General features: G+C 57.7%; 39 protein-coding genes, 1 other RNA gene and 1 pseudogene (1 of these 41 only partly in view). 31 read left to right on the top strand and 10 right to left on the bottom strand.

Annotated features, from left to right (window positions below; all coding sequences use genetic code 11):
- Both sppA and C2E25_RS05855 read left to right on the top strand, forming a co-directional pair.
- Positions 1-339, top strand: the 3' end of a protein-coding gene (gene sppA / locus C2E25_RS05860; protein ID WP_103114842.1) for a signal peptide peptidase SppA. Its footprint begins 552 nt before the window's first position; 339 of the gene's 891 nt are visible here — the last part of the coding sequence; the start codon falls outside the window, past its left edge; it ends in the stop codon at positions 337-339.
- A gap of 9 nt (positions 340-348) precedes the next feature.
- Positions 349-636, top strand: coding sequence for an integration host factor subunit beta (locus C2E25_RS05855; protein ID WP_103114841.1), 288 nt, complete (start codon positions 349-351; stop codon positions 634-636).
- A gap of 65 nt (positions 637-701) precedes the next feature.
- Here the strand turns inward: C2E25_RS05855 and ssrS are convergent.
- Positions 702-880, bottom strand: a non-coding RNA gene (gene ssrS / locus C2E25_RS05850) — 6S RNA.
- 117 nt (positions 881-997) lie between these two features.
- Between ssrS and C2E25_RS05845 the strand changes: the two genes are divergently transcribed.
- The 3 genes from C2E25_RS05845 (at position 998) to C2E25_RS05835 (ending at position 3,508) form a co-directional block, all read left to right on the top strand.
- Positions 998-1,993, top strand: a complete 996-nt coding sequence (locus C2E25_RS05845) for an RluA family pseudouridine synthase (RefSeq protein WP_233189352.1) — start codon at positions 998-1,000, stop codon at positions 1,991-1,993.
- A gap of 73 nt (positions 1,994-2,066) precedes the next feature.
- Positions 2,067-2,846, top strand: coding sequence for a prolipoprotein diacylglyceryl transferase (gene lgt, locus C2E25_RS05840; RefSeq protein WP_199177370.1), 780 nt, complete (start codon positions 2,067-2,069; stop codon positions 2,844-2,846).
- Positions 2,843-3,508 (top strand): HAD family hydrolase, encoded by a 666-nt coding sequence (locus C2E25_RS05835; RefSeq protein WP_103114839.1) that lies wholly within the window; start codon positions 2,843-2,845, stop codon positions 3,506-3,508. The genes lgt and C2E25_RS05835 overlap by 4 nt, the downstream gene beginning before the upstream one ends.
- Here the strand turns inward: C2E25_RS05835 and C2E25_RS05830 are convergent.
- From C2E25_RS05830 to C2E25_RS05815, 5 genes are all read right to left on the bottom strand, one after another.
- Complete coding sequence (locus C2E25_RS05830) at positions 3,492-3,914, bottom strand: ATP-binding protein (protein ID WP_085009805.1); 423 nt, start codon at positions 3,912-3,914, stop codon at positions 3,492-3,494. The genes C2E25_RS05835 and C2E25_RS05830 overlap by 17 nt on opposite strands.
- A gap of 54 nt (positions 3,915-3,968) precedes the next feature.
- Positions 3,969-4,307, bottom strand: a complete 339-nt coding sequence (locus C2E25_RS05825) for an STAS domain-containing protein (RefSeq protein WP_085009806.1) — start codon at positions 4,305-4,307, stop codon at positions 3,969-3,971.
- A 60-nt stretch (positions 4,308-4,367) separates the two neighbouring features.
- A complete protein-coding gene (locus C2E25_RS17470; RefSeq protein WP_158247153.1) occupies positions 4,368-4,520 on the bottom strand; it encodes a hypothetical protein in 153 nt (50 codons plus the stop codon).
- Between the two features lie 80 nt (positions 4,521-4,600).
- The gene (locus tag C2E25_RS05820; RefSeq protein WP_103114837.1) at positions 4,601-7,831 is read right to left on the bottom strand and encodes a SpoIIE family protein phosphatase; all 3,231 of its coding nucleotides are present in this window, start codon (positions 7,829-7,831) and stop codon (positions 4,601-4,603) included.
- Positions 7,828-8,070, bottom strand: a complete 243-nt coding sequence (locus C2E25_RS05815) for a hypothetical protein (RefSeq protein ID WP_103114836.1) — start codon at positions 8,068-8,070, stop codon at positions 7,828-7,830. Before C2E25_RS05815 ends, C2E25_RS05820 begins: the two co-directional genes overlap by 4 nt.
- A gap of 358 nt (positions 8,071-8,428) precedes the next feature.
- Between C2E25_RS05815 and C2E25_RS05810 the strand changes: the two genes are divergently transcribed.
- The 10 genes from C2E25_RS05810 (at position 8,429) to C2E25_RS05765 (ending at position 17,754) form a co-directional block, all read left to right on the top strand.
- A complete protein-coding gene (locus C2E25_RS05810) occupies positions 8,429-10,141 on the top strand; it encodes a tetratricopeptide repeat protein (protein ID WP_103114835.1) in 1,713 nt (570 codons plus the stop codon).
- Positions 10,138-10,917 carry a LolA family protein gene (locus tag C2E25_RS05805; protein ID WP_103114834.1) on the top strand — a complete coding sequence of 260 codons (780 nt, stop codon included), beginning with the start codon at positions 10,138-10,140 and terminating at the stop codon, positions 10,915-10,917. Before C2E25_RS05810 ends, C2E25_RS05805 begins: the two co-directional genes overlap by 4 nt.
- A 4-nt stretch (positions 10,918-10,921) precedes the next feature.
- Complete coding sequence (locus C2E25_RS05800; RefSeq protein WP_103114833.1) at positions 10,922-12,553, top strand: peptide-binding protein; 1,632 nt, start codon at positions 10,922-10,924, stop codon at positions 12,551-12,553.
- 27 nt (positions 12,554-12,580) lie between these two features.
- On the top strand, positions 12,581-13,555 hold the full coding sequence (locus C2E25_RS05795; RefSeq protein ID WP_103114832.1) for an ABC transporter permease: 975 nt from the start codon (positions 12,581-12,583) through the stop codon (positions 13,553-13,555).
- 21 nt (positions 13,556-13,576) lie between these two features.
- A complete protein-coding gene (locus C2E25_RS05790) occupies positions 13,577-14,320 on the top strand; it encodes an OmpA family protein (RefSeq protein ID WP_158247152.1) in 744 nt (247 codons plus the stop codon).
- A gap of 32 nt (positions 14,321-14,352) precedes the next feature.
- Entirely contained in the window at positions 14,353-14,988 is a 636-nt protein-coding gene (locus C2E25_RS05785; protein WP_103114830.1) for a hypothetical protein, read from the top strand.
- Between the two features lie 106 nt (positions 14,989-15,094).
- Complete coding sequence (opp4C, locus tag C2E25_RS05780; RefSeq protein WP_103114829.1) at positions 15,095-15,940, top strand: oligopeptide ABC transporter permease; 846 nt, start codon at positions 15,095-15,097, stop codon at positions 15,938-15,940.
- Between the two features lie 103 nt (positions 15,941-16,043).
- Positions 16,044-16,472: a YchJ family metal-binding protein gene (locus C2E25_RS05775; RefSeq protein WP_146032908.1), complete on the top strand. Its 429-nt coding sequence runs from the start codon at positions 16,044-16,046 to the stop codon at positions 16,470-16,472.
- Between the two features lie 32 nt (positions 16,473-16,504).
- Positions 16,505-17,320: a bifunctional DNA-formamidopyrimidine glycosylase/DNA-(apurinic or apyrimidinic site) lyase gene (gene mutM, locus C2E25_RS05770; RefSeq protein ID WP_103114827.1), complete on the top strand. Its 816-nt coding sequence runs from the start codon at positions 16,505-16,507 to the stop codon at positions 17,318-17,320.
- Between the two features lie 14 nt (positions 17,321-17,334).
- Entirely contained in the window at positions 17,335-17,754 is a 420-nt protein-coding gene (locus C2E25_RS05765; RefSeq protein ID WP_158247151.1) for an acyl-CoA thioesterase, read from the top strand.
- A gap of 65 nt (positions 17,755-17,819) precedes the next feature.
- On the opposite strand, the gene C2E25_RS05760 is transcribed toward C2E25_RS05765, so the two are convergent.
- A complete protein-coding gene (locus tag C2E25_RS05760; RefSeq protein WP_158247150.1) occupies positions 17,820-18,284 on the bottom strand; it encodes an FKBP-type peptidyl-prolyl cis-trans isomerase in 465 nt (154 codons plus the stop codon).
- Positions 18,285-18,605: 321 nt separating this feature from the next.
- Entirely contained in the window at positions 18,606-20,228 is a 1,623-nt protein-coding gene (locus C2E25_RS05755) for a fumarate hydratase (protein WP_103114824.1), read from the bottom strand.
- A gap of 251 nt (positions 20,229-20,479) precedes the next feature.
- On the opposite strand from C2E25_RS05755, the gene ilvA reads away from it, so the two are divergent.
- From ilvA to C2E25_RS05700, 10 genes are all read left to right on the top strand, one after another.
- The gene (gene ilvA, locus C2E25_RS05750; RefSeq protein WP_103114823.1) at positions 20,480-21,988 is read left to right on the top strand and encodes a threonine ammonia-lyase, biosynthetic; all 1,509 of its coding nucleotides are present in this window, start codon (positions 20,480-20,482) and stop codon (positions 21,986-21,988) included.
- A 556-nt stretch (positions 21,989-22,544) separates the two neighbouring features.
- Positions 22,545-24,602, top strand: coding sequence for an ATP-binding protein (locus tag C2E25_RS05745; RefSeq protein WP_158247149.1), 2,058 nt, complete (start codon positions 22,545-22,547; stop codon positions 24,600-24,602).
- Positions 24,603-24,896: 294 nt separating this feature from the next.
- Positions 24,897-25,592, top strand: a complete 696-nt coding sequence (gene cysE, locus C2E25_RS05740; protein ID WP_085009823.1) for a serine O-acetyltransferase — start codon at positions 24,897-24,899, stop codon at positions 25,590-25,592.
- Positions 25,593-25,607: 15 nt separating this feature from the next.
- Positions 25,608-26,030: an Rrf2 family transcriptional regulator gene (locus tag C2E25_RS05735; RefSeq protein ID WP_085009824.1), complete on the top strand. Its 423-nt coding sequence runs from the start codon at positions 25,608-25,610 to the stop codon at positions 26,028-26,030.
- Between the two features lie 46 nt (positions 26,031-26,076).
- Positions 26,077-27,243 carry a cysteine desulfurase NifS gene (nifS, locus tag C2E25_RS05730; protein ID WP_103114821.1) on the top strand — a complete coding sequence of 389 codons (1,167 nt, stop codon included), beginning with the start codon at positions 26,077-26,079 and terminating at the stop codon, positions 27,241-27,243.
- Between the two features lie 132 nt (positions 27,244-27,375).
- Positions 27,376-28,461, top strand: coding sequence for a tRNA 2-thiouridine(34) synthase MnmA (mnmA, locus tag C2E25_RS05725; RefSeq protein WP_233189351.1), 1,086 nt, complete (start codon positions 27,376-27,378; stop codon positions 28,459-28,461).
- Positions 28,449-29,753, top strand: a complete 1,305-nt coding sequence (gene mtaB / locus C2E25_RS05720; protein ID WP_103114820.1) for a tRNA (N(6)-L-threonylcarbamoyladenosine(37)-C(2))-methylthiotransferase MtaB — start codon at positions 28,449-28,451, stop codon at positions 29,751-29,753. The genes mnmA and mtaB overlap by 13 nt, the downstream gene beginning before the upstream one ends.
- A gap of 347 nt (positions 29,754-30,100) precedes the next feature.
- Complete coding sequence (locus C2E25_RS17465; protein ID WP_103114818.1) at positions 30,101-31,444, top strand: hypothetical protein; 1,344 nt, start codon at positions 30,101-30,103, stop codon at positions 31,442-31,444.
- Positions 31,445-31,557: 113 nt separating this feature from the next.
- Positions 31,558-40,791, top strand: a complete 9,234-nt coding sequence (locus tag C2E25_RS05705) for a LamG-like jellyroll fold domain-containing protein (RefSeq protein WP_158247148.1) — start codon at positions 31,558-31,560, stop codon at positions 40,789-40,791.
- 999 nt (positions 40,792-41,790) lie between these two features.
- Positions 41,791-45,435 (top strand): RHS repeat-associated core domain-containing protein, encoded by a 3,645-nt coding sequence (locus tag C2E25_RS05700; RefSeq protein WP_158247147.1) that lies wholly within the window; start codon positions 41,791-41,793, stop codon positions 45,433-45,435.
- A 419-nt stretch (positions 45,436-45,854) separates the two neighbouring features.
- Here the strand turns inward: C2E25_RS05700 and C2E25_RS17785 are convergent, their stop codons facing one another.
- Both C2E25_RS17785 and C2E25_RS05685 read right to left on the bottom strand, forming a co-directional pair.
- On the bottom strand, positions 45,855-46,094 hold the full coding sequence (locus tag C2E25_RS17785) for a hypothetical protein (protein WP_103114814.1): 240 nt from the start codon (positions 46,092-46,094) through the stop codon (positions 45,855-45,857).
- Between the two features lie 22 nt (positions 46,095-46,116).
- Positions 46,117-46,998 (bottom strand): annotated as a pseudogene (locus tag C2E25_RS05685) (IS4 family transposase); the annotation flags it as partial.
- Between the two features lie 176 nt (positions 46,999-47,174).
- Here C2E25_RS05685 and C2E25_RS17275 point away from each other — a divergent pair.
- The 6 genes from C2E25_RS17275 to C2E25_RS05660 all read left to right on the top strand — a co-directional run.
- The gene (locus C2E25_RS17275; protein ID WP_146032906.1) at positions 47,175-47,504 is read left to right on the top strand and encodes a DUF6861 domain-containing protein; all 330 of its coding nucleotides are present in this window, start codon (positions 47,175-47,177) and stop codon (positions 47,502-47,504) included.
- A 516-nt stretch (positions 47,505-48,020) separates the two neighbouring features.
- A complete protein-coding gene (locus C2E25_RS05680; RefSeq protein ID WP_199177369.1) occupies positions 48,021-48,503 on the top strand; it encodes a hypothetical protein in 483 nt (160 codons plus the stop codon).
- 111 nt (positions 48,504-48,614) lie between these two features.
- Complete coding sequence (locus C2E25_RS05675; protein ID WP_146032905.1) at positions 48,615-52,088, top strand: FlgD immunoglobulin-like domain containing protein; 3,474 nt, start codon at positions 48,615-48,617, stop codon at positions 52,086-52,088.
- Positions 52,088-52,900 carry a rhodanese-like domain-containing protein gene (locus C2E25_RS05670; protein ID WP_103114812.1) on the top strand — a complete coding sequence of 271 codons (813 nt, stop codon included), beginning with the start codon at positions 52,088-52,090 and terminating at the stop codon, positions 52,898-52,900. Before C2E25_RS05675 ends, C2E25_RS05670 begins: the two co-directional genes overlap by 1 nt.
- A 2-nt stretch (positions 52,901-52,902) precedes the next feature.
- On the top strand, positions 52,903-53,874 hold the full coding sequence (locus tag C2E25_RS05665; RefSeq protein WP_103114811.1) for a fibronectin type III domain-containing protein: 972 nt from the start codon (positions 52,903-52,905) through the stop codon (positions 53,872-53,874).
- A 69-nt stretch (positions 53,875-53,943) separates the two neighbouring features.
- The coding region (locus C2E25_RS05660) for a carboxypeptidase regulatory-like domain-containing protein (RefSeq protein ID WP_158247145.1) at positions 53,944-57,671 on the top strand (3,728 nt) is incomplete at its 3' end.

The raw sequence follows: 57,671 nt of genomic DNA, 5'->3' as shown, positions 1-57,671 counted from the left end.
ACACTTATCGACGATGTTCACCAGCAGTTTATGACGGCTGTTGCCGAAGGTCGGAAAATGGACCTGAAGAAGGTCAAGGCTCTTGCCGACGGGCGGATTTTCACCGGCCGCCAGGCTCTTCAGGCCGGCCTGGTTGATGAACTCGGCAATCTTCAGGATGCCATTGCCATTGCCGGTAAGCTCGGCGGTATTGAAGGTAAGCCGCAAGTTATCTATCCCCCCCGGGTCCAACCAGGGGTTCTGAATTATCTTTTTGAAGAAGGTACGTCCCAGGTGCGGCGGGTCTTGTCGCGTTCCAGCCTGTCCGGCCTGCAGTTTCTTTGGACTGGAATTGAATAGGAGGTTTTCATGACCAAGAGTGAATTGATTGAAAGGTTGTCTTATAATGCCGGGGAGCTGAACAAGAAGGAAGCCGAAGTGGTCGTCAATACAATTTTCGACAGCATCGGCAATGCCCTGGTGAACGGAGATCGGGTGGAGATTCGCGGCTTCGGGTCATTTACCGTGCGCGAGCGTGAAGCCCGCGAAGCACGCAATCCGAAAAGTGGCGAGGTGGTTTCAATTCCCGCCAAGAAGACGCCGTTTTTCAAAACAGGCAAGGAACTTCGCGCCCGGGTTAATAACGGCACGGTCTGATATAGCGGATGCCGTTTCGCCGTCAAACATAGCAGAGGCTCCGTGGTCAGACCACGGGGCCTCTGTTGTTTTCCGGGATGCCGATCGCGCCCAGGCTATGAGCCTGTACTGACTGGCCGGGCTCGCGATTCGCTTCAGGCTGCCCATCGTTGTCATGGGTTTGCTCACCACGAATCGACGAAGCGATTGCCGAACTGTTCGTTGGTCATGGCCTCAGACAGCGTGTCGTACACCCCAGAATATGCTGGTCATGTGTACCTAATCTATCACAGGGTTGATTGTTGTCAAAGCCTGTTGGCGAAAAACCTGATTCAGGAAAAAGAATGTCGGCATCCAGAAACGATGATCATCTGGAGTTTTCGTGGCCATAAATTTTTCAGAGAGTGATGTCCCGGGCGAGCGGCAACGGCAGCATTTCAAGCGTTTTGTTGCCGTTGCGGAAGATAGCCTGCGGATAGACCAGTACCTGTCGGCGGTCTTTCCGCAATTCAGTCGCGGCTTCTGGAAAAAGGCGCTGTCCACCGGTTCCATCCATGTCGATGGTCGCAGGATCAGCCAGTGTTCAAGATCTGTCCGGACCGGGCAGCGGGTTGAGGTTTTCCTTGACGGTCTGCCGCTTGAAAAGCACCTGATTGACGCGCAACAGGTTCTGTTCGAAGATGAAAACCTCCTGGTTCTCAACAAACCGGCAGGTCTTGATACCCAACCGACTCCGTCCCGGTTTCAGGGAACTCTCTACCAGGGCATTCTTGATTATCTCGGTCGCGGCAAGGGGGCCGGACGCCGACCCGAGATCGGCATGGTACAGCGTCTTGACCGTGATACTTCCGGAGTCATCGCTTTTTCGATTCATCCCCGGGCTCACCGCTCCCTCAGCGAGCAGTTTCGGCAGCACGAAATCCGCAAAACCTACCTCGCCCTGGTTTGCGGGATGCTTGAAAATGAACAGGGTGAATTCAAATCCAACCTCGCTAAAATCAGAGCCATCAACAGGGTGCGATCGGTTGCGCGCGGCGGCAAGCCGGCCCTGACCCGCTATCGCCTGGTCCGGGCTGCCGATGGGGTTTCCCTGGTGGAGGTGGAACTGGTTACCGGTCGCATGCATCAGATCCGGGCCCATTTTTCCGAAGCGGGCCATCCTCTGTGCGGAGACATCCGCTATGACGGTGTTGGTCGTCTCCATGGTCTCGACATCCCCGGGCAGTTGCTGCACTCCTGGAAGCTGAGTCTGGCGCACCCCGTGACGGGGCAGGCTATCGACCTGAAGGCGTCTCTTCCTCGCGACTGGTTGCCCCTGCTTGAAGCCTGTGGTTTTCCAGCCGCGATGCTGCGCAATATTGTACCTGAATCCGATTGAGTCGTTGCGCGCGGCTTCGTGAATCGCTAGTATAGCTTTCACCTTTTCTCCCACCTTTTTCGGAGTCGACATGCTGCGTTATCCTGAAATCGATCCCGTTCTGGTTCACATCGGCCCGCTGGCGGTGCGTTGGTACGGATTGATGTACCTGCTTGGTTTTCTGGCATCCTACGTCCTGATTCGCACCCTGGCACGGCGTCGCCACCTCGACCTGGATGCCGATGCCGTTTCGGACCTGCTCTTTTATGCTGTGATCGGAGTGATTTTGGGCGGTCGTTTCGGCTATGTGCTTTTCTACAACGCCCCCTATTTCCTGCACCACCCTTTGCAGGTCTTTGCTGTCTGGCAGGGGGGGATGAGTTTTCACGGTGGGCTGCTGGGCGTGATCTGCGCCTCGGTGCTGTTCTGTCGTCGACGCAAGTTGCCGATATTGCTGACCGGTGATGTCCTGGCCACCAGCGCCACCGTCGGGCTCGGCTTGGGACGTCTCGGCAATTTTATCAACGGTGAACTCTGGGGACGGGTGACCGATGTTCCCTGGGGCATGGTGTTCCCCCAGGCCGGTCCGATACCTCGTCATCCGAGTCAGCTTTATGAATTTCTGCTTGAAGGGGTGCTGCTTTTCTGCCTGCTGTGGTGGCTGCACCGGAGACATGCCCCTGCCGGGGTTCCCTTCTTTACGTTTTTTCTCGGCTATGGCTGTTTCCGTTTTCTGGTGGAGTTTTTTCGGCAACCGGATGAACAGCTCGGGTTTCTCTGGGGAGGCGCCACCATGGGCCAGCTGTTGTCGTTGCCGATGATTGTCTTCGGGCTGGTCGGACTGGTCATGGTGCTGCGAAGGAACAATGCATGAGTGCGGTTGACGGGGTCATCTTCGATTGTGACGGGGTGCTTTTTTCCAGTCATGACGCCAACCTGGCCTATTACAATCTCGTATTGCGGCAGCTGGGCGCGGCCCCGGTGCTGCCTGACCAGGAAGAGCGTGCCCGTCTTTGTCATACAGCCGCGAGTCCCGAAGTTTTCCGGCAGTTGCTGGGGGAGGACCGGGTGGAAGAGGCCCTTTCCCTGGCTTCACGGGTTGATTATCGGCAGTTCCTGCATTTGATGCATCCGGAACCGGACATGGTCGAAACAGTGCGCCTGCTGGCGGCAAGGCTGCCGCTGGCCATTGCGACCAACCGGGGGAACAGCATGCCCGAAATCCTGCGCCATTTCGGTCTGGAGGAATATTTTCAGGTGGTTGTGACCAGTCGGGATGTCGCTCGGCCCAAGCCGGCTCCGGACATGCTGCATCTGGCCGCCGACCGGCTCGCGACACCGCCACGACGGCTGTTGTTTGTCGGGGATTCGGCGCTTGATCAGCAGGCGGCTGTCGACGCCGGAGTTCGTTTCGTCGCTTACCGCAATCCGGCCGAAGGGGACTGGAACATCGACCGTCTCAGCCGATTGATTGAGATCGTCTCCGGGCCGGGAGTGGCATGTCGTTCTTTGTCGGGGGTCAGTGCAGGGATTTGATCATTTCCAGTACGTGACCGTCCTTCAATCGTTTGTAGGTGACTTCGTCCATCAGTGAGCGGATGATATAGACCCCTCGTCCGTGCTCGTCCAGGTATTTAAGCTCCGGGCTCGGCAGTCTGGTGATGTCGAACCCTTCTCCCTGATCGTAGACTCTGATGTGCAGTTTCTGATCTTTGATGTAGATGGAGATGTGGATTTCCTTGTCGGGATCATCGTCGTTGGCATGACGGATGGCATTGCTGATCGCCTCGGTCAGAACCAGGTTGATATGATAGGCAAGCTCCTCCCGGTCCCCCTTGAAGCGTTTCAGGGTACGGGCGATATCCTCGCCGATCTTGCCGATCAGCCCCAGGTAGCGGGTCTGGTTGGGAACCTTGATGTCGACTTCGAGCTTGTCAGTCATGATTGCCTGGAAAAGGGCGGAGCGGTTTTTGCGGTCGATCCGCCCGTCAATGGTCTATTCAAAACTGGCCAGTGCTTCTTCACTGTCAGGGAAAATTTCGAACACCCGGTGAAGCCGGGTCAGCTCGAACATCGACTTGACCTGGGGTTGCAGTCCGCAGAGTTTGAGGCTGCCGTTGCGGGCGCTGGCGTTCTTGAAGCCGGAAACCAGCGATCCAAGCCCTGAGGAATCAACAAAACGGACGTCGACCAGGTTGACCACCAGGTTGTTTTTGCCTTCCTCGAAGAGGTTGAGCATCTGGTTCTTCAACTCACCGCTGTTGTGGGCATCGAGGCGTTCTTCCTTGACCTGGATCAGCACAACATTGTCTTTTTCTTCAATCTGAACGATCATTGCATCTCTCCTTGCTTGGTATCCGAATTCTGTGCGTCCCTTGTCGGCGGAGAGTACAAGTCATTGATCTGTCTGAGCTTCCCCAAAATCACCAGCGAACCTCTGGGTGTGCTTCAGATTTTTGGAAATCTCATTCAGGCCGGGCACTTGTACTCTCCATCCAACAGGAACCCACTGATTCAGGTAGTATTGTTCAATGGTTATCTCACGCATTTCACACTCCACCTAGCATACCACAAAGCTTTCATTTATGCTTTGCTTCAGCGGGCAAGGGCTGTTTCAGCTGTATGTCGTCAGTCGGTACCCGTGTCTTCTTCGACCTTCATCACCACCAGGGAAATATCGTCGCGGAAATTATGCACCCCGGTGAAGAGCCTGACCTGTTCCAGGAGCTGATCGATGATCTGCTGCGGTTCCAGGTCTACAAGTTCGGGAATGATGGCGCAGAGGCGTTCGTCACCGAAAAAATCCCCATGGCTGTTTTCTGCCTCGGTAATCCCGTCGGTGTACAGCAGCAGCAGGTCGCCCGGCTGAAGTTCCAGGCGTTTGCGTTCAAAACGAACTTCATGGATCACGCCGAGGATCAGTCCTTCGGCGTCAAGCCGTTCGATCTCGCCGCTGGCGGCCCGGTAGACGATCGGTGGGTTGTGGCCGGCGCTGGAATATTCGAGCAGGCGGGTTCGCGGCTGGTACTTGAGGAACACCATGGTGATAAAGAGTTCCGCCTGCCCCAGGTCCTCGTAGAAAAATTCGTTCAACGCTTCCAGAACCAGGTCGGTGCTTGCCAGGCTGACGGATTGAGCCCGTATGAAAGTCCGGGTTTCGGCCATCAACAGGGCTGAGCCGATATTGTGCCCGGAAACATCGGCAATCACCAGGTCAAGGGACCCATCGTCGCGCACCAGGTAATCGTAATAATCGCCACCAACTTCCTTGGCCGGAACGCAGATGCCGGCCAGGACAATTCCCGGCAGCTGCGGGACGGTGGAGGGCAGCAGGCCGAGCTGAATGGTTTTGGCAATTTCCATCTCTTTCTGTTGTTCATGGGCTTCGATCAGGCGCTCGGTCTGCTGGTTGTTGCGCCAGGCAACACCGACCTGGCCGGCAAGGCTGGTGAAAAGCTCGACGAATTCATCGGTGAAAATGCCTTTGACCTGTTTGCTGAAGGCCGACAGTACTCCGATCGGTTCTCCTTCGATGGTGATCGGCGCGTGGGCGAAGGCCTTGATCCCCTCCCGGTGGATGATCTCTGCCGTTGCCTGTTTATCCATGAAGTCACTGTCGTTGACCACCACCGGGGAATTGGTCAGGAAAGTCTGGCCGATGCAGGTCTCCATGGTCAGTTCCCGTTCTGACTGGCCGAGGTGTTCCGAACTCATTCCCCTTTGACTGCGCACCGTCAGGGTCATGCTCTCATGGTCAATGATCCGGATGACGCAGAGGTCGAATTTGAACTGGTCGCCGAGCAGGTCGAGGATTTCATCGAGGATTTTCTTCAGTGGCGCGCCGCTGGCGACCACCCGGGCCGATTCATAGAGGATGGATAACTGTTCGCGACTGGCCGTTCGGCTGATGGTCACCGAGCCGAAGATGTCAAAAACATCTTCCATCTCGCTGCCGCGGGTTGCCAGGTAGTTTTCAACGATGATGCGCGCCGGGGCGGCTCCGACGGAACCGGCCAGGGTGCGCTCGGTGAAATGTTTCAACCCCGGCAGCTCAAATTCCGAAAGGCTGCCTCGCAGATCGATTTCACGATTGCCGAGATATTCTGAAATGGCCGTATGCGCCTGTTTCTCACCGATGAACTTGGTCATCAGGTCAATGAATTCGACTACGGTCGGTGCCTTGCTGATCCGTTGCCGTTCCTGGGGTTCCAGGCGTTTGTCGAAGACATCAACGAATTTGCCGATCTGTTCTTCCTCGCTTTCAGTCGGTTGCGAAAAGAGTGAGAGGGTCAGGAAAGCGCCGACATTGAAGAACATGGTCCAGAAGAGGGAATGGGACCAGATATCGAACCCGGACAGGCCGAACAGTTCCAGGGGGCGAAGAAATTTCAGTCCAAGCAGCCCGTTCTCGAGAATGTCGCTGTGCAGCCAGCCGGACCGGACGAAGGAAGGGATCAGCAGGGTGTAGAACCAGACCAGGAAGCCGAGGATCAGTCCGAGAGCGGCGCCGCGTCGTGTTGCCCGTTTCCAGTAAAGACCGCCGATCAGGGCCGGGGCGAACTGGGTGGAGGCGATAAAGGAAATCAGACCGATGTTCACCAGCGCGTAGGACTCGCCGATGATCCGGTAGTAGAGATAGCCGAGAAAGATCACCGCGAGGATGGCGAAACGCTTGATGTTGATCAGCATCACCGAGAAATCACGGGTTTCGATCTGGAATTTCAGGATCAGCGGCATGATCAGGTGATTGAGGATCATGGTCGCTAATGCCACCGAGGAGACCATGACCATTCCGGCCGCCGCTGAAAAGCCGCCAAGGTAGGCGAGCATGCCGAGCCAGTGGTGACCGGTCTGCAGCGGCAGGTTGATGACGAAGTAGTCGGCATTGGTCACGTCCCCGTTATTGAGCAGCAGGCCGCCGAGGGCGATGGGAATAACGAACAGGTTGATAGCGAAAATATAGGCCGGGAAACGCCACATGGCCTTCTTGATGTGTTCTTCATCCGAGTTTTCGATCACCATGATGTGAAATTGGCGCGGCAGGAACATGAAGGCCATCATTGAAATGAAGGTCAGGCTGAACCATTTGACGTAGGGGATCTGTTCGGTGTCGATCAGCAGCAGTTGGTGGCGATCAGGAAACTTTTCGGCGAAACGGGTGAAGATATCGGTAAAACCATCAAAAGCGCCATAGGTGATGAAAATTCCCACAGCCAGAAAGGCGACAATCTTGATCAATGATTCGAGCGCGATAGCCGCCACCAGGCCCTCATGACGTTCCGAGGCGTCGAGGTGACGGGCGCCGAACAGGACGCCGAACAGGCCGAGAAAGAGAGCCACGACAAAGGCGGTATCGATGTAGGAAGGCAGGCGCGGGAGGAAATGATTGAATCCGTGACTGAGCTGGGAGGCTGGAATGGTCAGGATATCGAAGGTTTGTGAAACCGCTTTGAGCTGCAGGGCGATATAGGGCATGATGCCGACCACGGCGAAAATGGTGACGATGGCGCCCATGAACGCCGATTTCCCATAACGGCAGGAGATGAAGTCGGCAATACTGACGATATTCTGTTCTTTGCTGATGCGCACCATGCGGCGCAACAGGAACCACCAGGAAAAAGCGATCAGGGTCGGGCCGAGATAGATGGTCAGGAAGTCGAGTCCGCTGGTAGCGGCGCGGCCGACGCTGCCGTAGAAGGTCCAGGAGGTACAGTAGACCGCCAGGGAGAGGGAATAGATGTTGGCGTTGGAGATGATGCTCTGTCCCTGCTCCCGCTTGCGGTCGGCATAGTAGGCAACCATGAAGAGCAGGGCCAGGTAAAGAAGTGATACCAGGGCCACCAGTTCGAAAGAGTTCATGGTTGGTCCCTGTTGTCCGGTTGGCTGCTGTTGCGGTCGAGCAACCGGGTGAAGAGAAAGATCACCATGATCGACAGCGGCCAGCCGACCATCAGGTAGAGAATCAGGATGGGGATACCGAACAGGGTGGCGTCTTTATTGAAGATATGGATAAACGGGTAGTTGAGCATGACCACGCCGAGCAGGAAACAGAGCACCCAGGCTTCTTTCAGTTGTGACGGTTGCCGCATTTTCTTCATGGCCGGTCTCTTGATCGTTGGAAATTGTTGAACAATTTAGAAATTATAGCCGATTCTTCCCGGCCGTCGCGAAAAAGTTCGAGGTGACAGCCGGTGAAGTCAACGGGGCCGGTTCTGTTTTGCTGTCCGGTTCATCGGCATGATCTGCTGATATCGGCTGGACAATCGGCAGACATGACATAAACTCTTGATATTGTTCAAACGTTAACATAGTTCCTGTCCCTGTAAAGGGGATTTTCCGGGACCCTGATAAATTGACCGAAAGCGATCTGTCGTGCTAGATTCAGGCGTGTTCCGGAGTGACTGTAGTTGGCCACCCGAATCTTGTCATCCCCCACTTTCCGGACCCCTTGCTGTTATGCTCAGACAACTTCTGCTCCTCGGCCTGTTCACCTCTCTCTGCCTGCTGGCCGGATGCACCCCCGGAATCGACAGTCAAAGTCCTGAAGACCCGGCGCCGGTCCCCTTTGCAGCCCGCCTGCACCATCCCGAAGCCTGGTCCTATTATTACTTTGCCCAGAGTCGCCTGCTCGGCGATGAGGGCGCCCTGGAACAGGCCGAAGCCTCTCTGGACAAGGCGATGGAATTTGATCCCGATGATGCTTATCTGTCGGTTTCCCTGGCGCGCTTGCGCCTGGAACAGAGGAATGTCAAGGGAGCGATTCAGGCGCTTGAGAGTGCTCTTGTCAAGGATGCTTCCCTGGTTGATGCCTATCTGCTGCTCGGCGGCATCTATTATTCCCAACGGCAGTTTGAACAGGCCATCAAGCCGCTTTCTGAAGCGGTTCGTCTCGCCCCCGAGCGGGAACCGTCCTATCTCCATCTAGGGCTTGCCTATATCGGCAACGGTGAACTGCAGCGGGCTATTGATACCTTCGAGCAGATGCTCAAGGTCGCGCCCGATTCCATTCCGGCGCGTCTCAATCTGGCTCGCGCCTATCGGCAGTTGGAACTCGGCAGTCGTGCCGGTGATTATTACCGGGATATCCTGCGTATCGCCCCACACCTGTTGGTTGTTTATCTCGAATATGGTGATTTGCTGGAGAAGCAACGGGATGACGGACGGGCCGAAGATCTCTACCGGACAGGTCTGGGACAGGTCAACCGCAAGGGGCCGCTTTATCACCGGCTGGCCCGGCTCCTGGTTAAACAGCAACGCTTCAACGAAGCTCTTGAATTTCTCCGCCGGCAACAGGTCGCCCAGCCGGATGATCTCGAAGCCTGGAGAAAGGCCGGACTGATCTATCTTGAACAGAAGAACTGGGATCTGGCGGCGAAAAGCTTCCGTTATATTCTCAACCGTCGCTCCGATCTGCCGCAGATTCATTACTATCTCGGCACCGCGCTTGAGCAGCAGGAAGAATGGCCCGATGCTCTTGAGGCTTTCAACTCGGTGCCCGATGATTCGAACCTTTTCGGAGATGCTCTGTATCACCGCAGTTACCTGAATCATCAGCTGGGTCATAATGAACAGGCTATCAAGCTGCTCAGGGAACTGATCGACCGCGGTGGCGCGCGGGCTGAATTCTACGATTATCTCGCCTCCCTCCAGAATGATGCCGGAGACAGGGACGCTGCGCTCAGGGTTGTCAACGAGGGGCTGAAAAAATTTCCGGATGACGTTGATCTGCTCTATCATCGTGGTGTACTCGAAGAACAAAGCGGAGACCGCGCTGCGGCGATGCTGACCATGCAGCAGCTTATCACCGTCGACCCTGATCATGTCGAGGCGATGAATTTCGTTGCTTACGGTTTCGCTGAAGAAAATCGCAACCTGCCGCAGGCTCTCCGCCTGGTGCAGAAGGCGTTGCAACTCAAGCGGGCACCTCATATCCTGGATACCCTGGGCTGGATCTATTACCGTCTCGGACGATTGCAGGAGGCCCGGCAGAGTCTTGAGGAGGCGGTGCAGGGACTTGCCGCAGATCCGGTTGTTCTTGAGCATCTGGGGGACGTGTACCGCGCTCTCGGGTTGAAAGGAAAAGCTGCCGATATTTATTCCCGCGCGCTCAAGGCAGCGCCGGAAACGCCGGGTCTGAGAGAGAAATTGCAGCAGGTGAGGCCGCAATGAGTTCGGCCGGCAGAGTGCGCCTGGTCCTGATCTGTCTTGTTCCGATTTTGTTGCAGGCCTGTGCGGTTCCCCGACCGACGGCTCCGCCTGTTGTTGATGTCGGCGCCCGGGAATTGCTGCAACACCTCGAAAGCAGTGCCCGCAGGCTGCAGAGCCTGCGGGGGCTGGCCAGGGTGCGGGTTGAAAGTCCGCAGCGAAATTTCGGAGCAACCCAGGTTCTGCTGGTCAGCAAGCCGAACCGGATGCGGGCTGAAACCCTGAGTCTTTTCGGCACGCCGATGCTGCTGTTGAGCAGTGACGGACGCCAGTTGCAGGTGCTGGTGCCGGGGCAGAACCGTTTTTACCAGGGTGTGGCCAGCGGTCGCAACCTGCAGCGTTTCACCCATCTGCCGTTACGCCTGGAAGACCTGGTGCATCTGCTTCTTTATCAGGTTCCTCTGTTGGTGAATGTTGAACGGTTGCAGGCTGATGCCGCGGGACCGCTCCTGTTTCTGTCAGGGGACGGAGACCGCCGGCAGGAGCTGCAATTCGACAATCAACTGCGGCTGGTTCGTTGCCGCCTGTCGCGCGGCGGTGCTGTCTGGCTCGATATAGGCTATGGAGATTTTTCATCCGAGCAGAATTTCCCGCGTCGCATCTCCCTGCGTTTGCCGCAGCGTGATATTCTGCTGGAGGTCCAGTTCCGGCAGCTTGAAATCAACCCGCAGCTTGATCCGCGGCGTTTCGTCCTTGTCCGCCCGGCCGGAGCGAAGCTGATCGCGTTGCCTGGAGACTGATTTTATGATCCGTAAATCAGTATCTGTATTGCTGGTGTTGCTGATGATGGTGTTATTGCTTTCCGGCTGTCAGCCTGACGAAGGTTTTGTTCCCGAGTCGGACGCGGATGCCAAGCCGGCCTATGGCGACACCTTCATCGAGGCGTCGATCGGCGAGCCCAGCAACCTGTTGCCGATTCTGGCGACCGACAGTGCCTCATCGGAAATCAACGGCCTGGTTTACAACGGCCTGGTGCGCTACGACAAGAATCTGAAGCTCGAAGGCGAACTGGCTGAATCCTGGGATATCTCGCCCGACAACCTGACCATCACGTTTCATTTGCGCAAGGGGGTGAAGTGGCACGACGGGGCCCCGTTCACCTCTGCCGACGTGATGTTCACCTACCGGCTTTACATTGATCCCGACACGCCGACCGCTTACGCGGAATCCTACAAACAGGTCAAACATGCCGAGGCTCCCGACGATTACACGTTCCGGGTCACCTACGACAAGCCTTATGCTCCGGCGCTCGGCAGCTGGGCAATGAGGATTCTGCCGAAGCATCTGCTTGATGGGGTGCCGATCACCAAGAGTCCCCTTTCGCGGCATCCGATTGGAACCGGCCCCTTTGTTTTCACCGAGTGGCAATCGGGGGAGAAGGTCGTGGTGGAGGCCAATCCCGATTATTTCGAAGGTCGTCCCTTCCTGAAGCGCGTTGTCTATCGGGTCATCCCGGATCAGACCACCCAGTTTCTGCTGCTGCGCAACGGGGACCTCGATTACATGGATCTGTCTCCCATCCAGTACCAGACCCAGACAGACACTCTCGCCTTCGAGCGTCGTTTCAACAAATATCGCTATCTCGCTTTCAGCTATACCTATCTTGGCTATAATCTTGAAAGACCGCTGTTCAAGGATCGCCGGGTGCGCCAGGCGCTTTCTTACGCCATCAATAAACAGGAAATTATCGAAGGGGTCCTGCTGGGACTTGGTCAGGCCGCGACCGGCCCCTATAAACCGGATACCTGGGTCTACAATCCCAATGTAAAACGCTACCCCTATGATCCTGATAAAGCGCGGGCGTTGCTGGCCGAGGCGGGATGGCATGACAGTGACGGTGACGGCATTCTCGACAAGGACGGCCGGCCGCTGCAGTTTACCATTATCACCAATCAGGGTAACGATCTGCGCATCAAGACGGGTGAGATCATGCAGCAGCGTTTCCGGGAGGTCGGTGTCTCGGTCAAGCTGCGGGTGATCGAATGGGCTGCCTTTCTGAAGGATTTCATCCATGCCGGCAATTTCGACGCCTGTATCCTCGGCTGGGCCGGAGGTCCGGAACCCGACCAGTACAATATCTGGCATTCCAGCAAGACCGGCACCCGGGAGTTGAACTTCATTCACTTCAGGAACGCCGAAGTGGATCGGTTGCTGGAGGAGGGGAGACGCACCTTTGACCAGGAAAAACGGAAAAAGATCTACGACCGCTTCCAGGAAATCCTTGCCGAAGAGCAGCCCTACACTTTTCTTTACGTGGCCGAGTCGTTGCCGGTGGTGGCGCGCCGACTGCACGGAATCGAGCCCGCGCCGGCCGGTATCACCCACAATTTCATTCGTTGGTATGTTCCTGAAGAGGAGCAGAAATATGCCCGCTGACAGCCGCCGCCTTCAAGGGAGCTGCCGATGCTGAGATTTCTTGCCAAGCGCCTGCTGATGATGATCCCGCTGCTGATCGGCATTACCCTGATCTCCTTTGTCGTCATCCACCTGGCTCCAGGTGAGCCGACCGATATGCAGACCGATCTCAACCCCGACGCCAGTGTCGAGCTGCAGGAGAGGCTGCGGGCCCAGTACGGTCTCGACCAGCCGCTCTATGTTCAGTACGGTCAATGGCTCGGGCGCTTGTCGCGCCTCGATTTCGGTGAATCCTTTTCACTCGATCACCGACCGGTGATGGAGAAGATCAGGGAACGTCTGCCGATCACCATCATCATCAACCTGCTGTCGATCATCCTGATCCTGGCCGTTGCCATCCCCATCGGCATCCTGTCGGCGACCAGGCGAAATTCACTGTTTGATCGGGCGACAACGGTCTTTGTCTTCATCGGTTTCGCCATGCCGTCTTTCTGGCTGGCCCTGCTGCTGATGGATTACGGCGGTGTCCGCCTCGGCCTCTTTCCGATTGCCGGTATCCGTTCCCTCGGCCATGAATATCTCAGTTTCTCCGCCCGTATCTGGGACCTGGTTCATCATCTGATTCTGCCGGTTTTTGTTTCAGCGTTCGGCGGCCTGGCGGGATTTTCACGCTACATGCGATCCAACATGCTCGAAGTGGTCCGGCAGGACTATATCCTCACCGCCCGGGCCAAGGGTCTTTCCGAACGGGTGGTGATTTACCGTCATGCCCTGCGCAACGCCCTGTTGCCGGTGATCACTCTCCTCGGGTTGTCCGTCCCCGGGCTGATCGGCGGCAGTGTCATTTTTGAAACGATCTTTGCCATCCCGGGGATGGGAAAGCTCTTTTATGACGGGGTGATGATGCGCGATTACCCGTTGATTATGGGTGTTCTGGTTATTGGCGCGATTTTGACCCTGGTCGGCAACCTGCTGGCCGATATCAGTTATGCCATGGCGGATCCACGCATCCGCCGTTCATGAATGGTTGAGGAGGACTCTGTTTTGTCGCGTTTGCTTCTCTCGCTGTTGCTGGTGTTGCTGGTCAGCGGATGCGCCGCTCCGGTGACATCACCAGCAGTTCCTGTCGCCGACCGTGACGGGGACGGGGTTCCCGACAGTGCGGATCGTTGCCCCGATTCCTCCGCCACCGTCAGGGTCGGGGCTGACGGCTGTCCCCTGGATGCCGACCGTGACGGCGTTTTTGATCACCTCGACCGCTGTCCCGATACCCTGCCGGGGTTGCCGGTCGGTCTCGACGGTTGTCCGCCTGATGGTGATGGCGACGGGGTTCCTGACGGCACGGACAGATGCCCGGGGACCGTCGTTGACAGCAATGTCGATGACCGTGGATGCCCGCCGGCATCGGAAACGGCCGTTTCTGCCCGCAAGGAGTTGCCGCAACTCGAGTTGCAGGTACTTTTTCGCACCGGTGAAAGTGTTCTGCAGGAGGGGAGCGAACGAGAATTTGAGCGTGGTGTAGCATTTATCCGCCACCATCCGCATAGAAGAGTGATTATCGAAGGGCACACCGACAGCGTCGGCCCGGCCGCCTATAACAGGCGTCTGTCACAACGACGTGCCGAGGTTGTTCGACAGGCACTTGTGGACCGGCTTGGTGCCTCCGCTCCGCCGATGGAGGTGGTCGGAGTCGGAGAAGATCACCCCCCGGCCGCGAATTCAACCCAGCAGGGCCGGGCCCGTAACCGTCGCGTCGTCATTCGTATCGCGGAATATCTGAATCCGTAACGGGTCTGTTGCCCATCGCAGGAGTCGTCCGCATGCCGAAAAAGAATCTCAAACTTGGAGAAATGCTGATTCGCGCGGGAATTATCGATGAATTCCAGCTCAATTCAGCCCTTTCTCATCAACGCAATCTCGGTGGAAGGCTTGGCAACTCACTGGTCAAGCTCGGTTATATCAGCGAAAATCGCCTGCTTTCCTTTCTGGCCGATCAACTCAACTGTCCCCGCATCGATTTGGCGAAGGAGCAGATCCCGCCTGAACTGGTGGCTATGCTGCCCGAGGAGAAGGCGCGTCAGTTCAATGTGCTGCCGGTTCGTCGTGGTGAGATGTCCGGGACCGTTTACCTGCTGGTGGCCATGAGCGACCCGACCAACCTGATGGTCATAGATTCACTGCAGTTCATGACCGGTTGCAGAATTCGACCGGCGATTGCGTCCGAAGAAGCGATCCGTGACGCACTCAACCGATTTTATGGCGCAGTCGACGGCAACGGGGACGAAGAGTTGGCCGAGGCCGAGGTGCTGGTCGAATCCACGGAGACTCTGCATAAGTTTTCTCCGGTTTCGCCGCCGGTCAGGCAGCGGACAACCGAAGAAAAATTACAGGCGTTGCTGGAGAAGCTGAAGGCGCTGGGGATTTTGACCCCCAGGGAATATGAGGAATTGAAGTAGTCCGCCCGTCGGTACTGCTTTAACTGAATCCTGAATCAGTGAGCACCTTGTCGGCGGACAGTCCATCCAACAGGAAATCACTGATTCACGTGAACGGATACAAACCATGGCTCATGGATTTTTTCAGGATATCATGTGGCGCCGACTGGGGCGCAATCGGATGGCGATGCTGGGGGCCGCGATTGTCCTGGCGATGTTCGTCATGGCCGCTGTCGCGCCGCTGACCGGTTATGAGCCGGGCGCCATCCAGATCTCCGAACGTCTGCAGGGACCGAGTCTGCATCACTGGTTCGGGACCGATGACCTGGGGCGTGATGTGCTTGCCCGTATCTTCTATGGTGCCCGTATTTCCCTGCTGGTCGGTTTTGTGGCGGTCGGGATCGCGTCGCTGATCGGCACCGCTCTCGGAGCTCTGGCGGGGTATTACGGCGGCTGGTGGGATGCGGTGATCATGCGTTTTGTCGACATCATGCTCTGTTTCCCATCCTTTTTTCTGATTCTGGCGGTGATCGCCTTCCTGGAACCTTCGATCTGGAACATCATGATCATCATCGGCCTGACCGGCTGGATGGGAGTGGCGCGACTGGTGCGGGCTGAATTCCTCTCGCTGCGGGAACGTGAATTTGTTCAGGCCGCCCGGGCTCTTGGAGCCTCTGATTTCCGCGTCATTTTCCGCCATGTCATGCCCAACGCACTGTCTCCGGTGCTGGTTTCGGCCACCCTCGGAGTGGCCGGCGCTATTCTCACTGAAAGCGCTCTTTCTTTTCTCGGTATCGGAGTTCAGCCGCCGACACCCTCCTGGGGCAATATGCTGATTGCCGGCAAACAGACCCTGGGAACCGCCTGGTGGCTGTCCGTTTTTCCGGGGCTGGCGATTCTGATCACGGTTCTCGGTTACAATCTGCTTGGCGAGGGGATCCGCGACGCGCTTGATCCCCGCATCCGGGAATAGACAGCAGGCTGAGCCAAAACGCCCATCTGCGGCGTTGTCCTTCCCCCGCGTGGGTATGGACGCCTTATTTTTGCTCAGCCTGGGGGAACGTGACGAGAAAGGGATGAATATGAGGGGCTGCCACAGCCTGCCGCGCAGGCTGGTTGAAGATCGTGTCGAGGCCTTCCGGGAGGGCAACTTCGGATTTATCTATGACAGTTACCATCCGGACGCGCCTTTCCTGGAACAGTTCCCCGACCGGGAAGAGTATCTGTCCTATGCCGCTGCGGAAATCGCAGGCAGCTGCACCATCGAGCGGATGACCGTTCTTCATGAGCGGCAGCAGGATGCCGGGGCCGAGGTCGTGATTCAACAGCTGTTGAAAACCGCCGCGGGGTTCCAGGAATCCTTTGAACTGGTGCGGCTTGAGATGGTTGCCGGAGACTGGAAGTATCTTGGCAGTGAACGCATCGAACGAAAAGATTTTCAGGGCCGTCCCGAAGATTTGCGGCCGAAGGATTTTGAACGTGTCCCGAACCGGTTTTTCTTCTGACCTCCCTTGTTTTCAGTGGCGACGAAACGGTCATGCCTGAGCTGCCGGAAGTCGAAACCACCAGGCGCGGCATCGCTCCATTGCTGTGCGGCAAAACAGTCTGCGATGTCATCTTGCGAACCGCCCGGCTCCGTTGGCCGATCGACCCGGAATTGTCCGAACGTCTTGCTGGACAGACCCTGGAGGCGGTAACGCGTCGCGCCAAGTACCTGATCTTTTCCTTTTCCTCCGGCACGTTGCTGCTTCATCTCGGCATGTCCGGTTCACTGCGGGTTATTCCCGCCGGGCTGGCGGCGGGCAGGCATGACCATGTCGATATCCTCTTTTCTGACGGCAACTGCCTGCGTCTGACCGACCCGCGAAAATTCGGGGCTGTTCTCTGGAGTGACGGTCCGGTTGCGGATCATCCGCTGCTGGCCCGACTCGGTCCCGAACCCTTTGCTGCCGACTTCAACGGCCGCTATCTTCACCAGCGGTCACGTCGCCGCCAGATTGCCGTCAAGTCTTTGATCATGGATCAGAAGGTGGTGGTCGGTGTCGGAAATATCTATGCCAGCGAGGCCCTGTTCCGGGCCGGAATTCGACCCGACCGCACCGCCGGCAGCATCGCTGCGGCCCGCTATGACCGGCTGGCGGAAGCTGTCAGGGATGTTTTAGCCGAGGCGATCGCCGCCGGAGGCACCACCCTGCAGGATTTTCAGCAGGTCGACGGTCGTCCCGGATATTTCAGACAGAATCTCATGGTTTACGGGCGGGCCGGGGAAAAGTGCCGTGAATGCGGCGGGGACGTCCAGTCCTGCAGGATTGGACAGCGTTCGACTTTTTTCTGCCGTCATTGCCAGCGTTGAAGCGGGAGGTTGCCATGCGCGATTTTCATTTCACCATGCCCTACAAGGTCCGGGTCGCCGACATCAATTACGGTGGCCATGTTTCCAATGCCGTGGTCCTGAATTATTTTCAGGATGGCCGCATCGCTTACCTCGACCGCCTCGGCGGATTCGGCGAAATGGATATCGGCGGCTGCGGCATCATTCTGCCGGAGGCCCATGTGCTGTACCGGGCGGAAATGTTTCTCGGTGACGAGCTGATCATCGGAGTGCGGATCTCCAAACTGGGCAGATCCTCAATGGTTATGGCCTGCCGGATCGAACGGGACGGCGAGGTGACCGCCGAAGGGACGACCAACCTTGTTGCCTTTGATTATGTTCGGAGAAAACCGGTTCGGCTGCCGGATAAATTCGTTGCCGCGGTGCGGCAGATGGAAGGTTTGCCTCAGGAATGACAAAGGACGGATTCCTAAATGGAATCCGTCCTTTGTCGATTCAATCCAGGCGGTTGGCCTGTCAGTCAGTGGGCCTGGCTGATTTCCACCAGGGTCAGTTCGTAGGTCAGTTCTTCTCCCGCCAGAGGGTGATTGGTGTCGAGAGAAATGGTCGACTCGCCGATTTCCGCCACCCAGGCCGGGTAGGCTTCATCGTCCTCACCGAGCAGTTCGAGCATCATCGACTCCTCAATCTCGAAATCATCCGGGAATTCACTTCGTGGCACGGCGATGACGCCGCGTTCATCACGTTCACCGTAGGCATCCGAGGGGCTCAGGGTCACGGTTTTCTGTTCGCCGACCTGCATGCCGAGAATCGCTTTTTCCAGGGCCGGAAAAACTTCATCATCGCCGACGGTAAATTCCAGCGGACCACCGCCGCAGTCGCAGTCGTCATCGTGGCATTCATCCGAAGAATCGAAGATGGTGCCGTCCCTGAGTTTGGCGACGAACTGAAATTTGACCCGATCGCCGGTTTTGACCTGGCTCATACTTAATTGTCCTTTCTTGAACCTTTTGACCATTCTGTTTGATGCTTTCGCAAAAAAGCATCAGGAGTGTTGGCTAAGCAAAAAGCGCCGGTAGCAAGACGAGATTGTCTAGCAATGATGCGTACTTACGTACGTTGAAGCAGCGAGATAACCGCAGCAACGCAGCTGCTGGTGAGTTTTTGCGACGCCATCCTGTTTGACCGAACCCTAAACCAGAAGAGGGGGCAGGGCAAGAAAAAATCCGGCGGAATGGCGGGAAAGAAAAGAGGGGGACAGCGAATGCTGTCCCCCTCTGCTTCAGCTTTGGATGCTGCCGGTCGGTTACAGGCCGAGTTGTTTGAAAAAATCATTTCCCTTGTCATCGACCAGGACGAAGGCGGGGAAGTTCTCCACCTCGATTTTCCAGACCGCCTCCATGCCGAGCTCCGGGAAGTCGAGGCATTCAACTTTCTTGATGTTCTGATCGGCCAGCAGGGCGGCCGGACCACCGATGGAGCCGAGATAGAAGCCGCCGTGTTTTTTGCAGGCATCGGTGACCTGCTGGCTGCGGTTGCCCTTGGCGATCATCACCAGCGAGCCGCCGTTTTCCTGCAGCAGACCGACGTAGGAGTCCATGCGGCCGGCGGTGGTCGGTCCGAAGGAACCGGAGGGACGACCCTCGGGGGTCTTGGCCGGGCCGGCGTAGTAGATCGGGTGTTTTTTCAGGTAGTCGGGCAGCGGCTTCCCGGCATCGAGAATCTCCTTGAACTTGGCGTGGGCGATGTCGCGGCCGACCACGATGGTACCGTTGAGCAGCAGGGCGTCGCCCACTTTGAGTTTGGTCAGTTGGGCGAGGATTTCGGTCATCGGCTGGTTGAGGTCGATTTTGGTGCCGTGTTCGTGTTTGGCAAGCCGCATTTCTTCGGGAAGCAGCCGACCCGGATCGCGGTCAAGCTGCTCGACGAACAGACCCTCACGGGTGATCTTGGCCTTGATGTTGCGATCGGCCGAGCAGGAGACCGCCATGCCGACCGGGCAGGAAGCGCCGTGGCGCGGCAGACGGATGACACGAACGTCGTGGGCGAAGTACTTGCCGCCGAACTGGGCGCCGATACCGAGGTCATAGGCGGCCTGCAGCAGTTTCGCTTCCAGGGCGGTGTCACGGAAGGCCTGACCGTGCTCATTGCCCTCGGTCGGAAGTCCGTCGAGGTACTTGGCGGTTGCCAGTTTGACGGTTTTCATGCAGGCATCGGCCGAGGTCCCGCCGATGACGAAGGCGATATGGTAGGGCGGGCAGGCCGCGGTGCCGAGGGTTTTCATCTTCTCGACCAGGAACTTTTCCAGCTTTTCCGGGTTGAGCAGGGCCTTGGTTTCCTGGTAAAGCATGGTCTTGTTGGCGCTGCCGCCGCCCTTGGCGATGAAAAGAAACTTGTAGGCATCTCCCTCGGTAGCGTAGAGGTCGATCTGTGCCGGCAGGTTGGTGCCGGTGTTTTTCTCGCTGTACATGTCGAGGGCGACGGTCTGGCTGTAGCGCAGGTTGTTTTCAGTATAGGTCTTGAAAACGCCCCGGGATATCATCTCCTCGTCATTGGCCCCGGTCCAGACCTGCTGGCCCTTCTTGGCAACAACGGTGGCCGTGCCGGTGTCCTGGCAGGTCGGCAGCTCGAACCGGGCGGCCACCATGGCATTGCGCAGGAAGGCCATCGCCACTCCCTTGTCGTTCCGGGAGGCTTCCGGGTCCCGGAGGATCTTCGCCACGCTTTCATTGTGTTCGGGGCGCAGCAGGTGGGCGACATCGCGCATGGCGGTATTGGCCAGAACGGTCAGGGCCTCGGGGTCGACCTTGAGCACCTCTTTCCCGGCGAATTTTTCAACCGAAACATACTTCTCTGAATCGGGGATCTTGTAGTAGCTGGTCTCATCTTTGGCAATAGGGAAGGGGTCCTGATAGAAGAAATCCGGCATGGCTGCTCTCCTTTGCGAGGTGACTCCTCAAAACCGTGAATAGTCCCCGGAGTCAAAGTCATTGAGAGACGGCAGCGGATGAAAAACCGCTGCCGACGTTAAGCGGCGCTAGTATAAAAGAATTGTATACACATTGCAAAGCGCAAAAAATATCCGGAGCGCTTTCCGCAGGCGGTCCATCGGGGTGGAAACTTTGCATTCCGCGGTGTTTTCAGATAGTTTGTAGACTCCTGATTCCCGACGGTGATGTGATGCAGAAAATTCTCAAACAGATTCTTACTTCGCGTGTTTACGAGGCGGCCATCGAGACTCCTCTTGATGAGGCTCCCGAACTGTCGCGGCGGCTCGGCAACACGGTGCTGCTCAAGCGGGAAGACCTGCAGCCGGTTTTCTCCTTTAAATTGCGGGGGGCCTACAACCGCATGGCGCACCTTGACGAACATCAGCGTGAGCGGGGAGTGATTGCCGCTTCGGCCGGGAATCATGCCCAGGGGGTTGCCTATTCGGCGAGAAAACTGGGCGTTTCCGCCCTGATCGTGATGCCGGCCACGACCCCGCAGATCAAGATCGACGCGGTTGAACGCCTTGGTGGTAAGGTCGTGCTGCACGGCAACAATTATTCCGAAGCAGCCGATTACTGCCGACAGCTTATTTCTGAAACCGGCCGGATTTATATCCATCCCTTTGACGATGAACTGGTCATAGCCGGCCAGGGAACCGTGGCCGATGAACTGCTGCGGCAGAATCCGGGGCGTCTTGATGCGGTCTTTGTGCCGGTCGGTGGTGGCGGCCTGATTGCCGGGATGGCTGCGTATATCAAGGCGTTGCGACCGGAAATCCGGGTTATCGGCGTCGAGCCGGTGGACAGTGCCGCCATGGCCCGCTCCCTTGAGGCCGGTCGCAAGGTATCTCTTGATTCGGTTGGGATCTTTGCTGACGGGGTCGCGGTACGCGAAGTCGGTGACCTGACCTTTGACTGCTGCCGCAGGTATGTCGATGAAATCATCGAAGTCGATACCGACGAATTGTGCAGCGGCATCAAGGCGGTCTACCAGGCAACCCGTTCCATCGTCGAGCCGGCCGGTGGGCTGGCCCTGACCGGATTGATGAAATATGTGCGTGAACGGAAGTTGCGGGGAGCCACCCTGGTGGCTGTCAACTCCGGCGCCAACATGAATTTTGAACGTCTGCGGTATGTCGCCGAGAGAACCCTGATCGGGGAGAACCAGGAGGCGATTTTTGCCGTCTCGATTCCGGAACAACCGGGAGCGTTGAAGCGTTTCTGCAGCGAAGTCCTCGGGGAACGCAATATCACCGAATTCAATTACCGTCTTGCCGGAAGGGATGCGGCGCAGATTTTCGTCGGCCTTTCAATGCGGGATCTTGCAGAGCGGGATTCCTTCGCCCGGGACCTGGCCGGGGCCGGTTTTTCAGGTCTGGATCTGACTGACAACGAACTTGCCAAGACCCACGTCCGTTACATGGTCGGCGGCCGTTCCGACCAGGTTCGGGATGAAGTCCTCTATCGCTTCTGGTTTCCCGAGGTTCCCGGGGCCCTCAGTCGCTTTCTGGCGGCGATGGGAGCCGACTGGAACATCTCCCTGTTTCACTATCGGACCCAGGGGGGGGACTACGGCCGGGTGTTGATCGGCCTGGAAATCCCTGCCGGTGAGCAGGACGCCTTCCATTCTTTTCTTGACAATCTCGGTTATCATTACATTGACGAAAGCAACAATCCTGCTTACCGTCTTTTCCTGTAGGTTGTTCTATTCTCTGACCACCATTTAACCGTGTTGCCGTCTTTTCACTTTTCTCCGTCCGGGGATTCGGCGGCCATTCAGAAGTGAATGGTAGCGGCACATTCTTTACGGGCGGAGAAAAATCTCTCTTTGCTGTTCTTCGAGGCGGAGCGTGGTCGAGCAAAATCATTCCATGTTCTGAATTTTTCCTTAAATACCAACCGGTAATATGCCTGAATCAGAGAACTTCTTGTCGGCGGACAGCGCAAGCCATTGATCTGTCAGAATTTTCCAATAATCACCAGCGAACCTATGGGTGCGTTTCAGGTTTTTGGAAACCTCATCCAGGCCAGGTTCCTGCGCTCTCCATTCAACCGGAGCTCACTGATTCAGGATGCTTAAGCAAAAAAATGCATTATCATTTGTCGCAGATTGTCACTGTTATTTTTGACAGGTTGAAGAAGGGAGGCTAACTGTTGATGAATTAAGGCATTCTTCATGGTTGGCACTGGTATGAAGAATGCATAATCAATGATCGTTGTTGACGTGTTTATTGTTAATGAACGGAGTGGGGGGTATGGCAATGTTGACGAAGGTGCTCGTGGTCGATGACGACCGCTTCATGCGCCGTGTGTTGACGGATCTGCTTGAAGAGAGCGGATTTGTCACGGTTGAGGCCGAGAACGGCATTCAGGCCTGTGATGTTGCGCTGGCCGAGATGCCGGACGCTGTCATCATGGATCTGGTGATGCCGGTTCTCGATGGAGCCGAGGCCTGTCGCCGGTTGCGTGCGCTGCCGCAATTCCGGACGACGCCGATACTGATGCTGACCTCGCGGACCGATCGGCAAGGAGCCGTCAATCCTTTTCAGGTCGGCGCCGATGATTATCTCTCCAAGCCCTTTGACACCGGCGACCTGCTGGCCCGCCTGCAGGGGAACCTGGTCAAGAAGCGCACCCTTGACGCCCTCGAAGAGCAGGCTCGTGACTACCAGGCCCTGCTCGATATATCCGAATCGATCACCTCCAGCCTTGAAACCGCGCAGATTCTGCAGCGGATCGTCACCAAGATTGCCAGGCATATCGCCAACGTGGTGCGCTGTTCCATTGCCGTGATCCAGGAAGATGGCAGTGCCGGTTTTATTCTCGCCTCCAGTGACGATGACAGCCTTGGTGAATTGCGTATCGATCTATCCAGGTATCCCGAAATCGGACAGGTGATGCAGAGCGGTCAGACGTTGCTGATCAGGGATGTCGACCACGATCCGTTGCTTGAAAAGGTTCGTCCCCTGCTCAAGGGACGCGGTTTCAACGCCATCCTGGTATTGCCCATTCACAGCCGCAACCGGGTGATCGGGGTGATGATCCTGCGGGTTGACCGCAAAGGTGGAGAACTCAGTGCCAAGGAAGTCGAGTTCTGTCAACTGATTGCCGATGTCGCATCGGGCCCTCTGCGTAACGCCCGGTTTTTCAGGCAGCTGCGCAGTGAATCGGAACTGCTGCGCACCGCCAAACGGGGGCTCGAAGACGAATTGCGGCTCAAGGCGGTCTATGAACAGCTGTTCGAAAATGCCTCCGAAGGTCTGGTTGCCGTCAATACCGGTGGCGACGTGGTTTTCGCCAATCGTTGCGCCCTTGAAATCGTTGGTTATTCGCGGGACGAACTGCAGGGCGCCCGCCTGGAGAGCCTGCTTGACAGAAGGACTCTTCTGCTTGCCCTGGGGGCCTGGAAAAATGGCAGGGTCAAGGATGGGCGGGTCCGGATGGATGTCTCCATTCGGCGGCGTGACGGGGATGTGCGCCTGTTGTCTGTCAGCGCCCGGCAGCAGTTGGTGCTGGATGACCTGGTCATTGTCGCCTTTCGGGACGTCACTGAAAAACGCAAGGTTGAGAAAGAACTGCAGGAAACCAAAACGATTCTTGAAAAAGCCAACAACAGGCTGCAGCAGATGGATCAGGTAAGAGCCGAGTTTTTAAATACCGCGACCCATGAATTGCGTATCCCGGTGACCATTGTACACGGCTACTGTTCATTGCTGATGGAGATGGGAAGCGCCAACCTGACTGAGCAGCAGCGGGAATTTCTGGCGGCCGCCTATGAGAGCAGCGAGCGGTTGGTCGATCTGATCAACAATATGCTTGATTTGTCCCGTTTTCAGGCGGGAAAGATGGCCCTTGATCTGAGCAGCGGCGACTTGCGTGAAACCGTTGTTCAGGTCTGCAGTGACCTGGCATCGATTGCCGACCGGGAAGGGTTGACACTTCACTTCAACAATCTGCCATCCTGTCGGGCCCGCTATGATGAACATAATATTCAACGGGTGCTGACCAATCTGCTCGGCAATGCCATCAAATTCACGCCCGACGGCGGCGAGGTGCGCGTCAGTTTTGGTGAGGCACCGGATGGGATTCGGGTCTCTGTCGAAGATACCGGCAAAGGTATTCCGCGCCAGGTGCTGCCGCGGTTGTTCGAAGAATTCACCCAGGTCGGCAAGGATGATGCCCGGCGTGGCACCGGTCTCGGCCTGGCGATCTGCAAAAAAATTATCGAGTCGCATGGCGGCCGTATCTGGGCGGAGAGCAGGCCCGGGGCCGGCAGCCGATTCTCATTCACTCTCCCTGGTTGCGAAGACTGATGGCGTCGCAAAAACTCACCAGCAGCTGCGTTGCTGCGCTTGCCTCGCTGCTTCGACGTACGTAAGTACGCCTCATTGCTCGACAAACGCGCGCCTTGCTGCCGGCGCTTTTTGCTTAGTCAACAGTCTTGATGCTTTTTTGCGAAAGCATCAAGACTGAATTTCACCGTTCCCGGTTTGTTGTTTCCAATTTCCCCGGCATCATCCTTTAAATAATTGACAGTTTCGCTCAGGTATGTTATCAGTCTCCGCAAATGGTTGGCCACGTGTTTATTGCCAGAAGGGGAGGTCGTCGTGTTTCAGACTCTGCGAGAAGACTTTCGGGTTGTTTTTGAGCGGGATCCGGCAGTCAGGAGCGTTCTTGAGATCCTTCTTTGTTACCCCGGTTTTCATGCCGTTCTTTTCTATCGTCTGGCCCACTGGTTCTGGACACGCAAGTTCTACCTGGCGGGCCGTTTTATTTCGCATCTCGGTCGCTTCTTCACCGGGATTGAAATTCATCCCGGTGCGCAGATCGGCAAGGGGTTTTTTATCGACCACGGCATGGGGGTGGTGATCGGTGAGACCGCCGAGATCGGCGAGAACTGCACCCTGTATCATCAGGTTACTCTTGGCGGAACCTCCTGGGCCAAGGAGAAGCGTCACCCGACTCTCGGCAACAACGTGATCATCGGCTCCGGGGCCAAGGTTCTGGGTCCCTTCAAGGTTGGTGACGACAGCAAAATCGGTTCGAATTCCGTGGTCGTCAAAGAGGTGCCGGAAAATTCCACGGTTGTCGGAATCCCCGGCAAGATCGTTATTTCAGAAGGCAAGAAGACCGAGCCGAAGCTCGATCTGGAGCATGGTCAACTGCCCGACCCCGAGGCCAAGGCGATTTCCTGCCTGTTCGATCAGATCCGGACTCTCGAACAGCGGATCAAGGATTTGACGGCTGAGCAGGAGCGTCTCAAGGCGGTCGTTGATCCCGCCGGGCAGGTGCAGAATTCATGATGGAGTCTTAACCGGATGCGACTTTCGACCAAAGCCCAGTACGCGGTGCGCGCCATGGTCAGCCTCAGCCTGCATCATGAAGAGGGCCCGGTATCGATCAAGGATATTTCCGCCCGCGAGGCGATTTCACTCCCTTACCTCGAACAGCTCTTCGTCAAGTTGCGTCGTGGAGAAATTGTTACCAGCGTTCGTGGTCCCGGCGGTGGTTACCGCCTGGCGCGTCCGGCGGACGAGATCCGGGTTGATCAGATCATCGACAGCGTTGAAGAGACTCTGGTCCCGGTTTCCTGTATGGATGCCGATGGCAGCTGCCAGTGTGATGAACAATGTGTCACGCACAATGTCTGGCAGGGGCTGGGTGAACGCATCCGTTCCTTTCTTTCCTCGATCACTCTTGAGGACCTCACCCGCGAAGCCCGGGAAAAGATCCGCCGGTAATTTTTCCTGAAAGCCTTTCCCGTCAAGTCTATCCCGGAGGATACGGGTGAAACAGATCTATCTTGACCATAACGCCACCACGCCGATTCATCCCGCGGTGCTGGAGGCGATGCTTCCTTTTCTGCGCGACCATTTCGGCAACCCGTCCAGCATTCACTGGGCCGGGCGCGCCGTGGCCGGCGCCATCGAGCAGGCGCGTGAGCAGGTGGCGTCACTGCTTGGCTGCCGGGCCGCTGAAATCGTCTTTACCTCCTGCGGCAGTGAGGGTGACAATCTGGCCATCAAGGGGACGGTCGACGCGCTTCGCGGTCAGGGGAACCATATTATTACCACCGAGGTCGAGCATCCCGCGGTGCTGGAGACCTGCCGCTATCTGCAGGAGCGTGGCTGCCGGGTAACCTTTCTGCCGGTCGACAGGCGGGGAGCCCTTGACCTTGAGCAGCTTGAGTCCGCCATCACCGATCAGACCATCCTGATTTCGGTGATGTGGGGCAACAACGAAACCGGCAATCTTTTCCCCCTTGCCGAAATCGGGGCCATTGCCGCGCGGCACAAGGTCTGTCTGCACAGCGATGCCGTGCAGGCAGCCGGTAAACTGCCGATCGATGTCAGGGCCGCCGGTATTGATCTGCTGGTCCTGTCCGGGCATAAGATCGGTGCCCCCAAGGGCGTCGGCGCTGTTTATATCAAGAACGGGACCCGTCTTTCGCCGCTGCTGCATGGTGGTCACCAGGAACGCAACCGGCGCGCCGGGACCCATAATGTCGCCTCTATCGTCGCCCTGGGGAAGGCCTGTGAACTGGCCGCTGCCGGGCTCGCGACCTACCGACAACAGGTGAGACGATTGCGGGACCGCCTTGAGGACGGGATTCTCGCCACCATCCCCCAGGTGCATCTCAATGGTCACCCGGACCGGGACCTGCGCCTGGCCAATACTCTCAATATCAGTTTTGCCGGTATTGAGGGGGAATCGCTGCTGCTCAATCTCGATCTGCACGGCATTGCCGCCTCCAGCGGCAGTGCCTGCTCTTCAGGGTCACTGGATGCTTCACATGTCCTCAGGGCGATGGGGCTGGATCCCTCGCTCGCCCGTTCCAGCGTACGTTTCTCTCTCGGCGCGGAGACCGCGGAGGAGGATATTGACCATGTGCTTGAGGTGTTGCCGGCAACGGTGCAGCGCCTGCGGGAGATGAGCCCGGTGTATAAAACTTGAGGCTTGAGGCTTGAGGCTTGAGATGGGTGTGAGGGCGGACCGGCTGCGGTTGGCCCTCTGGTTTTTTGTGCTGTGCTATTCTGAAGTGTCCGGTAAAATGCCGCTTCAGGTATTCGTCCAGCGTTGCAGAGGATGTTGATGGATAAAAGAGAACGCATTGTCGTTGCCATGAGCGGCGGAGTTGATTCCTCGGTCGCCGCGGCCCTGCTCAAGGAGCAGGGGCACGAGGTGATCGGCATGACCATGCAGATCTGGGATTATTCCAGGTTCACCGCTCCCGCCGGCAAGAGTTTCGGTACCTGCTGTTCTCTGGATGATGTCTACGACGCCCGGCGGGTGGCGGAACAGATCGGGATTCCCTTCTACGTCATCAACTTCGAACAGGCGTTTCAGCAGGCGGTCATCGATCGCTTCTGTGATGATTACTTCGCCGGTCGAACGCCCAATCCCTGTGTCCTCTGCAACCAGATCCTGAAGTTCGAACGACTGCTGCACAAGGCCCGGGAGCTGCAGGCCGACGCACTGGTCACCGGTCACTACGCCCGCATCGAGTCCGGGCAGGACCGTTACCGGTTGCGCAAGGGGGTTGACGCCGGCAAGGACCAGACCTATTTCCTCTATACCCTGACCCAGGAACAGATGGCCATGGTGCGCTTCCCCCTCGGCGGCATGACCAAGGAGGAGGTGCGCGGCCACGCGGCACGCCTTGGTTTGCGGGTTGCGGAGAAGGCCGAGAGCCAGGATATCTGTTTCGTTCCGGATGGTGACTACGTGCGTTTTCTGGAAGAGGAACGGGGCAGCGGGCAATTGAATGGTGAGATCGTTCATGTCAGCGGCCGGGTTCTCGGCCGCCACCGGGGAACCTACCGCTACACCATCGGTCAGCGCCGCGGGCTCGGTCTGAGCTGGCCCGAGCCCCTGTACGTGATCGCTATCGATGCCGCCAGACAGCAAGTGATCGTCGGGGAAAAACAGCACCTGGCTGTCGCCCGGCTTGAGGTCGGAGACGTCAACTGGCTGATTCCGGAACCGCGCCGGGCCCTGCGGGCGTCTTGTCGCATCCGCTACCGTCATCAGGAAGTGCCGGCCACCATCACCCCCCTTGACGACGGTTCAGCGGAGGTCCAGTTTGACATCCCGCAGGCGGGTGTCACACCAGGGCAAGCGGCGGTTTTCTACTCAGGGGACGAGGTTCTCGGCGGAGGATGGATCAAGTGAAGCGGACCGTTGCCATTGCCACTCTCGGCTGCAAGACCAACCAGTTCGAGTCGGCGGCCATGGAGGAGCGGCTGCGCGAGGCCGGCTACCAGGTGATCCCCTTCGAGGAGGGGGCCGATCTGGTGGTGGTCAATACCTGTACGGTAACCGCCGCCACCGACTCCCAGTCGCGCAACCTGATCCGTCGTGCCCGGAGGCTCAACTTTGATTGCCGGGTGATCGTCACCGGTTGCTACGCGCAGGTTGATCCGGCCGTCATCAGTTCCATCCCCGGCGTGGCGATGGTGATCGGTAATGACGAGAAAAAGGACCTGTTGCGCTATCTCGCCGAAGAGCGTGAGGCCCAGCTCGTTGCTGTCGACAACCACGGCCACGGTCGGGGACAACTGCCGCTCTCCCTTTCCAGTTTTACCGAGCGCAGTCGTGCTTTTGTCCAGATCCAGAGCGGTTGTGACGCTTTCTGTTCCTACTGCATCATCCCTTATGCCCGCGGCAGCAGCAGATCCCTTCCGGTTGAAGAAGTGCTGCGTCAGGTCGCCGGCCTTGCCGACCGGGGTTTCCCCGAGGTGGTGCTGACCGGTATCCACATGGGGGCCTATGGCAAAGACCTTGAACCGGAAACGAACCTGCTGGAACTGGTACGCCGGATTGAGGATGAGATCGAATTGCCGCGCCTGCGTCTCGGTTCGCTGGAGCCGACTGAAATTCCCGACGGTCTGATCTCCCTGATGTCCGATTCGGACAAGATCTGCCCGCATCTGCACATCCCGCTGCAGGCCGGGGATAACGAAGTTCTCGGGCGGATGAACCGCCACTACGATACCGCCTTTTTTCACCAGCTGATCGAGCGGATTCACCGTAAGTTGCCGGAAGCCGCTATCGGCCTTGATGTCATCGCCGGTTTCCCCGGCGAGAGCGAGAGTGAGTTCGAGAACACCCGACGCCTGATCGAGAACCTGCCGATCTCGCATCTGCACGTTTTTCCTTACAGCCGTCGTCCCGGAACTCCCGCGGCATCCATGCCCGACCAGGTTCCGAGAGATGTCGCCAGGCAGCGCTGCGCCATTCTGCGCAGCCTCGGCGAACGCAAAAACCGCAGTTTTGCCGAGCAGTTTATCGGCCGCGTCCTGGAGGTCGTGGTCGAGGGTGGCAACCGCGGCGGCTGGGGGCGTGGCCTGGCCCGCAACTACCTGACCGTGCAGTTTCGCGGCGGCAGCAAATTGCAGGGCAGGCGAGCCTGGGTCAAGGTGGAGGGCTGGAACCCGGCCGGACTGCGCGGATCGCTGTTGTAGCCATCCGTGTATGATTGCTGTCGAATCCGTCAGAAGAACCCAGAATTTTCCAGTTAACATGTGTAATTTCATCATCTTGAATAGAACATTGGAGAAAACTAACTTGACGATTATGGTTTGCCCATGAGATAGACTTTATCAAGTGTCTTGAATGTCAATATTCCATGGAGGGGATTTTGAAGCATATTCTGTCAACAAACAGGCCTGCCCTCATGCCTTTACTGGTATTGAGGGCAGGCCGTTTTGGTTTCGATTCAAGCGGGTTTTGCTTTTTCAGGAGGTCGAAGATGATTTGCGTGAAAAATTGGGTTTTGGCTCTGGGTGCGCTCTGTTTGACGGCAGTCCCCATGACGGCTCTAGGAGCCTTCAGCAGTGGCAGCACGGGGGCCGACGGTGCGCTTGTTTTCAAGCTGGGGGATGCGCCGCTCCAGTTGCCGGCCGACGGTGTGTTTAACTTCACTTCCGTTGAAGTTCAGTCCGGGGCGACACTGACTTTCTTGAAAAATGAACAGAATACCCCGGTCACCATCCTGGCGTCCGGCGATGTCGTGATCGATGGCACCATCAGCGTGTCCGGCAAGGCCGGCAACAACATGATTCCCGGCGAGGGTGGTCCCGGCGGCTTCGACGGCGGGGTCGGCGGGGCCCCTGCGGCCGATGGCAAGCGCGGGGAGGGCCCTGGTGGCGGGGTCGGTGGCAAGGGGCTAAATAATTATGCTGCTGGAAGTGGAGAAGGTGGTGCTTACGCTGGGAGTGGAGGGGATGGCTATACGTATTTTTCTAATGCTCCCGGTGGTTCGGGAAGTGTCGGCTACGGCAACGAGCGAATTATCCCCCTCATCGGAGGGTCCGGTGGCGGTGGCGGCGGCGGGGCTCGATGGGGTCGTGTCGGTGGCGCCGGCGGTGGTGGCGGCGGCGCGATCCTGATCGCTTCCAGCACCAGTATCACGGTGAATGGCGCCATCCTCGCCAAAGGGGGGCGGGGTGCTGATGGCGCCAACAACGACGATAACGGCGGTGGCGGCGGAGGCGGTGCCGGCGGCGCCATCCGTCTGGTGACCAATGCCCTGAACGGCAACGGCACCATCAGTGCCGCGGGAGGTGCTGGCGGTTTTTTATATCAGTCAAACAACTATAAGGGCGGCAACGGTTCGGCCGGCCGCATCCGGCTCGAATATGTCACCACCAACCGGACAGCGGGAACCAATCCGCCGATGAGTGTCGGCTACGCCCTTTCCGTGCTGCCGCCCGACATGCCAACGCTGAAGATCGTTTCCATCGCCGGCGTCAACGCTCCCGATGTGCCCAAGGGGGATTATAATGCTCCGGATGTGGTGTTGCCCTACGGTTCGACCAACCCGGTTCCGGTTGTTGTCAGTGCCGTCAATGTTCCTGCCGGTGCCACGGTGACGGTAACCGCCAACCCCGCCGTGGGGGGGGCGACCTCTGCCGACGCTCCTTTGGCCGGTAGCAACACCTCTTCATCGGCGACAGTCGATCTGTCCATTTCCCTGGCCTATCCCTGTGTTTTGACCGCTTCGGTCGAATATGTCCTGACCGCGTCCCTCGGAGGACCGCTTGAAATCGACGGGGAACTGGTGGCCCGGGTGCGGGTGTCCGCGTCTTTCGGCGGACCGTCAAGGGTGACCTACATAACGGCAAGCGGCCGGGAAATTTCCGCGGTGATGTAATTACCCTTCGTAACTGAACTGACGACCACTGTGCGGGCCTTGAAATGATGATGAATGATCGTGGGGGAGTGACAAGGAAGCGTGTTTTTGCGGGTAGGAGCCTGCTCCTGCAGATGGTGCTTCTGCTGGCCTGTCTGGTCGGTCCATCTGCGACTTCGGCCAACACGGTGTCGCAACCGGTCAGTGTCGCCGTTCCCAGCGGCATGGAAGGACAGCTTACGAGCCGGCCGGTGAGTGTTGCCGTTCCTTCGGGCCTGGAGGGGCAGGTTCTCAGTCGACCGGTCAGTGTCGTTGTTCCCACAGGCCTGGAGGGGCAAATCCTCAGCCAGCCTGTCAGTGTCGCGGTTCCCATCGGTCTTGAGGGGCAGATTCTCGGCCGGCCGGTTTCGCTCAAGGTGCAGTCGGGCATCTATGTCGATCCCGACCTGCTGGGAAACTGGCAGATGGAGGGCAATTGGCATGATACCTCCGGCAATGACCACCATGCCACAGGAGTCAACGGTCCGGGGTTCAGCGATGTCAGGGCCGAAGGACTCAAGTCGGCCACTTTCAATGGCAGCAATCAATATCTGGATGCCGGTCCCTGTTCCGATCTCAACACCGCGCCGGCAAGAACGCTTGAAGCCTGGGTCAAGCCGACCATTCTACAGCAGGCGCCGATTGTCGATAAAAAGAATTTCGGGCTTGAATACCTTGCCGACGGGAAATTTTCCCTCTATTTCATCGATTCGACGAATGTCAGGCATGAACTGACCACGGCGCAAAGCTATCCGATCAACGGGGACTGGCTGCATGTTGTGGGTGTTTTCAAGGCACAGAACAGTCTTGAACTTTATGTCAACGGCCAATTGGCCGCTTCCGTGGTGATCGCGGACGACATCGGCGGTTCATCCTCCAACCTGTTCATCGGCAGGTCCGGAAGCGCCTATTACGCCGGTCTGATCGACCATGTTTCGGTTTACAGGCGGGCTCTTCCTGCGGCCGAAATCGCCAATCGCTACAGTTACGCCATCAATACATCCTTTCCGCCTGGTGAGCCGACGGTTTCAAATCTTCCCCAGGCAACGGCTGACAATCCTTTGCACCTGGTCGGGACCCGCGAGGCCGGGACCTCAGTCTGGATCAACGGCAGCGAGGTTGCTGCCTATGATGAAACGGCGACCGACTGGCAGGCCACGGTTCCCCTTGCTTATGGCCCGAACCTGTTGAGTATTGTGGCCAAAAGCCAGGCGGGTGTCGCCAGCAGGGCACTCATCATCACCCCGATTCTGGACAACAAGCCACCACAGGTGACGTCGATCAGTCCTGCCGATGGCGCACTTCTGAACGATCGGCGGCGGTCCATCGTGATCGATATGGAGGATGAATATTCAGCAGTCGACCAGACCGGCACGATCGCGACCGCCGAGATTCTCGATCCGGGCGGGCAGATTGTGACCGGCTCCTGGACCTCCAGCGGTTCCCGGCGGATCAGTTTCACTCCCGCCGGAAACCTCGCGGATGGTTCCTTTCAGGTGCGGTTGACCCCGGTTGACCATCTGGGGAACAGTACCGTTTTCAATTCATCTTTCGAGATTGATGCGACTCCTCCTGCCGTTCCCGGCGTTCAGGCGTCTCCCGCTCTGGTCGGGGCGACTGCCGGTCTTCGGGGTACCATGCCTGCTGATGCCGTCACCGTTCTGGTAACGGCAAGCGGGGGGACGGTCGGTCCGGTCCGTTATCCCGGTTCCGGGCAATGGGAGGTCGACCTCGACAATCTGCCCGGCGGCAGCGTTCGCGTGGAGATCGTGGCCGTGGATGCGGCCGGCAACCGCAGCGTTCCGGCTGTTATCCAGTTGCAGGTCGACAGAACCGCACCGACCGTGCCGGTTGTAAATCCGCTGGACACGCCGACACGTGCCCTGAGCATCGAACTTTCCGGAACCAAGGAAGCCGACTCGTCCCCCCGTCTCAACGGCCAGCCCCTGCCGGTCGATTTTGCAGCAACCGTCTGGAGCACGACTGTCAGTCTTGCCGAAGGCGAAAACAGTTTTGTGCTGGAGGCCGTCGATTCCGTCGGTAATCTCAGTCCGCCCGCATCCGTCGTCATTGTGCGGGATACTCGGGGGCCGACTCTGGAGAGCGCATCACCGCCGGTCAATGCCTTGGTGAACAGCCTTGACTCCCTCAGCATAACCTTTGCTGACACCTGGGCCGGGGTTGACCTGGCGGCGACTCTGGCCAACGCTCCGACGGTTACCGATGGTTCGGATACCCCCGTTCCCGGGACCTGGAGCATCTCCGGCTCCGCACTGGTTTTTTCGGTTGCCGATCCGGCGAATCTTGCCGGTGGTGTCTACTCGGTTCGCCTGCAACCCGTCGACCTGCTGGGCAATGTCGGTGGTATAGCCTACGATCTGACCCTTGATCTGACCAGGCCGACCATTGTGCAACTGGATATGACGCCGGGTTCTCCCCACGGGGCGGAGACAGTTGTTTTCAGCGCCCTGTTTGATGAAAACATGGACACGCGTCTTGACCCCAAAGTTGTGGTGACGGGCCCTGCGGGGCAGGCGTTTCAGGTGACAGGCAACCCGACCGGTGCTCCCGTGCTGGTTGATCCATTTATGTCCGCGGATGGCAGTTCTCCCGATTCGCTGCTCTGGCAGGATGATTTGGGGAACTGGTCCATTCAGGGTGAACTTCTCCAGGCCTCTTCCGCGGATACTATCAGGCTTCCCGCGACCATCACGCTCGCCGGTGACTTCGATATCCAGGTTGATTTTGACATCCCCGAGGTGATCCAGGGGCAATGGAGCGCTGCGCTGGAGTTGTCCTTTCTGGATGGAAGTGGGCAGTACCTGAATCTGAACCGGCATTTCAAGGCAGCTGATGCGTATGAACTGTACCGCTACAGCACCACGGGCTCCAGTCCGGCTGTGATTCAGGAGGGAACAGTTGCAACAGCCGACCTGCAGGGACAATTGCGACTGGTACGATCCGGGACCTTTGTTCAGGGATATTACTGGGATGCGGCGGCCGGGGCATGGGTGCCGCTGCTGGCCGGGGCAGGCTACGATTATGGCTCGGCACCTGATGTCCAGGTGCGTCTGACCAGTGAAAGATTCGGCGCCGACCCCAGGCCGGTCGTCAATCTCTATTTCGACAATTTCGTGGTCAATGCCGGGATTGCCTCCGGCCTGCCGACCCGCTTTACCGGTGGGCACTGGAATGCTCCCAACCAGTGGCAGGGAGCTTACACCTTCACCGAAAATTCCGGCGACGGCAATTACATGGTCAGGATCTCCGGGGCCGAAGATCTGGCCGGAAACCGGATGACGGACCAGGAAGTCGCCGCCTTCGAACTGGATACGGTTGCTCCCACGGTGCCGACCGTCGGCGTTCTGCCGACGGAAACCAATCTGCCGACTCTGACGCTGCAGGGCAGCGGAGAAACCGGCGCAACCATCCTTGTCAACGATGTTCCCTGTTCGGTCGTTGGTGCCAATCCGGCCGAACCGCTGGTATGGACCTGTGCCTATCCCCTGGCCGAAGGGCCGAACAGTCTCGTCATCCAGGCCGGGGATGCAGCCGGCAACCGGTCTCCGGCCATAGAACCGACTCCCGTGGTACTGCTCGATACCACCCCGCCCGCCTTCACCATTGCGGGTGTTCCAACCGTGACGTCCGAGAACCCTCTGACCATCTCCGGGACTAGGGAGCCTGCAAGTCGTTTGCTGGTCAAGGGGCCTGACAATGTTGAACATGAAATTGTTCCTCTGGACGACACCAGCACCACGAGTTGGACCTACCCGTTGGTGTTGCAGGGGAGTGGTCTTCCGGAGACGTACATCTTCAGCGCGACGGATGCTCTGGGGAATCGGAGCAGCAAGACGCTGACCCTGGTCTATGACGGTGCCGTCCCACCGCCCCTGGCCGCAGGGGTTCTCTCGGCTGACGGATCCGGACCGGGTACCCGGATCACCCTGGACTGGCCGACCTATGATGAAAGCGCGGTGGCCGACCTGGCCTATTATCGCGTTTATCGTGAAACAGCTCCTTTCACGGCTGCCGACCTGGGTGGGTTGACACCCAAAGCCACCGTCAACCGGGGTACCAGGCACTATGTCAACGAGGGGCTTGGCCGCGGACAGACTTACTATTTTGCCGTGGTGCCGGTTGATGCTGTAGGGAACTTTGATTCAGGCAACCTTCAAGTTGTCAGTCAGGCTCCGCTTGACACCATGGCTCCGGAAGATGTCGGCGGAATGAGCGGATCAGTGAAGGTGCCTGCCTCCAATGACAACACGGTCACTGTCAACTGGCTGGAGAGCATCGATTCGGCCGGGGATCTTGATCATTACCGGGTTTATGTCGACAGTGCCGCGATCGGCGCTGCCTATGACGGTTATGACGCCGGCACTGACCTCGTGAAAACGGTGACCAGCCACACCTTGACCGGCCTTGCCGACAACCTGCGGGTCAAAGTCAAAGTGACCGCTGTTGATGAAAGCGGGCACGAGAGTGCCGGTTCCGTGATCGAGGTCGTGACCGCGTTGAGTAATCCCACCGGTCTGACGGCCGAGGCGGGCAAGGAAAAAGTCACCTTGTCGTGGGATCCTGTCAATCCGGATTATCTGCAGCGTTACAAGGTTTATCGTCTGGCTTCCGATCAGCAGCAACATTCAATCGGCGGTATGACCCCGGTTCATGCCGGAACGCAGACCCGTTATGTCGACGACATGCTGGTCAACGGTACCGTCTATCAGTATGCGGTCATCGCCGTGAACAGGTTCGGTGCGGAAAACCCCTTGTTCGAGAGTGTAGCCGCAACACCCCGTCAGGACGCCGTCGGTCCGGTGATCAGCGGTGTCGCTCCCGCGGAAGGACAGATCATTACGGCGCCGATGACAATCAGTGCAAGCGCCACCGATGCCGAAAGTCAGGTCACCTCGATCAAGCTCTTCATTGACGGCAGGGAAATTTCCGGGGCCCGGGGGACGACCGCCATCAATTACTTCTGGAACGTAGTTGCGGAACAGGACGGCCCTCATGCCATCAAGCTGGTTGCCGCCGATCAGCCCGGCAACCTGACGGAAATAACCCGCCAGGTCACTGTCAACCTGGCGGCGCCCTCGTCCGATCCCGCATTGCTCGCCATCACCTCGCCTGCGGATGGCATGTCCACCGCCAATCCGAGCCTGTCCGTGGTCGGCAAGGCGCCGCTATTTACGGTTGTGTCGCTTCAGGTCAACGGTCAGTTGGTTGCCTCCGCCACGACCAGTGCCTCGGGAAGTTTCAGTTTTCCTGATGTTCAACTGCAGGAAGGGGCCAACGTCCTGTCGGTGAAGGCTTCGCATCGGGGAGGAGACAGCGCCTTCAGTGCTCCGATTTCCGTTGTGGTGGATACCGGGGCGCCCGCGGCGCCGATTAATTTTTCCGGCCAACTGCAGCTGGGAGGAAAAATCCAGTTCACCTGGAGTGCCGGGCAGGGGGAAACGCCGACCGGATACAATCTCTACATGGATGGCCAAAGGCAGAACAACGCACCCATCGGCTTCCTGTATGACGATCTGATTCCCCCCGATGATCTGCCGCACACCTATGTCGTGACTGCCCTGGACACGGGTCAGAATGAGAGTCCCCCTTCGGTCGAACTGAATCTGGCATCCGACCGACGGGCGCCGGTTGTGAACCCTCCTCAGTTCACCTTCTCGAACCAGAGTGCGGACGGGACGACCGCCGGCCCGGGCAGCGCCTCTGTTGCCCTGAGCGTCGATGAGCCGTTGCTGGAGCCTCCCTTTCTCAGCCTTGAGCCGGTACAGGGGTCCCCCATCGTGATTGCTCTGGTTCAGGATGGGGGCAATCCACTGCGGTATCATGGGCAGTTCACCATCACCGGGGGCAGTCCCCATGGGCCGACAACCTGGCAGGTATCGGTCAAGGACCAGATCGGCAACCGTGGGCAGCAAAACGGCGTCGGGCCGGTTCTCGATGTGCAGGCGCCCCGGGCGACCATCAGTGGCCTGCCGGCGTTGGCTCCGGTTGACGGGAGCGTGCATACGCTGCAGCTTACTCTCGACGAGGTTCCGGTTGGCACGGCACCCCGTTTGACCCTGACAGATGCGGCGGGAACAGCCGTCGATATTCCCCTGACCGGAGTTGACGCCACCGCCTGGAACGGTGAGATCTCTTTCGAGCATCTGGCGGCCGGGGTCGCCGCGTTCAGTATCAATGACCTGACGGACACCTTCGGCAACACAGCGGCCAACATTGTTTCCGGTCAACGGCTGGAGCTTTACATCGGCACGCCACCGCAGCCGTCCGCCCCGGCCCAGCTGACCACGGCCGCCCGGAAAGCCGGTGTGATCAGCCTGGCCTGGGCCGGTGTCGCCGACGGCGATCGCTACCGCATCTATCGTCGCCCTGCCGGTGCGGCTGACTGGAGCGGCTACGTGGCCGAGGTTGTTTCCACCTATTATGATGATCTGCCGCCCGCGGACGGGGTCTACGAATACGCTGTTTCGGCCGTGCGGGTGGTTGGTACGGACAGCAGCGAAGGTCCCCTGAGCGTCGTCGCCAGTGAAACTTCGGACCGTACTCCCCCCGCGTCCCCGGCCCAGCTTTCCGTCGCCCTGACCGGTAACGGGGTTCGCTGCTCCTTCACTGAAAGCACGGATGCCGCAGCCTACAACCTGTATCGCGCGGCCGGCAATTTCTCCAGCACCCAGGGGCTGACTCCGGTTGCCACGGTCGCCGCCGGTGAAGCCTATGATCCGGCCCCCGACAGTAATCCCCAGTGGTACGCCGTGTCGGCCCTCGACGCATTGGGGAACGAAAGTCCTCTCTCCGCGGCCAGTCAGATCAGCTTCACGGTTCCGCCGCCGACCCGACTTACCGTTCACTACAGTGGCGGCAGTCCGGTGCTCAGCTGGGCCGTCCCCGCAGGGGATGTTCAGGGAATCAATCTTTATCGTAACGGCAGCAAACTGAACCAGGACCTGCTGCCGGTCAGCTTCCTGAGTTATACGGATGCCTATTACGATGGTGGAACGGTGGAGTATGGGGTTTCCGTGGTGGCCGGGAACGGTTTTGAAAGCCCGGTCCGCACTGCGGTCCTTCCCGATTTGCAGATCGGTATCCCGGATGGGACCAGCATGAGGAGAGGGTTGGCAGAGACCATTCCGGTGATCATGACCAGCACGACCGATGTGTCGGTCGATCAGGTCCGGCTCAAGGTCGGTTCCCTGCCCGAAAGTTCCCTGGACGGTCCTTTCAATGTCGCGTCCGGCAGTGAAACCAGGGTTGAAAAGGTCGCGGTCACCGATTCGCTGGCCCGGAATGAGGTTGCGGTTCTCTGTACGGCGGTTCTGACTCCTGCAAGCGGAACCAGGGTTGAAATCACTCGGACCAGTCGGGTTCTGGTTCAAGGTTCAGGTACCGCGCTCGAGATTTTCAACGAGCCGCTCATGCGTGGTAGCCAGGCCCAGGTACGGCTTAAATTCAACAACCTCGGCAGTGCCCGGATGGACATTGTCACCAGCGAGAATGGTGGCCCGACCGGCAAGGTGCGGGTCTATCTCAAGGATCAGGACGGCAATGTCCTGGCCCAGGGACGGCTGGATCAGCGTACCGGTTCGGTTGTCAATTCAGGGAATTTCGCCACGGCCAGAATCGCTCCCGGTGAAACCTTCCTCAGCGACCCGATCACCTTCACCGTACCGCCGACCGCGCCTTATCGGGTCTTTCTCGAAGCGGTTGTCGAGCAGATCTACTATCACTATCAGCAGTCCGATCAGGTTATTGCACCGGGTATCAGGCAGCGCAGTGCGGCTCTCATTGAGGATGTCTCCTATCGAGCGGTCGCCGAAGTTGCCGGGGACACCTATCGGCAGGGCGAACCGATCGTAATCCGCGGGGTGGCAACCTCGACCCTGTCCGGAGAACCGATGCCCTACGTGCCGGTTCGCATCGGTGTGTCGGTCAAGGGATTCGATCGTTTCTTCGATGTCACCACTGATGCCACCGGTCATTTCTCCCAGACCTTCAGGCCGCAGAACAAGGAAGCGGGGCACTATAATGTCTGGGCGGTACATCCCGATCTCAGCGATCGCACGGTCCAGGACAGTTTCGACATCATCGCCATGCATGTCGCCCCGTCGCGTATCGATCTGCGCTTGGCCCGCGGGACTTCGCATGATGTGCCGATCGTTCTGCAGAACCTCAGTGCCGCCCCGCTCACGGGTCTCAGCCTGAACGCCACGGCCGGCGACGGTATTACCGCCATGCTGCTCAATGTCGGCGACCCGGTTCTGCGGGGGGATGAAAAACGCACGGTTACCTTGCGTATCAGCGCTGCCCAGGATGCTCCCGATACGGCGACGGTCACCCTTGGGGTTGACACCGACGCCGGCTTGAACAGACGCATTTCGGCCAATATCGCCCTGTATGACAACATTCCGCTGATTTCCACTTCGCCCAGCTTGATCGATACCGGCCTGGTACGCGGGACGCAGCAACTGAAGAGTTTCATGCTGACAAACAAGGGACTGGAAACCCTCTCTGGAGTGCACCTGGTGCCTCCCTCGACCCCGTGGATGGTGCTGGCCAGTCCCGCCGCCCTCGGCGATATCCCGGTGGGTCAGAGTCGTTCCGTCGGTGTGCTGATCAAGCCGGATGCCGACATCAAGCCCGGTGTCTATGATGATCGCATTATCGTCCGGTCGGGCAACCACATTTCCTACACCTACCATCTGCAGGTGACGGTTACCTCCAACGCCGTCGGTGGAGTGCTCTTCGACGTGTTGAACGAGTTGCGTGAAGATGTGGCCGGCGCGACGATCACCGTTCAGAATCAGCTTCAGCCCGAGCTGATCTACACCTTGAAAACCGGAACTTCGGGCACGGTGGTAAAAAACGATCTCCCGGAAGGGCGTTACTCCTACCGGGTGACCGCGCCCGGGCATGTCAGCTACGGTTCCAGCTTTACCATCTATCCGGGAAAAACCGTCACGGTCCCGGTTGCCCTCGAAGTCACCCTGGTCGAGGTGGAGTGGAGCGTCACCGAGGTCACCATCGAGGACCGTTATGAAATCCAGATTAAACAGACATTTGAAACCAGCGTTCCGACGGCGGTTATTGTCGTCGAACCGCCAATTTCCAATCTGCCGGTCCTTGAACCGGGTGAGGTTTACAATGGTGAGTTTGTCATCACCAATTACGGTCTCATCAACGCCAAATTCAAGGGATTGAACTATCCGCCGACTTTCGACGAGTACGAAATCGAGGTTTTGGGAGAATTTCCTGAGAACCTGGGACCGATGGAGCGGGTTGTGGTTCCGTACCGAATTACCCGGAGGGCGCAATAATGTTGCGGCATTTGCTGAAAATATCTGTTTTTCTACCTGTTTTGTGGTTGTCTGCCGCTTCGGGAGGAGCGGCCCTGGCGGGAACCTGTTCCAGCAGCGCAACGATTGACTCCCAGTGGGAGGTTGTCCTGTGCGAAGGCGCCCTCAATGAACGGGTGGTCGGGAGAGAGGCATCCTACCGGGTGGTTGCCTCCAAAAGTTGTGAGCAGTCAACTGCGCCTGTTGGCGGCATGACTTCCGCCGAGGAGTACAGCAACGCTGTCATGGGGGGGGGACAGTCCTCCGGGGGGAGCTCGCCCGGTGGCGCCGCAACCCCGATCGGAGGAGACAACGCCAAGTGTTTCTTTGCCAGTTGCAGTGGCCCTTCCTGTGAAACTCCCGACAGCTGTGAGGCGACCGGCAGTGGCGTCATCCTGACCAAGGGGACCTATGTTACCGGTTCCACGGATTTGAAAGTGCCCAATCGTGGCTTCCCGGTTGTTTTTGAACGAAATTATCGATCCAACGTGATCGTTCCACCCTTCAATGATTTGCTCTGGAGCAAATCCCAACTGGGCCTCACAGCCGGAAATTCGACTTTTTCTTCAAATGAGCCGCTGCATGGATTTTATTATGCGACTGCGGCCTATACGACGTACAGGGGGGTAACGGGCAGCGTTGCCATATCCCCGACAGGCGGTTCAACAGGGTCCATCACTGTGCTTCCGCCCTCATCCCCGCCGGAAGAGATTCCCGCGCCTCTCCCTCCGCCGACCGCAACCGGGGCCGTGCAGCCGCCCCGGTTCGACCTGCCCCCGGAGACGCCCCTGGGGCGGGGGTGGCACAGTCTCTTCTTTGCCGAGATTAAACTCGGCTATGGCTACCTGGACGGAAATGGCGTCCTGAATGATTTCCGCAATTTTCATTCGTCGGGGGGCTCCCAAGCCCTATCCGGTGGTGGGGGGGGGGGGATCCGGCGGGGCTGCAGCCGCAACCCCGCTCAGGAATAAAAACTGGAAAGTGATTGATGCTGCCGGCACGGTCATGAAAAAAACGTTCACCGGCTATGAGGTCATCGAAAAGGGCGGGAGAACACTGAAATTCGACAAAGATGGCAAACTGCGGGTGCTTGAGGATGCCATCGGTAATTTTTTGAACATCCGTTACGATGCCCAGGGCCGGATTTCGATCGTTGAAAATTACGCCGGTCAGGCCGTTCTGACCTTTGGTTACAGCGACGATGATTACCGGATCGACTCCATCACCGATATTTTCGGCCGAACGGTGCAGTACCGCTACAATCAACTCGGTCAACTGATCGAGGTGGAAGACTGGACCGGCCGGCTGGAATCCTACACCTACAATGACTTCCACGGGATGCTCAGCAAAACCACGTCTCCCGGCGAGACCTATACAATAGAATACCTTTACCCCGATCGCGGCATCGTCAAGCAGGTTATCGATCCCGTCGGCACACAAAAACTGCAGGCCGGCCAGTCGGCCGAGGGGCACATCAAATCCTTTCTGTATGATTTCAAGAACCGCCAGTTCTGGATCAGGTCGCCCAACGGTTATACGACCCAGAAGGTTTTCGGCAAGAGCGGAATGCTGCTGGCCGAATATCGGCTTGATCCGGAAAATGTTCAGGTCAGGAAGGTCGAGAATTTCGATTACAAGGAAATTCATTACGACAGCGCCGGCAATGCCACGGAGATTTATCGCGACGACTGGCAGAACGTCACCAAAATCATCGACGGTGAGGGCAACGTCAGCCGCTTCACCTACTTCGCGCGTAACAAGCCGCTGACCATCGTGGACCCGCTCGGGGTTATCACCAAGTTCGAGTACGATCGCAGCAGTACCCTGCTGATCAAAAAGATCCAGGCGGCGGGTTTGCCGGAAGAGACGGTTACAGAGTACGGCTACACGCCGTTCGGGGAGCTGGCCACCGTAACCGTGGATGGCGCCACCACAACCATCGAGTACAACGATCTCGGACTGCCCACCGCGATTGTCGATCCGCTTGGCAATCGCAGCAGGCTCGAATACGACCCGTACGGTCATGTCGCGGCGAGCATTGATGCCAACGGCAACCGCACTGAGATCGTCAACGACGGGCACGGCAACCCGGTTACGATCCGCGACCCCCTCGGCCATGAGACAGTGCTTGCCTACAACCAGGCGGGGCGCTTGCAGAGCGTGACCGATGCCCTGCTGCGCACCAGCCATTTCGAAACCGATTTCAAGGGACATGTTACCGCCATCGTCGATGCGTTGAACAATCGCCGGGAATTTGTTTACGACGGCGAGGGCAACCTGGTTGAAATCCGGGAAAAGGCTCCGGGCAGTGAAGCCGGCGTTCCGCATGTCGATGATGCGGTGACGCGCCTCGATTACGATGCTTCCAACCGGCTGATTGCCGTGATTGATCCGGAGGGGAACCAGACCCGCTATGAATACGCCACCGCCGCCTGCGGCACGTGCGGGGGCAGCAACCGGGACCCGGCCAAGGTCATCGACGCCTTCAACCAGGCCACCAGCAGCCAGTTCGACAAGAACGGTCGTCTGATCGGAATCACCGATCCGCTCAATCAGGTTACCAGTCTGGCGCGCGATGCGGCGGGCCGCATCGTCAGCCGCACCGATGCCAACGGCAATACCACCAGCTACCGCTACGACCCTCTCGGGCGGGTGATCGAACAGACCGACGCCGAAGGCGGCATCACCAGCTTTACCTATGACAGACGCGGCAATCTCATTGCCCTGACCGACCCGGAAAACAACCGCACCAGCTTTGAATACGACCTTGCGAACCGCAAGGTCAAGGAGACACGCCCGCTGGGGCAGACAACCACTTACAGCTACTATCCCAACGGCTTGCTGAAGACGGTGCGGGACGCCAGGGGACAGGTGACAACCTACAGCTACGATGCCGCCAACCGCCTGGTCGAGGTGGTCTACCAGGACGGGAGTAGCGACAGCTTCGCCTACGACGAGGTCGGCAACCTGGTCAGCTACGCCAACGCCGTTGTCAGCGGCGTTATCGGCTATGATGATCTCAACCGTAAAATCTCCGAGACGGTGACCATCGACGGCATCGTCAAGGATTTCAGCTACAGCTACGATCACCGGGGCAACAAGAAAACCTACACCAGCCCCGAAGGCATCGTGCATACCTATGCCTGGCTGAAGAACAACCGCCTGGCTGGTGTCAGCTTTGACGGGCACAGCGTTGGTTTTGGGTATGACAAGACCCGCCTCAGCCGGATCACTTTCCCCAACGGCGTCACCACCGACTACACCTACAACGCCGTGGGCTGGCTGGAGTCGATAACCACAAGCGGTTCTGGCGGGTCCCTGTTTCAGCGTGGCTACAGTTTCGACAAGGTCGGCAACATCACCGCCATGACGGGGAACGCCGGCAGTACCGCATACAGCTACGACCTGACCTATCAGCTGACCGGCGCGGACCATCCCGCCGGCAGCGGTCTGCAGGATGAGAGTTACAGTTACGACCGGGTCGGCAACCGGCTCATCAGCGCCTGGACCAGCGGCAGCTGGAGCAGCAACGCCAACAACGAGCTGCTCGGCTACACCGGCAACGACCAGGTTCCGGTCAACTACGCCTACGATGCCAACGGCAACACCGTCAAAGAAACCCGGGGCGTGGTTGTTACCGAGTACGTCTACAACAGCCGCAACCGCCTGGAGCGGGTGCACCTGCCGGACGGGCGGGTGGCGAGTTACTTTTACGATCCCTTCGGCCGGCGGGTGAAGAAGGTTGTCGCCAACGTCACCACCCTCTATGTCTACGCCGACGAGGGCCTGGTCGGGGAATATGACAGCGCCGGGATGCTGCAGAAGGCCTACGGCTGGAAGCCCGGCGGCCTGTGGGGCACCGATCCGCTCTACATGCGGCAGGGCGGGGCGGTCTACTACTACCACAACGACCACCTGGGGACGCCGCAACGGCTGAGCGACGCCAGTGGTAATGTGGTGTGGAGCGCGGGCTATCAGGCCTTCGGATTGGCGGTGATTGACCCGGCATCAACGGTAGAAAACAACCTGCGCTTTCCAGGGCAGTATTTTGATGCGGAGACGGGGCTGCATTACAACTGGTGGAGATATTTCGATCCCAAGTTGGGGAAATATTATACATATGACCCTATGGGAATTTTTGCTGGATATAATTGTTACACATATGGATATTCAAATCCTATTAATAACTTCGACAATTTTGGCCTAAATGTAGTGACAGATGTTATTAGTGTCGTCCCAATTATAGGAACTATACAGAATTTAATTGTTGCAGGATTGGATCTGTCTGATGGTGCAAATGTGTCAGATTATGTGATTGATGTCCCAGTTATGAGTAGTGAAGATATTGTAAGCGATTATTATGTCGATAGGTGTAAAGAAAGTATAAAAAATCAGGCGCTTGCCTATCAAGTTCAGGCACAGAAGATGATGTGGGTTCATGGGGGCGTTGACGTAGTTGGGATGGCTGTAGTTTTAGGGGTTGGCGGGGCTGTTCCAGCGCTTGTGCTAGCTGTTGATGGTTTAGTTGATATGATGGCTACAGGAGAAATTATTGAAGATATAGGAGAGGCTGCAATAAAAGCATCTAAAAAATGTGAAAACAATAAAAAGGGATGTAGGTTATGAATAGCGTGTTTTCGGATGATAATTATATAGTGAAGTTGAGGAACAAAAAAAACAATACAATAAAATATTTTATAATTGCTGTATTTTTATTAATTATCGCATTGTATGCATCGTTTGAATATTATAAATCAGTAACCTATGCACTGTCCTTTGGTGGTAATATATCGGTGCAAAATGAATTGTATTTTAATAACGGATTGTATTGTGGGCTTGTGTTTTCTTTGCCTATTAGTATTTTTGTAGTCATATTGATCTTTGTGATCATGGTAAGAAAAATTATGTTTTTAGAGAAAATGCTTATTCGATATTACGACTTTTGCAATAAGGATAATGAGGGTAGGAGATAGCCGCCTTTTAATGGGGCTGAGACGAGGGAAAATATAAGTTTTTTTCTGCTGGCGAAAAGCAAGATCGTTCTTTTACAACCATATACAGCAGCAATCGCCTGGAACGGCTACGATGCCGCCAGGCGCCTTGTCGAGGTGGTCTACCAGGATGGGAGCAGCGACAGCTTCGGTTATGACGAAGTCGGCAACCTGGTCAGCTACGCCAACGCCGTCGTCAGCGGCGTTATCGGCTATGATGATCTCAACCGCAAAATCTCCGAGACTGTGACCATCGACGGCATCGTCAAGGACTTCAGCTACAGCTACGATCACCGGGGCAACAAGAAAACCTACACCAACGTTGCTTGTAGATTTCGGCAACGGTTGTCGCAGGGATTGCGAAATTGTTGGTCAAAAACACCAGGCGCTTGTTTCGTTCTTTGTCAACATAACTGACCCGACGAAGCTTTTCGGGGTAGTCCTTTTTCGACTTGTAGGTCACCAGGACGATGGTCTGGTCGGCTCTGATACCGCCATCCTTGTCTTTGGCTGCTGAATACAGTCGCTTGAAGCGCAAGTTGTCCTTGGCCCTGATCACGAAAAAAGCGCCCTGTCGATGAAGCGCATAGAGCCGCGAGAAATCCGTATAGGCCTTGTCCATGGTGTAAATGGCATCTTCAGTCACCGGCAATGCGTCAAGCATACGGACATCATGAACCTTGCCTGTGGTGACAGCGACATAGGTTGGGATTGTTCCCCGCAGGTCAAGTAGCGTGTGCATTTTCACAGCCGCCTTTGTCGTTCGAAACTCTGCCCAAGGGAACAGGGACAGGCACAAATCGATGGTCGTTGAATCGAACGCATAAAGTGGCTGGTCCAGTTCCAGGACAAAGGGATCGTCGCAGTAAAGCTGCTGGGCCATGCGGATCAGAACATGACCGAAGTCCTGGAAGATACGCCAGTCTCTACGCTCACAGGAGTCCGCAAGAGTTGACCGGGAAACGGAACCACGAAAGCCAATGTGATAGAGCTTCTCTCGGTGTGAATTCAAGCAGGTTTCAATATCGCGCAGGCTTTCACGCCCAGCTATCTGGGCATAGGCAAGGCACAAAAACTGGTCGAACGTCGAGAATGTTCTGGCTCTGTAATCACCACGGTAGCGACGAACACACAAGTTGAAGTCGTGCCGAGGCAAGAACTGCAGCAGTTGCCGGAAAACGGTTTTGCCTGAATTCATCGATACCTCCTGCGATAACGAGAGGTATCTCCCCACATCGGTGGAGTGAATTCAAATCGAAAACGGGACAGTTATGTCAAAGAACAATTATTTTCAGCCACTTACGGAATTGGCTGATTTTTTAACCGGACAGTAGTGTAAATTTATATAGGTATGTAAATAACAGGGTCACCTTGTTGTTGGATAGCATTGGCTTGTATTGGTGGGATAAGCTTGGAAAAATTATTACAAAACCATATATAAAAAATGCTGTTTCGAAAATAATATCTGATCCAGCTGGTCAAAGAATCATCTCTACGGCAATCAATAGTGCACTTTGGGGATCTGTGACAGGTGCTTACGCAGGGGGCACTGTTGGGACTACATTTTTTGGTGTCGGAGTGGTTCCTGGTATCGTCATCGGAACGATAATTGGGGCAACAGTTGGATTTACGACGGGGTTGTTATATGCAGTAATTCAAGAAGCGTTGGGTGTTCCCGAGATGATTGAAGACGTTAAGAGATGAATCAAATATTACGAAGAAGGTAGACATAAGAATTATTGTGATTAGGATCTAATATGATTACCTGTAGTGTTTGCAAAAGAAAAATAAAAAAAATTAAGTTAGAGCGTTTGTCAATGATTTTATCATTGCTTTCATTTGCCTTGCTATTTTTTGTAACTGGATTAGGTTTTTTGAATATCTTATGGTTTGTAGCCTTTAATTCGATAACAATATATTTGTTAATCAAAAAACCATCGAAAAATTATATCTGCATTGAGTGTCGCGGATAAATTAAAATCTTATAATCATTATATGTTTCAATGGAAAAAAAGGGGCTGTTGTTTCATCGTTAACCGCCAGTCACGCTTAGCCCTGTTTTGATTGTTTTTTACTACCACATCTTTCCCCGATACGCATGCGGCGCACGAGTACAAAGTGACCTTACGCGAACTGTTTTTCAATACAGCGAACACAAACGGCTTGGTTCTTGTCGGGCGAAGTCTTGTTTTTTTCGTTTTGCTCATCTGGGGAAGCCGGTTGGTGTTCAGCAGCCTGGCCAGTAACGTCGCTGGGGAGAGTCTGCTGCATCTGGTCAATCTGCCGTTTCATGAGGCGGGACACCTGGCTTTCGGCTGGTTCGGGCCGTTTGTCGGTTCTCTGGGAGGGACGCTGGGGCAGTTGCTGGTGCCGCTGATTTGCCTGTCGGCCCTGTTGCTGAAAACCCGCGACCCCTTTGGCGCATCGGTCTGCTGCTGGTGGTTCGGCGAGAACTTTCTCGACATCGCTCCCTACATCGCCGATGCGCGCGCGGGTGCTCTGCCACTGGTGGGAGGCAACTTCGGGCATTCTGCCCCCTATGGTTTTCACGACTGGGAATACCTGTTGACCGAGACCGGGCTGTTGAGGTTCGACCAGCAATTGGGTCGTCTGGCCCATGCCACAGGTTCCCTGGTCATGCTGCTGGCGCTTTGCTGGGCGGGTTGGCTGCTGGTTCTGCAGTATCGTCAATCGGGACGCTGACCGACCGGGTTCATAACGGTGGGCCGTTCTGGTCTGTATTGAAGTTGTCTGTTGATTTTTAAAGTTGGGCCGGCGTCTGCCATGCCGGCCCATGAATCGAGTGAGGGTTTGATGAAGAGGGTAGGGTTGTTCATTCTGGTGGTGCTGGTTTGCCTGCCGGGGGTGGCGCGCGCGGCCGATTCGGCCTGCGCGCGGGTGCAGATCGAAATCGCCCAGGAGATGACCCTGGAGCGGGTGGCGTTCGACGCGAAACTGGTGATCCACAACAAGATTCCCGACAAGGATCTGACCGATATCCGGGTCGAGGTCACCATCACCGATGAAGCCGGTGCGCCCCATAACGATCTCTTTTTCATCAAGCTTACGTCCCAGGACAATATTGTCGAGACCGGCAGCGATGGCAGCGCCGTCAACGGCGACGGCGTGGTGGCGGCCAACAATTCGGCCGAGATTCACTGGCTGATTATTCCTTCCCCCGGCGCCGGTGGTGAAGATGCGGCCGGCAGAAAATACCGGGTCGGGGCCAACTTCACCTACAGTATCGACGGCCAGCCCGAACTGCTGCCGATCAGCCCCGATTCGATCACCGTCCGGCCGACGGCGCAGCTTTATCTCGACTATTTCATGCCACGGCAGGTGATTGGCGACAATCCCTTCACCAGGGAGACCGAAGCGCCGCGACCCTTTCCCCTGGCGGTACGGGTGCTCAACGATGGCTTCGGTCCGGCCAACAAGCTCAGGATCGATTCCGCGCAGCCGAAGATCGTTGCCAACAGTCAGGGGTTGCTGGTCGATTTCCGCCTGCTGGGAGCTTCGGTCAACGATCAGCCGGTGCTGCCCTCTTTGACCGTGGACCTCGGCAATCTGGCGAGCAAGGCCGTGAGTACCGCAACCTGGCAGATGATTTCGACCCTGTCGGGCAGGTTCACCGAATTCGATGTTTCTTTCAGCCACTCGGACGAACTGGGAGGGGAGTTGACCTCCCTGGTGAAGGAGACCAATCCCTACTACCTGGTGCACATGATCAAGGTCAACCGCCCGGATCGCGATGACCGGCTCGATTTTCTCGCCGACACGGATGACGACGCCCGGCACAAGCCGGATCGTATTTTCGAATCGGAAATCCGTCCTGGCGGCACCGACCGCAGCGCCTCGTTTCTCGACATCAACGAGTTGCAGATTCTCAGCGCCCCCGAACGGCCGACCGCGGAGAAGCCGGATGTCGACATAGCGCTCAATCTTGGCAGTATGCCGCCCAACGGCTGGATTTTCTGTTCTTTTGCGGATCCGTCGCAGGGGCTGCTCAAGCTGAAGGACGTGGTGCGCTCGGACGGGGTCCATCTTGACCCGAACAATTTCTGGGTGGACGAAGGTTTCGACGACAATTTCCAGCCGACCCATACCCTGATGTTTGTCGATTACCGTGAGCCGGGAACCCCGGGTGGCTACACCTTGGTGTTCGAGCCGCCTGGTGACGACCTGATCCCCCCCACCACCAGGCTGGTCTTCAACGGTCCCGTTGTGACCATGGGGGAGACCTGCCTGGTTACGCCACAGACCAATATCCTGTTTGTCGCCAGTGACAACGAAGGGGGCAGCGGGATCCAGGAGATGCGGAAGAAGCTGGTCGGGGTGGACACTGATTTTCAGCCGGCCCTGCCGTTCAAGCTGGCCGATATCGGTGCCCATACCCTTGAGTTCCAGGCGGTTGACCGGGCGCTCAACGTTGAGCCGCTGCAATCAGTGACCCTGCTGGTCGACGATGCCGCGCCGGTCATTGATGCCTTTGCTGTGAATCCGACCGTTTTTGCTCCCGGAGCTCCCGCCGGCATTGCCGCCCAGAGAGAAGTCTCCCTTGTTCTGACCGCCAGCGATGCCACGGCGCAGACCCTGCCGACCACCTTCGACATCTCGGTCAATGGCAAGGTGGTCAGGAGTCTGAAGGCCGAGGCCGTGCCGGGTACCGGGTTGACGGTGGTCTGGGACGGCCGCGACGCCAACGGCAAGGTGGTGGGCGAAGGGGATTACACGGTCACTGTCTCGGTGAGCGACGGCCTGGATGATCCGGCCAACCCGAACGCCCCGCCGCACCACGCGATGGCGACCGCTCAGGTTGCTGTCTCCGGATGGGTCCGGGAGCGCCCGCTCGATCCGGTTGTCGGCGCCAACCAGCAGCATCCCGCTATCTCCGGGACCCTGGTGGTCTGGCAGGATGATCGCAACGGCAATTGGGATATTTATGCCAGGGATGCGAGTTCGACGGATTCTTCCCTGCAATTGACCAGCAACACGGCCTCCCAGGCCTGGCCGGACATCGATGGCAACCTGGTGGTTTGGCAGGACAATCGCAATGGTGATTGGGATATTTATCGCTCCTTTGCCGATGCGCCCGGCGAACAGGTTGTCTACAGCGGTCCGGGTGATCAGGAGCGCCCGGTGGTTTCCGGCAACTGGGTGGCCTGGCAGGACAACCGCAACGGCAACTGGGATATCTATGCTGTCGACCTGTCCGACCCCGACGGAAAGGTCCGGGCCATTACCAGCCATGAACGGGACCAGCTGCACCCGGCCCTGGCCGGCAGTATGCTGGTCTGGGAGGATTATCGTCACGGCCTGGCCGAAATCTACCAGGTGGACCTTGCCGCGATTGCCGCCGGTGGGGATGTCGCGGACCTGGAACAACGGCTGACCTTTGACCTTGAAACCCAGACCGGTCCCGTCATCGACAACGGAGTGATCCTCTGGACCGATCGGCGGGACGGCGGCAGGGAGATCTACCGGTTCGGCGATCAGGGGCAGGCCCTGCGCCTGACTTACGGTGAGGGGGAACGGTTCGGTGCGGACCTGTCCGGCAACCTGGTTGTCTACACCGATACCAGCGCCGGTTCCACCGATCCGAATCTGGCCTATCTCGATATTTCCACCGGCAGCAGTGCCGTGCTTTCTTCACATCTCGCACGCCAGGAGGAACCGGCGGTCGGTTCCGGACCGGTGGTCTGGCAGGACAACCGGGACGGCAACTGGCAGATTTATACTGCCGACCTGCAGGTGGTTGACCGGCCGATCCGGGTCGAGCTGTCCCCCGGCTTCAATCTGGTCGCCGTCGGCGCCGATCTGGTCAGTCGCTATCCCACCGCAGAGGCGTTGCTGGCCTCCGGCACCCCTCCATCCCTGGAGCGCGTCCTGACCTACAGTGCCCGGCACGGCCGGTTTTTCTCGACCGACCAGGGCGGCGGATTTGAACTCAGGCCGGGGATGGCCCTGATGCTCTATGCCGGGGAGTCCGGCTCTCTGCAGGTGGCCGCAGCGGGGGAGTCACTGAGTTATACGTTGCTTCCGGGGGTGAACCACATCGGATTGCTGTCTGTCCCCTTTGGCTACCGGGCTTTTGACCTGATGCGCTCAATCGGTCTTGATGCGGTTCTGAGTGTGCGCCGCTTCAATCAGGGGTCCGGCCTCTGGGAGAGTGCGTCGGTGCGTCAGGGAGCCGGCGGTCCGGAACCGGTCGGGCAGAATTTCCCGATCGAGGCGGGAGCAGGACTGATTCTTACCATGCAGCAGCGCGTTGACGGGTGGCAACCCTGATGGGCCGGTTCGGAACGATTGTCACGGCCACGCTGCCGGCTCTGTTGCTGTTCGTCGGTTCCGCTGCGGCGGAGGTTCGCCCGCTGTCACCGGTGCGGGTGAGCCAGTTGCTTCAGGAGGCCAGCGGCCTGTGGCTGATCGACATCCGGTCTCCGGGGGCGTTCGAGCGGGGTCATGTGGAGGGGGCTCTGAATATTCCCGCGGAGAGCCTTGATGTCCAGCAGTTCCCGCGTAGGAAACTGCTGGTCCTGGTGGACAACAGTCTCGGTAATGTGCGGGCACAACGTGCGGGGGACCGGCTGATCGCACGTGGTCAGGAAAAGGTTTTTTTCGTTGCCGGGGGAATCCGTGCCTGGAGTCGGTCCGGGTTGCCGCTGATCGGCAACGGCAATTTCTGGGACCATGCCCGGGTCATGCCGGGAGAACTCGAGCAGGCGCGGGAGGCTGGGGTGGCGGTGGAGGTCTTCGACCTGCGTTCCGTCAGGGAACGACAGATGGGGCCTGTCGACGGGGCCACGGTTTTTGACGGCATAAGTTTTCACGACCGGCTGGTCGCGGTGCGCAGACTGTTGAAGGGACGCCCGGCAGAGGGCAAATCGCCCACGTTGACTGCTGCGAATCCCGTTGTGGTGATTCTGCCGACCCGTGCCCGTGCCGCCGACGTGTACCGGCAGTATTTCTGGGCGCTGGAATCTGACATTCGCATCCTGGAGGGAGCCTTTGTCCTGGCGTCGTCAAACCGGCAGAAGCGGGTTGCGACGACCGGAGATTGCGCCACCTGTCCGGGAGAAACCATGGACAGCGGATATTGATCATGAAACGTAGAATCTTGTTGTTGCTGTGTCTGTTTTTGGGGGTGGCCGGTTCCGCCCGGGCGGTTCCCGAAATTGTCAGTTTGCGGGTTGCTGACGTTACTCCGACCTCGCTGTCTCTGGTCTGGATGACCAATGTTCCGGCCGATCCGGATGTGGAAATTTATGCTGATCCGGGCATGGCGGAACCCTTGAATGAGCAGATCAGGGTCCAGCCCTACGGGGCTGTCCCCGGTATGGTTGCAGCAGCGGCGAAGGCCAAAGGGATTTTTCTGGTCCGCCTGCTGGGGCTGCGGCCGGATACCAGTTACTATCTGCGGGCGGTAACCCGGGAATCCGGTGTCACGGACAGTGTCGCCTATTCCGACCTGCTGGAAGTGCGGACTGCTGCCACCGTTCTGCCGTATCGACGGACGTCGGACGGAACATTGGTTCCGACGGCCAACGATCTGCTCAGTTTCAGGGTTTACATACGGCCCGCAGAGCGGACGGCGTCTCTGTCCGGGCTGGGTGATTTGCTGCTGCTGGAAAACGAGTCCGGGCATGCCCCGATAGCGGCGTTTGTGGGGGAGGGGGTGACCAGTCCCGAAGGGGTTGTCGATCTGAACAACCTGTATGGACTGGATCTGCAATCCCTGTTTTTCAGTGGGGGTGAAAAAGTGACCCTGAGGGTCTATCGCGGCAACACCCTGTCGGTGTTGACCCATTTGCGCCGCCTGCCGGTGCCGGGCGGACTGCTGCAGGTCGCTGCTGCACAGCGGGGCTTCAATGCGGCGGACCTGAATCTTGACGGCCAGGTCGACTACCAGGATTTTGTCCTGTTCAAAGAACGGTTCGACCTGGGCGCCAATGATGGCGCCTACAATCCGGACTATGATTTTGTCGTTATGGCCGCCGGGGAAATTTCTGCAGAGGATCGTGTGGATGTGAAAGACTTTGCCTGGTTTGCCGGTCAGTACGGTAAAGCTGAATGATACGCCCCGGTTGGGTGTGAGTATCTGTCTGCCTGAAAGGAATGGAGTCCTATGTTGAAGGGGGGAGTGTTGACACGGCTGGTTCTTTTGCTCGGTCTGTTTCTGGCCAGTGGTTTCACGCCGGCCAATGCCGTTGATCTGAGGGTTGTGGCGCCATCCTCAGTGATCTATCCAGGAGATGATTTCGCTCTTGAAATCCAGGCGGACAACATTCCCCCGGAAGGGCTGGGAACCGTACAGTTCCGTCTCAATCTGACGTCTTCAGGCGGAAAGATTGCCGGGGTCTCCGATCTTGCTCTGGCATCTTCGGATACGGTGGCGGTGGCCGCTCCGCTGTTGGCGTCCGGCGCCACCGGTCGGCGCTCGGGAGTGGGAGACTTCATTCTGCAACAGCAGGGCACCAACGGGGTGCTGATGTTGAAAAATCCGTCTCTTGCCCCCCCAGAAACGGCTGTCGGCTCTGGCCCTGGAGTGCCCGCCCTTTCCGGTTTGTATGTCTTTTCGCAAACCCATGGTGCCTCGCCAAGTGGCGGCAGTGGGGTTATTGCCAGGTTTCTTGTCCATGTGGGAGGCGCGACGACGGCATACCGGCTGGTGGTCGGATTGAGTGACGTGGTCCTGCTCGACGGTGGCGGTGATGGCCTGGCGAATGAGTTGCCGGTCGACAGTATCGGCAGTGCGACCGTTGATTTCGGTTGCCGCACGACGGTCCCCGATGTGTCCGGGATGGAATTCGCTGTCGCGCAGAACGAACTGCTGCAAAGCGCTCTTGCCGTCGGGAACCTGTATGAACTGGATCATTCAACAGGACAGCATCCCCTGGGAAAAGTACTTGAGCAGTCCGTTCCCGCCGGTACTGTTCTGGACTGTCGAAGTGAAATCGACCTGGCAGTCAATATCCCGCCACAGGATGTAACCGGGTTGAGTGCAGTGGACAAGGTCGGGGATCAGGATGGCGGAGTGGTCCTCCATTGGACCCCTTCGATTTCGCAGGATGCTGCCGGCTATCTGGTGCTCAAGGGGACGGCCGTGCTGGCCGATCTTCCGGATCCGGGCGCATCCGGAAGCGAAATCATTGGGCTGCAGAATCAAGTCAATCACCTGCTCAGGGTTGTGGCCTACGACTTGTCGGGAAATCACAGCCCCGGTGCGGTTGTCGCGGCCGTCCCGAAAGATGATGTGCCGCCTGTTTTGTCGGCCGACAGTCTCCCTGTCGCCACCAGGTTGTCCGATCTGGCCTGGTCAGGACAATTCGAGGCGGGAACCGTCTTGAGAATCCGGAACCTCACCACCGGGGAGAGCTTGCCTGTCTCTTCGCCCTTGCCCGGACGTTGGGAAACAACCCTCGGCGGCATGCGGGAGGGAGTCAACCACCTCCGTGTCACTGCGGTCGATGCGGCCGGCAATGAATCTTCCCTGCAGCAATCCATCATTCTGGACACTGTTCCGCCCAATGTGACTCTCGATGTGATTGCTTCGCCGGTTGACCACGACAATCTGTCCCTGAGTGGAACGGTTGAATCCGGGGCGACCCTGTCGGTGTCAGCGCCGCCCGGTGTAATTGTGGGGAGTGTTTCTTCAGATGTGTCGGGCCGGTGGACATGCCAGATATCAGCACTTAAGGAAGGGGAAAATCAGATCGTCGTTTCCGCGACGGATGCGGCCGGCAACAAGAATGTCTTGACGCCTGTTACCATAGTGTTTCAGGCAAAGCCCCGGTTTGACCTGACGATTTCTCCGGCCTCAATCGGCCAATTTGAACAAGTTGATGCAGCTTTGACAATTACCCTGCCCAACCCCGGAGAATCTGTGGTGTTGACCCAGGTTCTCGATGCCGACGGCAATGGTCAGATTGACCTTGATGAACCGGTTCTGCGTCGTTGGCAGGTGACAGATGGTGATTCCTCCGCCCTTCTGTATGAGTCCCGCGATGGGGATGGTGTCGCTGACGGAGTGATCTCCCTCCTATTGCCCTACCAGAATCCCTTTGTCCGCCTGCATGCCAGCGGACATTATCTTTTCAAGGTGACCGGCGCCGGCGGTGAATCCACTGCCGGTTTGACAATCGGGAAAGAAACCGTCGGACAGGGAGTGACGGGTCGCGTTGTCAGCAATGGCGCCCCTGTCGTGGGAGCGTTCGTTCGACTGAGTGACAGATGGGGCATCCCTGCCGGATATGTCACAACCAACAATCTGGGTGAGTATCAGGTGCCGATTCAGAGTCCTGGAGATTACCTGCTCACTGCGGAATCCATAGGGTTGGCGGCAACGGCCTCCAGTGAGGCGACGGTGACGGTTTCTTCCGGGACTCAGGTTGCAGGTCCGGATCTTGAACTTGTTTCAGGTCAATACCTTGTTCAAGGTCAGGTCTATGACAATGCGACAGGGACCGGTCTTGGCGGCGTGGTGCTCCGAGCCGAAATGAATGGTCTCGTGAGTTTGACCCGGACCGATGCGTCCGGAATGTTCAGTTTTGCATTGCCCGCTGGTGAATATCATGTCTTGCCGGAATTCAATGACGTTCTGACCGGGTTGGTCGTGTTGGCACCGGCCAATTTTGATGTGATCCTGACCCAAAACCTTACTGGCTACGACTTTGCTCTGGCAGCGGGTTCTGTTCCTGTTCAGGGCAGGGTAGCAACCAGCCAGGGGCAGGGCATTCCCGGGCTGCGAGTTTTGGCGGTGAGTCCATCAGGGGACACGACGTCATCTTTCACCAACGCATCAGGGGATTTTTCCATCTCGTCCATTGATGGGGCGGCATGGACGCTGTCCGCTGATCAGGTTCTGGCCCAGGCTTTTGGATATGTCGTCAGCCAGGACGACTATTCATCCACGGAGTTTGGGATAAGCCAAAACCTGACGGCCGCACCAATAAATGCTTGGATCGAAGGCCGGGTTGATGAAACAGGTCTGCGTGCTGTTTCCGGAGCGAGAGTAAATTTTCTTTCTGTTTCCTCGGGGTACCTCCTGGAGGCAACGACCTTGGGCGATGGCTCATACCACGTCGGGGTCCATGAAGATACTTGGCAGGTCGATGCAGCTACCGAGGACTTGGGCCTTCTTCCTGTCGATATGCAAACAATTACCGTGTCTTCGGGGCAGGTTGCTGTTGTTGATTTCCTGGCTGACAGGTTGGTCGGCCCGAACCTGCAGGTGAGCAACCTGACGCCGTCGGTGACGGCCCTGAGTACCGGGCAGACCTTCAGCAACACGGTGGTGGTCAGCAACGTCGGCAGCGAGCGGGTCGAGGAGTCGTTCCGGGTCGGTCTGTACCTGAGCAGCGACGGGATCTGGGACAGCGGTGATCTGTTCATCGGCCAGTACAGCTATATCTACGGGTTGAATGCCGGGGACAGTTCGACGGTGGCCGTGAATGCATCGATCCCGAACGGGACGGTGGACGGCAGCTACCAGGTTCTGGCCTATGTCGACTACGATAACCGGGTCAAGGATGAAAGTGAAGAGAACGACAACGTGCAGGCGGCCGGAATCGGCGTGACCTACGTTCCACCGAATCTGCAGGTGACCAGTATTACGCCGTCTGCGACCGAGTTGACGTCGGGTCAGTCCTTCAGCGGCACGGTGGTGGTCAGCAACGTCGGCAGCGAGCGGGTCGAGGAGTCGTTCCGGGTCGGTCTGTACCTGAGCAGCGACGGGATCTGGGACAGCGGTGATCTGTTCATCGGCCAGTACAGCTATATCTACGGGTTGAATGCCGGGGACAGTTCGACGGTGGCCGTGAATGCATCGATCCCGAACGGGACGGTGGACGGCAGCTACCAGGTTCTGGCCGT

The organism is Geothermobacter hydrogeniphilus (genome assembly GCF_002898515.1).
Lineage (GTDB): Bacteria > Desulfobacterota > Desulfuromonadia > Desulfuromonadales > Geothermobacteraceae > Geothermobacter_A.
Note: the sequence above shows the minus strand (reverse complement) of the source record. Positions and strands in the feature narration are given on the sequence as shown.

Coding starts and splice junctions, on each gene's coding strand:
- mtaB (WP_103114820.1), top strand. CDS start 28,449: ATGGATCAAGTGAAGCGGACCGTTGCCATTGCCACTCTCGGCTGCAAG.
- mutM (WP_103114827.1), top strand. CDS start 16,505: ATGCCTGAGCTGCCGGAAGTCGAAACCACCAGGCGCGGCATCGCTCCA.
- C2E25_RS05835 (WP_103114839.1), top strand. CDS start 2,843: ATGAGTGCGGTTGACGGGGTCATCTTCGATTGTGACGGGGTGCTTTTT.
- C2E25_RS05745 (WP_158247149.1), top strand. CDS start 22,545: ATGGCAATGTTGACGAAGGTGCTCGTGGTCGATGACGACCGCTTCATG.
- C2E25_RS05815 (WP_103114836.1), bottom strand. CDS start 8,070: ATGAAGAAAATGCGGCAACCGTCACAACTGAAAGAAGCCTGGGTGCTC.
- C2E25_RS05805 (WP_103114834.1), top strand. CDS start 10,138: ATGAGTTCGGCCGGCAGAGTGCGCCTGGTCCTGATCTGTCTTGTTCCG.
- C2E25_RS05675 (WP_146032905.1), top strand. CDS start 48,615: ATGAAGAGGGTAGGGTTGTTCATTCTGGTGGTGCTGGTTTGCCTGCCG.
- C2E25_RS05855 (WP_103114841.1), top strand. CDS start 349: ATGACCAAGAGTGAATTGATTGAAAGGTTGTCTTATAATGCCGGGGAG.
- mnmA (WP_233189351.1), top strand. CDS start 27,376: ATGTTGATGGATAAAAGAGAACGCATTGTCGTTGCCATGAGCGGCGGA.
- C2E25_RS05760 (WP_158247150.1), bottom strand. CDS start 18,284: ATGAGCCAGGTCAAAACCGGCGATCGGGTCAAATTTCAGTTCGTCGCC.
- C2E25_RS05665 (WP_103114811.1), top strand. CDS start 52,903: ATGAAACGTAGAATCTTGTTGTTGCTGTGTCTGTTTTTGGGGGTGGCC.
- C2E25_RS05765 (WP_158247151.1), top strand. CDS start 17,335: ATGCGCGATTTTCATTTCACCATGCCCTACAAGGTCCGGGTCGCCGAC.
- C2E25_RS05830 (WP_085009805.1), bottom strand. CDS start 3,914: ATGACTGACAAGCTCGAAGTCGACATCAAGGTTCCCAACCAGACCCGC.
- C2E25_RS05820 (WP_103114837.1), bottom strand. CDS start 7,831: ATGAACTCTTTCGAACTGGTGGCCCTGGTATCACTTCTTTACCTGGCC.
- C2E25_RS05735 (WP_085009824.1), top strand. CDS start 25,608: ATGCGACTTTCGACCAAAGCCCAGTACGCGGTGCGCGCCATGGTCAGC.
- ilvA (WP_103114823.1), top strand. CDS start 20,480: ATGCAGAAAATTCTCAAACAGATTCTTACTTCGCGTGTTTACGAGGCG.
- C2E25_RS05775 (WP_146032908.1), top strand. CDS start 16,044: ATGAATATGAGGGGCTGCCACAGCCTGCCGCGCAGGCTGGTTGAAGAT.
- C2E25_RS05795 (WP_103114832.1), top strand. CDS start 12,581: ATGCTGAGATTTCTTGCCAAGCGCCTGCTGATGATGATCCCGCTGCTG.
- C2E25_RS17470 (WP_158247153.1), bottom strand. CDS start 4,520: ATGCGTGAGATAACCATTGAACAATACTACCTGAATCAGTGGGTTCCT.
- C2E25_RS05705 (WP_158247148.1), top strand. CDS start 31,558: ATGGTGCTTCTGCTGGCCTGTCTGGTCGGTCCATCTGCGACTTCGGCC.
- C2E25_RS05670 (WP_103114812.1), top strand. CDS start 52,088: ATGGGCCGGTTCGGAACGATTGTCACGGCCACGCTGCCGGCTCTGTTG.
- C2E25_RS05785 (WP_103114830.1), top strand. CDS start 14,353: ATGCCGAAAAAGAATCTCAAACTTGGAGAAATGCTGATTCGCGCGGGA.
- C2E25_RS05800 (WP_103114833.1), top strand. CDS start 10,922: ATGATCCGTAAATCAGTATCTGTATTGCTGGTGTTGCTGATGATGGTG.
- C2E25_RS05810 (WP_103114835.1), top strand. CDS start 8,429: ATGCTCAGACAACTTCTGCTCCTCGGCCTGTTCACCTCTCTCTGCCTG.
- C2E25_RS17465 (WP_103114818.1), top strand. CDS start 30,101: ATGACGGCTCTAGGAGCCTTCAGCAGTGGCAGCACGGGGGCCGACGGT.
- C2E25_RS05755 (WP_103114824.1), bottom strand. CDS start 20,228: ATGCCGGATTTCTTCTATCAGGACCCCTTCCCTATTGCCAAAGATGAG.
- C2E25_RS05825 (WP_085009806.1), bottom strand. CDS start 4,307: ATGATCGTTCAGATTGAAGAAAAAGACAATGTTGTGCTGATCCAGGTC.
- opp4C (WP_103114829.1), top strand. CDS start 15,095: ATGGCTCATGGATTTTTTCAGGATATCATGTGGCGCCGACTGGGGCGC.